Source organism: Ferrovibrio sp. (genome assembly GCF_036381655.1).
Lineage (GTDB): Bacteria > Pseudomonadota > Alphaproteobacteria > Ferrovibrionales > Ferrovibrionaceae > Ferrovibrio.
The window spans coordinates 1-43,414 of record NZ_DASVCJ010000058.1; the positions used below are offsets into that span (position 1 = coordinate 1).

Here is a 43,414-nt window from a genome sequence, read left to right on the forward strand (position 1 = left end):
CCCGCCCTCAGCGGTTCTTGAAGTCCGGTGGCCGCTTCTCGATGAAGGCGGTCATGCCTTCCTTCTGGTCTTCGGTCGCGAAGGCGGCGTGGAAGAGGCGCCGTTCGAACCGGATTCCCTCGGCCAGGGTCGTCTCGAAGGCGCGGTTCACCGCCTCCTTGGTCATCATCACGACCGGCAGGGAGAGGCCGGCGATGCGCTCGGCGACCTTGAGCGCCTCCTCCATTAGGCTGTCCGCCGGGACCACCCGACTCACCAGCCCGGCTCGCTCCGCCTCCGCGGCATCCATCAGGCGGCCGGTCAGGCACATCTCCATCGCCTTGGCCTTGCCGACGGCCCGGGTCAGCCGCTGCGTGCCGCCGGCGCCCGGCAGGATGCCGAGGGTAATCTCCGGCTGGCCGAACTTCGCGTTCTCCGCAGCCAGGATGATGTCGCACATCATCGCCACCTCGCAGCCGCCGCCGAGCGCATAGCCCGCCACCGCCGCGATCACCGGCTTGCGGCACTGGCCGACGCGCTCCCAGCCGCGGGTGATGAAGTCGGAGGTGTAGACATCGACGTAATCGCGGTCCTTCATCTCCTTGATGTCGGCGCCGGCGGCGAAGGCCTTTTCGCTGCCGGTGAGCAGGATGGCGCCGACCGCCTCGTCCGCCTCGAAATCGTCGAGCGCGCGGCCGAGCTCGGCGATCAGCGCATCCGAAAGCGCGTTGAGCGCGGCCGGGCGGTTGAGGGTGATCAGGCCGACACGGCCCTTCTTCTCGACGAGGATGTTCTGATACGGCATGGCTTCCCTCCGCGGTCGGACCGTTCTTTAGAGACTCTTAGCTCGGAGACAAGCTGAAGCGGACGGTCAGCTCGCCCTCGTCGCCGTCGAGGAACTCCAGGTGCAGCTCTTCGCCCTCGCGCCGGAACCGCGCCGGCCGGTCCGCGGTCCAGCCGAGCTGCGGCAGGGTCTCGGCATAGAAGGCGAGAACCTGCTCGCGCGTGACCGGGCCGGCGGCATAGGCCTCGACGATCCGGCCGCTCGGCGCGTCGAAGACGGTGCTCGCCGTCTCGATCTGGGACAGGCCGGGCATCAGCGGAAGGTCCTCGACGCCGGCGACGAACGCGGCGGCCCCGCCGTCGCGCGCCTGTTGTGCCGCCGCCGGCGCGGCGAACGCCAGCAGGAACGCCGCCGCGACAGCAAGAGCATGGTGGCGAAGCATGGGTCGTATGTATCTCAGCGTTGCCGCCGAGCACAATAGAAAGTCGCCCGGCCGGACTGGACGATGCGGCGGATGCCCTGAACGGCCGCCCCGTTCATGCAGTCGCAGGCCGGGCAGCGCTCGCCGGCGCGGTCATAGACGGCCCATCGATGCTGGAAATAGCCGAGCTCGCCCGTCGCCTGCACATAGTCGCGCAGGGACGAGCCGCCGGCGGCGATCGCCTCGGCGAGCACACGCTTGATGGCCGACGCCAGCCGTTCGGCCCGCGCGCCCTGGACGGTGCGGGCGAGCCGGCGCGGCGACAGGCCGGCCCAGAACAAGCTCTCCGAGGCATAGATGTTGCCGAGGCCGGCGACCACCCGCTGGTCGAGGAGCGCCGCCTTGATCGGCGTCGCCTTGCCCTTCAGCGCCGCGGCCAGGACCGGGCCGTTGAAGGCGTTGCCGAGCGGTTCCGGACCGAGCCCGGCGAGCATGGGATGGGCCGCGAGCGCCGCCTCCGGAACGAGGTCCATCAGGCCGAACCGCCTGGCGTCGTTGAAGCGGATGACGGCGCCGTCCTCGGTCTCGAAGATCACGTGGTCGTGCGGCTCCGGCGGGCCGGTCATGCCCTCGCTCACGACCATCCGGCCGGACATGCCGAGATGGCAGAGCAGCACCGTGCCGTCGTCGAGATGCGCCAGGATGAACTTCGCCCGCCGGGCGATGCGATCGACGCGCCGGCCGATCAGGCGCGCGGCGAAGTTCTCCGGCAGCGGAAAGCGCAGGTCCGGGCGGCGCTGCTCGACGCGCGTCAGCCGCCGGCCCTCCAAATGCGGGGCCAGGCCGCGGCAGACGGTCTCGACTTCGGGGAGCTCGGGCATGGTCTTCAGATCGGAATTGCGGGGGTCCGCCACAAGGTAGCGCGCGCGCCTCCGCCGCGCTATGGTCCGCCGCATGACGAGCGAAGATCCGAGGAACGCGCCGGGCAAGGATCCGGGAACCTGGTTCGGCTTCCGCGAGGTGGCCGAATCGGAGAAGGCGCCGCTGGTGCGCGGCGTCTTCGACAGCGTCGCCGGGCGCTACGACCTGATGAACGATTTGATGTCGGGCGGTATCCACCGGCTGTGGAAGGCGTCGATGATCGCGTGGCTGGCGCCGCGGCCGGGCCTGCATCTCGTCGATGTCGCCGGCGGCACCGGCGATATCGCCTTCCGAATCCTCGACCGGATTGGCGGCCCGGAGGCCGCGGCGGCGAGCGGCAGCCGCATCACGGTCTGCGACATGACGCCGGCGATGCTGGCGGTCGGCCGCGACCGGGCGATCGACCGCGGCCTGCTCGCTGGCAGTGGTTCAGGTGGAGGCTGGCGCATCGGCTGGGTCGCCGGCGATGCCGAGAGCCTGCCCCTCGCCGACCGAAGCTGCGATGCCTACACGATCGCCTTCGGGCTGCGAAACGTGACGCGGATCGACCGCGCGCTGGCGGAGGCGCGCCGGGTGCTGCGGCCCGGCGGCCGGTTCCTGTGCCTGGAGTTCAGCCGCGTCGCCCTGCCGGTCCTGGCCGGCCTCTACGACCTCTACTCCTTCCGCGTGCTGCCGCTTCTCGGCCAGATGGTGGCGGGCGACCGCGAATCCTATCAGTACCTCGTCGAGAGCATCCGCCGCTTTCCGCCGCAGGAGGACCTAGCGGCGCGGATCGCCGCCGCCGGCCTCGGGCAGGTCAAATTCCGCAATCTGAGCGGCGGCATCGCGGCGCTGCACTCGGCCTGGCGGATCTAGGGCCGGCCGGCGGGCGGACACCGATGCTCCGGGCGCTACGCAACCTCTTCCGGCTGCTGACGATCGTCCGCACCCTGGCGCGGCACGGCGCCCTGGCGTCGCTGCGCGCGGCGGTCGAGGGGACCGGCGTGGCGCCGAGCGTCCTCTTCGCCGGTCGCCTGTTCACGCCGCGACGCCGCGATCCCTGGCCTGACGAAAAGCGGCCGGGCGAGCGGCTCGCCGCCGCCTTTGGCGAGCTCGGCCCCGTCTTCATCAAGCTCGGCCAGATGCTGTCCACCCGCTCCGATCTGCTCGGCGAGCAGGTCGCGGCCGATCTGTCTCTGTTGCAGGACCGGCTGCCGCCGTTCGACGCGGCAGCCGCCCGCGCGACCATCGAGGCAGAGCTCGGGGCGCCGGTCGAGGCGCTGTTCACGCGCTTCGAGGACTGCCCGGTCTCCGCCGCCTCGATCGCCCAGGTGCATTACGCCACCATCGCGCCCGGGCCCGGAGAGGGCAGCGCGGCGGGTGAATTCGCGGGAGCCGGATTCGAGGGCGGGGCCGTCGCGGTCAAGGTGCTGCGGCCGGGAATCGAGCAGGCCTTCGCGCGCGACCTCGACCTCCTGATGTGGCTCGCCGAGCTGGTCGAGCGCACCCAGCCGAAGCTGCGCCGCCTGCGGCCGGTGGCGGTGGTGCGCACCTTCGCCGACACGGTGCGGATCGAGATGGATTTGCGGCTGGAGGCGGCCGCGGCCTCGGAGCTCGCGCAGAACTTCGCGGGCGACCCGACCTATCGGGTGCCGGCCGTCGATTGGCACCGGACCGGCCGGCGGGTGATGACGCAGCAGCGCCTGACTGGCATCCCGATGAACGACGGCGCCGCCCTGACCGCCGCCGGGCTCGACATCGACGCGGTGCTGGCGCGCGCCGCCGCAATCTTCTTCAAGCAGGTGTTCCGCGACGGCTATTTCCACGGCGACCAGCATCCCGGCAACATGTTCGTCGACCCGGACGGCCATATCGGCGCGGTCGATTTCGGCATCATGGGGCGCCTCGACCGCAAGACCCGCTACTATCTCGCGGACATGCTGCTGGGCTTTCTCGAACGCGACTACCGGCGCGTGGCGCAGGTGCATCTGGAGGCGGGCTATGTTCCGCCCACGCAGTCCCTCGACCAGTTCGCCCAGGCGCTCCGGGCGATCGGCGAACCGATCTTCGGCCGGCCGTTGCAGGAGATCTCCTTCGCCCGGCTGCTCGGCCAGCTCTTCCGCATCGCCGAGCAGTTCGAGATGGAGGTGCAGCCCCAGCTTCTGCTGCTGCAGAAGAACATGCTGATGGCCGAGGGGGTGAGCCGGCAGCTCAACCCCGACCTCAACATCTGGACGCTCGCCCAGCCGCTGATCGACCGCTGGATGCGCGAGAATCGGGGCCCGGAGGCGCGGCTACAGGATGCCGCGGCGGAGGCGCTGCGCAGCCTGGGCCGCTTGCCCGGCCTGATCGCCGCGGCCGAACGCGCCGCCACCGCCCTGGCCGACACCGGCATCAAGCCCCACCCGGAGGGGCTGCGCGCCCGCGACCACGAGATCCGCCGCCTCCTCCGGCCGCTCTGGGTCGCGGTGGCCTTGCTGGCGATTCTGGTGCTGCTGGCGCTTTGAGCGCGCCCGATGCGACAGGCGGGGACTTTCGGAATCCGGGCGTGGAGAGCCTGGCCCATAGCGCATCCTTCCAGCCCATGGAGAACAATGCACCAGACTCAAACTGATGTATCGGCTTTCTACGAAAGCTGATACTAGGCGATTGCGCTACAGTGCGCCGCGGCCACCCGCCAACCGGTCGCACACTTACGCCAGACGCGCGTATACCGATATTCGCCAGCGAATGGCACCTTATCGTAGGTACCAGCAACGGCAGCTCTCACGACCACGATCACCACATCATTGGCTTGCCGGGACAGAACATCCGAGAATTCGAGCTTGGAGATCCGCAACAGACCGGATCGGTGCGCGGCCAAGTCCATTTCCTTCGTCAGGACTCGACCCGTTTGATCCGTGAGGATGAGATCGTCCGCAATGAGATCATCGAGCGCGTCCACGTCACCGGCCAGCACGGCCGTCCGGAGCCGGCCTTCGAAAACGCTGATGCCGTCAAGCGCTTTGTCAGTCTGCGGCATGCTTCAATCCTGTTCATGGTCAAGGCGCGCGAGACGCTTACTACACCCGGAAATCATCCGGCAAAACCGCAAAAGGAAAAGCGCTGGCGCGCATGACCAACTCAAGAGCGAACAGACTCTAGTTCGAAGCCACCGCCGCAGGGGCAGGGAAATGCTCGACGTGGAATTCACCGTTCCGGCCGAGATAAATCGCGCGTTTGCCGGCTATGTAGACGAAATACCCCACGCAGCCCGCCGCGATGATCTGCCCGAGAAACTCGACATAATCGATCTGCCGCTCCTGGATTGCCCGGAGCGCTGCAACGACGCTGTCCGCAGAGAAGCTTTGCGCGATGGCTTGCGAACCGAGGGGCAACGGCTCGACGTGCGATTCGCCGCCTGGCATGTAGTAGGTCTTCTCCTGCCGCCGAAGGTCGGCGTGGTACTGCTCGCAGCCGATCTCCACCAGCCGCGCCACGACCTCGGGAAAAGGCATGGTGCCATCCAGAGAGCCCCTCATGCAGGCGCGCATCACCTGTTCTGCTTCTTCATTCACCATGTTCGTTCCTTTCACTCCGTTCGTTGCACTGGCCCTTTCCGATCCGCAGCCCTCAGCCCTTTGCGCGGCCCTCGATCAACTGCTTTTTGCGTTGAGTGCAGAAGATCGGGCGCAAGCCCTTAGTCGGTGGGAATTTCTTTGAAACCGTGTGTGCGCACTATCTTCTTCATCAGCCTCATCAGCGTCTCACGCTCGACGGCGCTAAGGCCGTTGAAGAATTCCTCATCGTTCCGGTCCGCGAGGGCAGCGAGTTCCGGTACGAGTTTCCGCCCCTCTTTCGTCAGCGCGACAGACTGATACCGGCGGTCCCTCTCTCCGGCGGTCTTGGCAACCAGCGCCTTACCGACCAACCGGTCGATCAGCTTTGAGATCGCGCCCCGCGTCATGCCGAGCCGCTGCGCAAGTTCACTCGGCGCCATGCCGTCGCACTCGAACAGCTCGCGCAGCAGCACCCATTCGGCAACGGTTACGCCGCACGCCTCCACCTTGCGGCTAAAGGCGTGGGACACGTGGTTGGATACGAACCGGAGCCAGTAGCCGACATGGGCCTCCAGGGGGCTGATGCTGGACTGTTTCAAAGCGCTCAATCCATCGAGTTTCCTAGGAAACTATATGATATTAGTTTCCTTGTCAACTTATTTGGCGCAGAGAGGTACAGATCACGTGAAAAGCGGCACGGGCCGGCCGAGTAGGGCTTTGAGATCGAGTTGGTCGGCGAGGTCGTGGACAGCAAAAACCGCCCTACGGATGACGTGGCCTGCTCGGTAAAGCTGGTTGCACGGACGCGCAACCGCCTTTATTTGCTTCTGTGCACATCCGGCGTCCGGTAGCGTATGGAACGCGGTGGTGATGTGTTGCAATGGCGGAGTTTGATCGATGGTCTCGAAACTCAAAACCGTGTGGACTCGCCTCGTTGGCGGTGCTGGCGGTCAGGACGACGACGGCGGGGACGATGCGCCGGCTGCGGAGGCCTTCGAGTACAAGGGCTATCGCGTTCGGCCCGCCCCATACAAGGCGAACGGCCAGTACCAGACGGCGGGCATCATCGAGAAGGACTCTGCCGAGGGCGTCAAGGAGCACCGGTTCGTCCGCGCTGAAACCCACCCGAGCAAGGACGATGCGGCCGCGTTCGCGATCGCCAAGGGCAAGCAGATCATCGACGAACGCGGCGACCGGATCTTCGACGAGAGGTGACGCCCGGCAGGACTATCTCGTAAGCCCGCAGGTCAGCCCGCGCGCATTACGCGCAGGCGGCTCTCGACATCCTCCTTGTTCAGATAGGCGCCGGCAAGGCGACGGAAGCCCTGATAGGCCGCGCGACCGTGAAGCGCGCGCCAATTGTCGAAGATGAGCATCTCGCCCGGCTCCAACCGCTTGCGGAGCTGATAGGCGGGATCGTTGAGCCGTTCGTTGAACGCGGCCAGCCCTCGGTAGAAGGCCGCCATCCGGTCGGCATCGAGGAGGAAGGGCGCCCGGTCGTGGTTGTTGTACCGGATCTGAACGAGCCGGCCGCTCCGGTCCAGGCGCAGGATCGGCAGCCGCGCGACCAGATGGATGCCCCGGGCCTGGTCGATGTACTGGCCGGGGACGTCGATCTCGGTCAGCACCCGATAGAGGTCCGGCGCGGCCGCCCGCAGGTCCTCGGCGACCCGGAAGCCGTCGACGAGGAGGCTCTCGCCGCCGGTCCCATCGAAGGCGAGGCAGTGGAACATCTGGTAGCCGGGCGCATCGAAGCTGTAGGTTCCGTCCGTGTGCAGCCCAAGGGCGAGGCTCGTATAGGCCGTGTCCTTGTGCTCCATGTTCGCGGTGAAATCCCAGAAGCCGCCGAAGATCGTCTCGCGAATATAGGCGATGCGGCGGGCCACGGCCTCGGTCGCTTCCGGCGTGGGCTCGACCCCCTTGACGAAGATAAACCCGTAGCGGTCGAGCTGCGTCAGCGCCTCGCGCAGGCCGGCCTCCTCCGCCATGAGGGCAGAGCACGTGACCTGGGGCAGGCCGCGCGCCAGCGTCGCGGCGTCCCAAAGAACGCGGCCCATATTCGGATCCGCCAAGGGGTCCGACTCGGCTTCCGGCATCATTTGCGCCAGGAAGTCCGACGCGAAGCGGCTGATATGTCCGTCCGGCTCCCAGACGATCTCCAGGGCCGTGCCGTCATCGACGATGGTGGCGGAGCGGGGCCTTATATCGGCGGGGATCGAAAAGCTGTCCATGAGGCGCTGCCGGGTCTCGGGATGCAGGCAGTCGGCGCACTGGCAATGGTCCCGCAGCCAAAGGAACGGAAGCGGCCCGATCTCCCGGCCGTCCGGCAGGGTGCCATCCAGCAAGGTAACGGTGCAACCCGCCTCGAGAATGGCCACCGATTTCAGTTTGTCCGTCATCTCCACGCGCTCCTCACTCACGACAGGTCATAGCGAGCCGCCACCTTGTTGTACGATTGTACAACAGCGTGGCGCACTGTAGAGTAGGACCACCGTGGCGTGCAAGAGTGGGTCTGTCGGAATGGCGCGAGGCGGAATGGCGCGAGGCGCAGCGGCGCGGCCGGTATCCCGCCCGAAATACACGCGGGACCTCCCCGAGGAGCGCCGCCGAAAACTGATCGAAGCGGCCATGCGCTGCCTTGCCGAGCGTGGCCTCGCCGGCACCTCGGTTCGCGAGATCGCGGTGCGGGCCGACGTGTCGCCCGGGCTGGTCGGGCATCATTTCGCGGGTAAGGAGGATCTGGTCGCCCAGACCTACGACTATGTGGGGACAAACTTTGGCAAGATCCTGGACGATGTTCTCGAAACTGCCGGGGACGATCCGGAGGACCGCCTCCGTGCCTTCGTCGACGCAAGCTTTCGGCCGCCCATTCTCGACAGCGACCTCCTGGCGGTCTGGATCACCTTCTGGAGCCTTGTGCGGACGGATGCGCGCATTCACACCATCCACCGCGGAATCTACGCGGATTATCGCCGGCGCCTCGAAAGCCTGATCGCGGCGATCGCCGAACGCCGCCGCATCGTGATCGAGGCGCGGTTGGCGGCCCTCAGCCTGACCGCGATGCTGGACGGCCTCTGGCTCGAATGGTGCCTGGACCCGTCCGCCTTCACCGCGGAGGAGGCCTGTCGGGCGGCCCAGGGCTGGGTGGACGGGCTGATCGGGGAGGGATTTCCCGGGAGATTGCCCGGTCGCCGCAAGACGGCGTGATGTTTCGGCGGGGCCTTTCTATGCGCCCCGATACCGGAGGTTGGCCCTGCTGCCGCTCCGGCTCCAGGGTCTGGCGCGCGTTCGGCCGGTTAGAATCCCGGGGTCAAAATCCTGGCGTCGGGCCGGGCGCTCAAATAACATCCGGAACGAGGTCGCTACCGAGGCTGGTCCGGGCAAGGCGGGTCCACGCGGAAAGGCGAACAAGGATGCCCGGCCGGAGGGGCGCCGAGTCATAGGGGGAGAAGCCGGTGGGAACGATACGAGGCGCGGGTCTTCGCCTCGCGGAAGCGGATGCGCGCCGAAGAGAGTAAAGCGCACGACGGCTCCGTGCGCGATCGCATGAATCGGGCCGCCATCTGGACCATTGCCGCAATCGGCATCGTCGTGGTGCCGGCCTGTGCCGCCGCACAGACCGTGGAAGAGTTGCGGCAACTGTCGATCGAGGAGCTGGCGAACATCGAGATCACCTCCGTCTCCAAGCGGCCGCAACCGCTGAGCGAGGCGCCGGCGTCGGTCTACGTCATCACCAGCGAGGATATCCGCCGCTCGGGCGCCGCCAGCCTCCCGGAAGTCCTGCGCCTGGCGCCCAACCTTCAGGTTGCGAGGATCGACGCCGCCACCTACGCCATATCGGCGCGCGGCTTCAACTCCTTTCAGGCCGCCAACAAGCTGCTGGTGCTGATCGACGGCCGCAGCGTCTATACCCCGCTCCATGGCGGCGTCTTCTGGGACCAGCAGCAGATTCTGCTGGAGGACATCGACCGCATCGAGGTGATCAGCGGGCCCGGCGGAACGCTGTGGGGGGCGAACGCCGTCAACGGCGTGATCAATATCATCACCAAGAATTCGCGGGAGACCCAGGGCGGGTTCGCGGGCTTCCAACTCGGCAATCTCGACAAGAGCGCCAGCGCGCGCTATGGCGGCAAGCTCGGCGCCAATGGGACCTATCGCGTCTATGCTCTAGGATTCCAGCGCGGCGACACCGTCCTGCCCGACGGCGACAGCGCAAAGGATGATTGGAACGGCAAACAGGCCGGCTTCCGCATGGACTGGCTCGCCGGGGACGACGCATTCACGCTGCAGGGCGACCTGTATGACAACGACCTTGCCGGCGGCACCGACAATTCCGGCGGAAACCTGCTCGGGCGGTGGACCCGCCAGCTCGGCGACGCCTCGGCGCTGGAGGTGCAGGCCTATTACGACAAGGCCGACCGCCTCGCGCTCGGCGTAACGGATTCGCTCGAAACCTTCGACATCGAGGCCCAGCACAGATTTCCGCTGGGCGACCGGCACGCGATCATCTGGGGCGGCGGCTACCGTCTCACCGAGGACAAGTTCATCAACGAGTTGAACCCGTTCGTTCTCGACCCGGAGAGCGACACCGTGCAGATCGGCAATCTCTTCGTTCAGGACAGCATCGCGCTCAGCGACGATCTCACCCTGACGCTTGGGACGAAGCTCGAATATAGCGGCTTCACCGGGTTCGAATATTTGCCGAGCGCGCGTGTCGCATGGCAGATTTCGGATACCGCCCTGCTTTGGGCCGCTGTCTCGCGGGCCGTGCGGACCCCGTCGCGCGTCGACCGGGACCTCACGGCGCCGGGAATTTTGGAGCGCGCATCCGAGAGCTTCGATTCGGAGGAGCTGATCGCCTACGAGGTCGGCTATCGCGGGCAGCCCTCGGCGCAGACCTCGCTGTCCGTCTCGCTGTTCTACAACGATTACGACAACCTGCGCGCGCTCATGCTGTCGCCGGACAGCGGCCTTCTGGTCTTCGGCAATGTACTGGAGGGCCAGACCTACGGCGTCGAGGCCTGGGGCGACTACCGCCCGCGCGACTGGTGGACCCTGAGCGCCGGGGCCAACCTGCTGCAGAAGGACCTTCACCTCAAGCCCGGCGGCATCGACGCCGCCCTCAGCCAGCATGTGGGCAACGACCCCGAATACCAGCTCTCGCTGCGGTCCCGCATGGACCTCTCGGATGCGATCGAGCTGGATATCGGCCTGCGCGCCATCGACGACCTGCCCGACCCCGACGTGCCCGGCTATGTCGCGCTCGACGCGCGGCTCGGCTGGCACGTCACGGACACGCTCGAACTCTCCGTCGGCGGGTTCAATCTTCTCGACGATCAGCATCCCGAAGCGGGCAATGTGGCCACACGGACGGAGGTACCCCGGAGCGTCTATCTCGGCGCGCGCTGGAGGTTCTGATCGTGGGGCGGCGCCCGACGATCCCGACGGCGTTGACGCGCGCGCGCGCCAGAGTGGCGGCCTTGGCCACCTATATGATGCTGGTCGGCCTGATGCTGGTGATGCCGGACCTGCCGGCCCGAGCCGAAGACAGCGCAATCGAACGCGCCGTGAAGGCAACCTACCTCTACAAATTCGGCCCCTTCATCGAGTGGCCGCGCACCGCCTTTGATTCGCCGTTCAGTCCGGTTTATTTGTGCATCGTGGGCAATGACCCGTTCGAAGACATCCTCGACCGCGCGGTGCGCGGACAGCGCATCGGCGATCGGCCTATCGTCGTTCGCCGTCTGCGGACCGTGGATCGGGACTCCGGCTGCCACATCATGTATGCCGCGGGGTCCGACGCGCAGTCGGTGGCCGAGATCCTCGACACGGTCCGCGGCACACCCGTTCTGACGATCACCGATGCGGCGCGCGATGCGAAAGCCAGGGGAATCATCCACTTCGTCGTTCACGACAATCGGGTCCGCTTCATCATCGATGATTACGCCGCCTCGAAGAACGGGATCACGATCAGCTCGAAGGTCCTGAGTCTCGCGCTTTCCGTCAGGCCCAGAGCGTAGGAGGCGCCCCGCATGACCGCCCGACCAACATGTCGAATTTCTGGAAGCTGACCCCGACAATCGCGCTGACGATCGCGGTTGCGCTGCTGCTCGCGGGCATGGCCATGGCCCTGTACAGCGAGCACGCCTACAAGGCGCAGAAGATCGACGAGGTCGGCGTGCAAGCGCAGATCCTCGCCTCGACCGTGACGGCCGCCCTCGCTTTCGACGACCGCAACGCGGCGCAGGAGTACGTCAACGCCCTGAAGGCCAACCCGGAGATCCGCGCCGCCGCCATCTATGACGAGAACGGCGCACTGTTCGCGAGCTATACCCGCGCGGAGGACCTGTCTCTGCCCGTAACGCCGCAGCCGCGGCCCCCCTACTTCGAGGACGACCGCCTTATCGTGGCCACGCCCGTGCGCCAGGGCGATTCGCTTCTCGGCACGGTCTATCTGCGAACCCTCATCGAGCCGATCGGACGCCGGCTCGTGCGCTATGGCGTGGTCGCGCTGCTCGTCACGATGGCGTCCCTGGTCGTTGCCGTGCTCGGCGTGGCGCATCGGGCGCTGACGCGGGCGAACGCCGAACTCGGGAGCCGGGCGTCCGACCTGGCCGAGGCGAACCGAAAGTTGCGTATTCAGATCGAGCAACGGCAGGAGGCGGAGGAAGCGCTGCGGCAAAGCCAGAAAATGGAAGCGATCGGGCAGCTCTCCGGCGGCATCGCGCACGATTTCAACAACCTTCTCACCATCATCGGGGGCAACCTCGAGCTACTGCGCAAGCGGATCAAGGAGGGCCGGACCGATGTCATGCGGTATGTCGACCTCGCCGCGGAAGGGGTAAACCGGGCCTCCAACCTGACGCAGCGGATCCTTGCCTTTTCCCGGCGCCAGCCCCTCTCGCCGAAGCCCGTCGATCTCAGCCGCCTCGTCGTTGGAATGGAGCAGCTCCTGCGCCATTCGGTCGGCGAGCTCGTCACGGTCGAGACCCGGCTCGAGGCCGATTGGTGGACGCTGTGCGACGTGAACCAGATGGAGAACGTGATTCTGAACCTGGCGATCAATGCCCGGGATGCCATGCCGGCCGGGGGGCGATTGATCATCGAAACGGCGAACCTTCCCGCGGAAGCGGGGGCGGACGCCTTCGCGGAAATCGCACCGGGAGATTATGTGAGGCTCTCCGTCATCGATACCGGTACGGGAATGCCCGAAGAGGTGCGCCTGAAAGCGATCGATCCGTTCTTCACGACGAAGCCGCAGGGCCAGGGAACGGGGCTGGGCCTGAGCATGATCTTCGGCTACACGAAGCAATCGAACGGATTCATGCAGATCGAGAGCGCGCTCGGCGAGGGCACGACCGTCACGATCCTCATGCCCCGCCACCAGGGCGCCCGCCATCAGGGCAACGGTGTCGCGGACGCGGCGGCGGCGCGGCGCGAGGCGGGCCCCGCGCCGCAGGCCGACGCGCCCCCCGCAACCGACGCCAAGAGGCCGACCGTCCTCCTTGTCGAGGACGAGGCCCTCGTCAGGATGCTCGCCGTCGAGACGATCCGCGACGAGGGCTACAACGTCCTCGAGGAAGGCGATGGCAGGGCCGCCCTGACCATTCTCAAATCGGACGCGGAGATCGACCTTCTCATCACCGACGTGAAATTGCCGGGCGTCAGCGGCTATCAGCTCGCCGAGGCCGGCACGGCGCACCGCCCCCGTTTGAAAGTAGTCCTGATGACCGGATTCACGCAGGACCCGGTCCCCGAAAAATTGGCCAGGGCCGGGGTCAAGGTCCTCTACAAGCCCTATGACCTGAAGGAGCTGGCGTCCTACGCAAATCGGCTCTTGCGAGAGGACGACCCGGCATGAAGCCCGGATAAGGACCCGCCCGGATAAAGGATCAGGGCCGGCATCGATCTTGCGCGCGAGGGCCGCACCCCTTACCTTAAGGACAAATCGCAACTGTAAAATCGCGGAATCCTCCCCATGCTTGCCCCCATTCTCGACGGCAAACGCATCCTGCTCGTCATCTCGGGCGGCATCGCGGCTTATAAGAGCCTCGATCTGATCCGCCGCCTGCGCGAGCGGGGCGCGGCCGTGCGCTGCATCCTGACCGAAGGCGGAGCCGCGTTCGTGACCCCGCTGTCGGTTGCGGCCTTGAGCGAGGAGAAGGTGTTCATGGACCTGTTCTCGCTCACCGACGAGAGCGAGATGGGGCATATCCGCCTGAGCCGCGAGGCCGACCTGGTCGTCGTCGCCCCGGCCAGCGCCGACATCCTGGCGAAGATGGCGCAGGGGCTGGCCGACGATCTCGCGACCACCGCGCTCCTCGCCACGGACAAGCCGGTCCTGGTCGCGCCGGCGATGAACCACATGATGTGGGCGCATCCGGCGACCCGGGCGAACATCGCCTCTCTCGAGGCGCAGGGGGTCCGGCGCGTCGGGCCGGAGAGCGGCGATCTCGCCTGCGGCGAGGTCGGCGCCGGCCGCATGGCCGAACCGATGCAGATCCTGGCCGCGATCGAGGCGCAGTTCGCCGAGCGGACCTCCCTGGCCGGACGCCGCGCCCTGGTGACGAGCGGCCCGACGCACGAGCCCATCGACCCGGTGCGCTTCATCGCCAACCGCTCCTCCGGCCGCCAGGGCCATGCCATCGCCGCCGCGCTGGCGCAACGCGGTGCCGCCACCATCCTGGTCTCCGGGCCGTCGGCCGAGCCCGACCCGGCCGGAGTCGAGGTCCGGCATGTCGAGACGGCGGCGGAAATGCTCGCCGCCTGCCGCGCGGCCCTGCCGGTGGATGTCGCGGTCTGCGCCGCCGCCGTCAGCGACTGGAAGGTGGCGAACCCGGCTACGCAGAAGCTGAAGAAGGACGTGACGGCGGATGGGGCGCCGCCGAAGCTGACATTGGCGGCCAATCCCGACATCCTGGCGAGCCTCGGCGGCGCCGGCAACCGGCGGCCGCGCCTCGTCATCGGCTTCGCCGCCGAGACGGAGAACGTCGTCGAGAACGCGACGGCCAAGCGCCGCGCCAAGAACTGCGACTGGATCCTCGCCAACGACGTCTCGCCGGGCACCGGCACCTTCGGCGGGCGGGAGAACACGGTGCATCTGGTATCGGCCGACGGGGTCGAGGATTGGCCGACCCTGTCCAAGCAGGCGGTGGCGGAGCGCCTGGCCGAGCGAGTCGCCCGCCATCTGGCGGCGGCATCATGAGCGGTATCGCGCTGCGGGTCGCGCTGCAACGGCTGCCCCATGCCGCCGACCTTCCGCTGCCCGGCTACGCAACGGTTGCGAGCGCCGGCATGGACCTGACCGCCGCGGTGGAGGCGCCGGTCGTGCTGGTCCCGGGGGACCGGGCGCTGGTCCCGGCCGGCATCGCCATCGCCCTGCCGGCGGGATACGAGGCGCAGATCCGGCCGCGCTCCGGCCTGGCGCTGAAGGCGGGCGTGACCGTGCTCAACAGCCCCGGCACGATCGACGCGGATTATCGCGGCGAGGTCAAGGTCCTGCTGATCAACCACGGCCGCGACGCGGTGACGATCGCGCGCGGCGACCGCATCGCCCAGATGGTGGTCGCCCCGGTCGCTCATGTCGCTTGGGCAGAGCGGGACAGTCTCGACGAAACGGCCCGCGGGCCCGGCGGCTTCGGCTCGACCGGGGGCTCGACCGGGCTGGCGGCGAAGCGGTAGCGAGGCGGCCCGATGCTGCGCCTGTCGCGAAAACTGCTGTTCGCCATCGAGGCCGTGGTCGACATCGCCTATCACAGCGGCAGCGATGCCGTGCAGAGCGGCGAGATCTCCGAGCGCCAGGGCATCCCGCGCCGCTATCTCGAGCAGGTGCTGCAGCACCTGGTCAAGGCGGGCATTCTCGCCGGACAGCGCGGCCCCCGCGGCGGCTATCGCTTGGCGCGCGAGCGGCGGCGCATCACGGTAGGCGAGATCGTGCGCACCGTGCAGCAGATCGAGGCCGTGCCCGATCCGGTCGAGGCGGAGAACGGCTCGGAGATCGGCATGCGGGTGGTGCGGCCGCTGTGGCGCGAGCTGCAGGAGCGGATGATGGCCGAGCTGGACGCCGTGACGATCGAGGAATTATGCGAGCGGGCCCGCGGCGCCGGGGTCCGGACCGAGCTTCCGGCGCGGCTCGACTTCAGCATCTGACGCCTACGCTCATCAATGCAAGAGAACGGAATGAAACTCGGCGCCCAGAAACCTGAAACGTCGAAACCCGAAAGTTCAAAACCCGAAACCTCGAAACCCGAGGCCTTCCGGGCGGAACCGGAGTTCCGCGGCCGGATCTATGACAGCATCCTCGGCACGATCGGCGCGACGCCGATGATCCGCCTTTCGAAGCTGGCGGCCGAGGCCGGCATCGCCGCCGAGATCGTCGGCAAGTGCGAGTTCTTCAATCCGCTGTCCTCGGTGAAGGACCGCATCGGGCTGGCGATGGTCGATGCGCTGGAAGCCGCCGGCCGGCTGAAGCCCAGCACGGTGATCATCGAGCCGACCAGCGGGAACACCGGCATCGCGCTCGCCTTCGTCTGCGCCGCCAAGGGCTATCGGCTGATCCTGACCATGCCGGACAGCATGTCGGCCGAGCGCGGCAAGATGCTGCGGCTGCTCGGCGCCGAGATCGAATTCACCCCGGCCGAGAAAGGCATGAACGGGGCAATCGCCCGCGCCCAGGAACTCGTTCGCGAGATCGGTGACGCGGTCATTCCCCAGCAATTCGAGAACCCGGCCAATCCGGAGATCCACCGCAGCACCACGGCGGAGGAGATCTGGCGCGACAGCCAGGGCCGGGTCGACGCGGTGGTGTCCGGCGTCGGCACCGGCGGCACGCTGACCGGCGTCGGCGAGGTCCTGAAGGCGCGTAAGCCGGGCTTCCAGGTGATCGCGGTCGAGCCGGAGGACAGCGCGATCCTGTCGGGCGGCGCGCCCGGCCCGCACAAGATTCAGGGCATCGGCGCCGGCTTCGTTCCGAAGACGCTGAACCCCGACGTGATCGACGAGGTCGTCCGCATCGGCAACGAGACGGCGTTCGCGACCGCCCGCCGGGCGGCGGCGCTCGAGGGTCTACCGGTCGGGATCTCGTCGGGTGCCGCGCTCGCCGCCGCGCTGGAGGTCGGCGCCCGGCCGGAGATGGCGGGCAAGCAGATCGTCGTCATCCTGCCCTCCTTCGCCGAGCGCTATCTGTCAACGCCGCTGTTCGACGGCCTCTAAGGTTCGGAGCCCCGCCTTTGTCCCTGACGGACGACCAGTTCCATCGCTACGCCCGGCACCTGATCCTCGACGAGGTCGGCGAGGAGGGGCAGGAGAAGCTGCTGGCGAGCCGGATCCTGATCGTCGGCGCCGGCGGGCTCGGCTCGCCGCTGCTGCTCTATCTCGCGGCGGCCGGAGTCGGCACGATCGGGGTCATCGACGATGATGTGGTCGAGCTCTCCAACCTCCAGCGCCAGGTGATCCACAAGACGGCGAGCCTCGACCGCGCCAAGGTCGACAGCGCGATGGACACCGTGGCCGAGATCAACCCGGAGGTGCGGATCGTCCCGCACCGCCTGCGGCTGACCGCCGCGAACGCGATGGAGGTCTTGTCCGGTTACGATCTGGTGGCCGACGGCAGCGACAATTTCGCGACGCGCTTCCTGGTGAACGACGCCTGCTATTTCGCGAAGACGCCGCTGGTCTCGGCCGCACTGCTGCGCTTCGACGGGCAGGTTTCGACCTTCAAGGCCCATCTCGGCGGCGATCACCCCTGCTATCGCTGCCTGTTCCCGGAGCCGCCGCCGGCCGACCTCATCCCGCGCTGCGAGGAAGCCGGCATCCTCGGCGCCATCGCCGGCGCGGTCGGCTCGCTCCAGGCGGTCGAGGTGCTGAAGGAGCTGCTGGGGCTGGGCGAGAGCCTGTCGGGCCACCTCCTGGTCTATGACGGCCTGTCGACCACCTTCCGCAAGATCCGCATCAAGCGCGACCCCACCTGCCCCCTCTGCGGCCCGCAAGCGACGATCAAAGATCTGAGCGGGCACGGGTGAGCGGCTTCGTGGCGAAGTGAAGAATCCCCCTCCCCTTGCGGCAAGGGGTTTGCCTTTTGTGTGGGATTTCAGCAGACCGTGCGCTGAACAGGTACGGATTGCCTCGGTTTCAGGTGTCTGCCTTGCCGAAGATATTTTCGGGAGACGGGACGGCATTGGTGTCGACCGCCTTCCGGCCGCCCGCGACCGTTCCAGTTGAACACCGCCCGGGTGCGCCCGAGCCGCTCGACAGCATCCAGTCGAACAGGCACTCGACCACTCCCGCAGTGGGCGGCCCAGAGTCGGGCCGCCGCGCGGATGCGGAACCCTGTCTAGCCTCAACGGCGCCTTCGGATCAGGCCGAGCGCCGCAAGGCCGGCACCGAACAGGGCAAGGCTGCCGGGTTCGGGGACTTGGCTCGGCGGCTGTTCGCCGCCCGCTAATTGGACAACGACGTTGTCGATCGCGATGGCGCTCAGGGTGTTCGATGCGATTCCCGTCTCTGCCGCGGCAAGATTTGCATACGCGCCAATACGCAGCTCATCGAAGCCGAGATCGTCAGAGATTCCGACGATCGTCCCAAGCGCCACGTCGAGGAAGCCACTCCCGATGGAACTCCCATCCCGCAGCACTTCGTACGCAAAGGCGGCTATCGTGTCGCTCAAGTCAGCAACAAAACCGCTGCCCAGAGCAAACTCGACGCCCGACATCCGTTCGCCATCGGTCGTGGTGATCGCCGTGTAGCGGGGGTGCCCGCCGAAGACAAAGTGGAAGCCGCCGGAGAAACTGGTGGCCGCACCATCCGGATCGAATGAAACGTAAGCGGTGTCGGGAACCGTGATGGACAGCGAATCTTCAGTGTAGGCCGAAAGATCCGTGCCGCCGGTCACGCTATCGAACGTCGCCGTGCGATCGGCCGACGTGACGGCGCCGCCGGCGCCGAATGAGAGAACCGGGGCGGCATTCGCCGTCCCGAGCGCGACGACGCCGACGGTGGCGCCGAAGAGGAACGCACCCAGCCTCCGCATAACCCCCTCCCGTTCTTGGATTTCCGCAGGCCGGAGGCAAGCAAATTTCAGGCCAAATCCGTAACAATCTGATAATGCTTAATTAACCTTCGTAAATACCGCAGGATGTCAAATATTCCGACAAGGAATTTGTTCTATTTTCGGGAGAGCAATGCCGTTGGGCCATCGAATTCGCCCGGTTGATGCAAACTAAGCAGGTGCCGCATTTTACATGGGGCCGAAGACCGCGACGTCTTGGGATACGCCTTCCGCCTAACCAGCGGCCCACGAGCACATCTACTGGGACCAAGCCTCGGTGCTGGTCCAGCTCGGGCTGCTCGACCCGAACGAGCTTCCGGTCGCCGGCGTCGAGAGCGCGCGCAAGGCGCTCGACAGGAGCCTGCCGGCGAACGCACTGATCGAGCTGCACGGCGTAAGCCGCATCGGCCGAACCGAACGGTCCGGGCCGCCGCGACGCTTCGATCCGGTCGCCGAGCCAGATCGACCTTCGGGGAATATCTTCGGCAAGCCGCCTCGTTGGGAATCGTGGAAATCAGTGAATGGTTGTGATCTGAGCCACGAGATTCCACACGAAAGGCAAACCCCTTGCCCCTTGCGGGAGGGGGTCATATTAGGGGGAGGGGTAACTTCGGCGGTGATCGATGAGTTCGTAAGGATCCTGCGCGAACGGACGACCAATGCCGAGCGCATACTCTGGGAGAAGCTTCGCCGCAAACAAATCGAAGGGTTGCGATTCCGGCGGCAGTACAAGCTTGGCCGGTGCATCGTCGACTTTGTCTGCCTGCCCGCACGGCTGATCATCGAAGTGGATGGCGGGCAGCACGCAATCGATAAGGCCCGTGACGACAAGCGAACGGCATGGCTCGAAAGCCAAGATTTCACTGTCATCCGATTCTGGAACAACGAGGTGCTCGGCAATATCGACGGCGTGATGGAGACGATCCATCGCCATCTACCCGGAACGAACCGATACCCCTCCCCCTGCCCCCTCCCGCAAGGGGAGGGGGAAGTGATCAGAACATCGTCTCCAGCACTCTGTCGGGTGGGCGGTGGCCGTCGACGAAGGTCTTGATGTTGATGATGACCTTCTCGCCCATGTCGATGCGGCCTTCCAGCGTGGCCGAGCCCATATGCGGCAGCAGCACCACATTCTGCAGCTCGAGCAGCTTCGGATTGACCGCCGGCTCATGCTCGAAGACGTCGAGGCCGGCGCCGGCGATGTCGCCCTTGCGCAGCTTGCGCACCAGGGCGTTCTCGTCGATCACCTCGCCGCGCGCGGTATTGACGATATAGGCGTGCGGCTGCAGCAGGTCGAGCCGGCGCGCCGACAGCAGGTGGAAGGTCGCCGGCGTATGCGGGCAGTTGACGGAGATGATGTCCATGCGGGCCAGCATCTGGTCGAGGCTTTCCCAATAGGTCGCCTCCAGTTCCTGCTCGACGCTTTCATGCACGCGCTTGCGGTTGTGGTAATGGATCGACAGGCCGAAGGCCTTGGCGCGGCGCGCCACCGCCTGGCCGATGCGGCCCATGCCGATGATGCCGAGCCGCTTGCCCCAGATGCGCTTGCCCAGCATCCAGGTCGGCGACCAGCCTTCGAACCTGCCCTGCTGCAGCACCATGGCGCCTTCGACCAGCCGGCGCGGCACGGCCAGGATCAGCGCCATGGTCATGTCGGCGGTATCTTCGGTCAGCACGCCCGGCGTGTTGGTGACCGTCACCCCGCGCTGCCGGGCAGCGGCGAGGTCGATATGATCGACGCCGGTGCCGAAATTGGCGATCAGGCGGAAATTCGGACCGGCATGGGCGAGCACGGCGCCGTCGATGCGGTCGGTGATGGTGGGCACCAGAACGTCGGCGGCCTTCACCGCCTCGATCAGTTCGGCCTGTTCCATCGGCTTGTCCGCCACGTTGAGCCGCGTGTCGAACAGCTCCATCATCCGGGTTTCGATCGGATCCGGCAGCTTGCGGGTCACGATCACCAGCGGGCGCTTCTTCGGCGTGGGCATGATAGGCGTTTCCGGCTCCGCGATGGGGGCGAGTCTTTATCCTCTCTAGCTAGCAGATCGACCCGACCGAGACAAACCTTGGCCGGGCCGAAATCGGCTGCCGCCACGGAAGCGCCACGGGCGGGCTTCAGCCCGCGCCCGGGGCGGTTGCGTGGCCATCAGTACGTATACGAACGGCATACGGATCGCGCTGTGCAGGCGCTACGGCCGGCCCCGGACCGCCTAATGGACATAGAGCGGCATATACTGGCGGACGTTGCGTTCCAGCTCGCGGTTGACGTCCATCATCGTCTCGCGGACCAGGTCATGGATGATCCTGTCGCGGTCGTTGAGGGTGGCATCTTCGCCGATCGAGTTCGAGCGCCGGGCCGAGGCCGAGGCCTCGGCGATGCGGAAGCCGCGGCCGTCGCGCAGTTCGACCGCCATCTCCACCTCGGTATCGATGCGGGCGACCTGATCGGTGGTGAAATTGCCGCGCAGGCCGGGTGTCTTCTTCAGATCGGCCTCGGTCACGGCGGCCTTGCGGATCACCACGCGCACGGTGTTGGGCTGGGTGTTGTCCAGCGCCACGCGGTCGCGCGCCCAGCGCTGCGCCACCACCAGCGGCGGCTGCGGGATCTCGAGTTCGATATGCGGCGGCTGCGCGGTCGGCTGGTATTCCACCACGGTTTCCACATTGCTGGCGGTGAAAGTCAGCTTGGGATATTGCTCGAAGGTGATTTCCTGCAGCACCGGCCGGGGTGGGGTCGATGAGCAGCCGACGAGAAGGATCGTCAGGCCGAGCGCGGCCAGGCCGCGGACGACGAACGAAGGCATGATCGTTTCTCCTTGTTTTCCGCCGTTAGCTAGGCCGCGAATTAGGGCAAATTCAAGACATGCCTAGGGCCATTCCGGGGTGGCGGCGGAAAAAAGCTCAGCCGCGGGCCGCCTGCACCGCCGCGAGCGGAAAATCGTAGCTCGCGCTGCAGAACTGGCAGGTGACCGTGATCGTGCCGTCCACCGCCATGCCCTCGATTTCCTCCGGCGCGAAGGTCGACAGGATGCCGCGCACCTTCTCGGCCGAGCAGGTGCAGCGGTCGATCAGCGCCGCGGGCTCGAAGACGCGCACGCCATCCTCGTGGAACAGCCGGTACAGCAGGTCGTTCTGGCTGATCTGCGCATCGGCCAGTTCGGCCGAGCGCACGGTGGAGAGCAGGGTGGTCGCCTTCTCCCAGGCGAAGCCGCGCTCTTCCTGCGTCAGCCCGCCGGGCTGCAGCGGCAATTGCTGCAGCAGGATGCCGCCGGCGCGCCAATGGCGCTTGCCATCGACGCCCTTGCGGTGGGCCGCTCCCAGGGCGACGCGGGCGTTGAGCTGTTCCGACTGGGCGAAATAGGCATGCGCCGCATCGGCCAAAGTGGCGCCCGACAGGTCGACGATGCCCTGATAGCGCTCCATGTCCTCGCCTTCGGGATCGATGGTGAAGGCCAGATACCCCTTGCCGAGCAGAAGCGGCACCAGGCCGGTGGCGCCGCCGGGGCCGAGTTCCAGCCCCTCCAGCCGCGCGGCGTCGAAGCTGGCATAGCCGCGCAGGCCGCCCGGCGTGCGGCAATCGGCCACCAGGGTCGAGACCGGGCCGTCGCCCTTGGCCTGCAGCGAGAAGACGCCGTCGAATTTCAGCGCCGTCGCCATCGTCGCGGCCAGGGTCAGCGCCTCGGCCAGCAGATGCGCCACCGGATCGGGGTAATTGTGCCGGCCGAGCATGCGTTCGAGCGCGGGCCCGAGCCGGACGATACGGCCGCGGACATCGCACTGCTCGATCTGGAACGGCAGGGACAGGTCGTCGTGCAGGATACTCACAATAATTCCAATATAGGGTGCCGGCTCAGCCGTTAAAGCACCAGGCGAGAATGGCCTTCTGCGCATGCAGGCGGTTTTCGGCCTCGTCGAAGACCACCGATTGCGGCCCGTCGATCACCTCCATGGTGACCTCTTCGCCGCGATGCGCCGGCAGGCAATGCATGAAGATCGCGTCTTTCGCCGCCTTGGCCATCAGCGCTGCGTTGACCTGATAGGGCTTGAGCAGCGCATGGCGCTCGTTCGCCTCGCCATCCTGGCCCATCGACACCCAGGTATCGGTAACGATGCAGTCGGCGCCGGCCGCCGCCGCCAGCGGATCGCTCAGCACGGTGACCTTGCCGCCTTCGCGGACGGCCCAGGCAAGCACGTCCTGGCGCGGCCGCAGGATGTCCGGGCAGGCGAGGTCGAGCGCGAAGCCGAATTTCACCGCCGCATGGATCCAGGAATTGGCCATGTTATTGCCGTCGCCGATCCAGGCGATCTTGCGGCCCCTGATCGGCCCGCGCTTCTCCTCGAAGGTCAGCACGTCGGCCATCACCTGGCAGGGATGGCTATCGTCGGTCAGGCCGTTGATCACCGGCACGCTGGCATTGGCCGCCAGTTCGGCCAGCTTGGCGGCATCGTTGGTGCGCAGCATGACGGCATCGACATTGGCCGACAGAATGCGCGCCGTATCGGCGACGCTCTCGCCGCGGCCGAGCTGCAGGTCCTCCGCGTTCAGCACGATGGTCTCGCCGCCGAGCTGGCGCATCGCGCTGTCGAACGACAGCCGCGTGCGCGTCGAAGGCTTCTCGAAGATCATCGCCAGGATGCGGTCTGCGGCGGGCCGGTCCGGCTCGACGGCGCCCTTCGGTTTGCCCTGGCGGCCGGCCTTCATGCGCGCCGCATCGTCGAGAATCCGCCGCAGCGTCTCGGCCGGAATGCGGTCGAGATCGAGAAAGTGACGCAGCTCCTGGCCGGACCGGGCAGTCATTTGGCCGCCCCGGCCTTCTTCGCCGCCTCGCGCAGGCGCAGGCAGGCCGCGTCGATGCGTTTCACGCCTTCGGCCAGATCCTCTTCCGACGTGGTCAGCGGCGGAATCAGGCGCACCGTATTCTCGCCGGCGGTCACGCCCAGCACATGCTCGTCGCGCAACGCCGCCTGGAAGTCGGTATTCGGCAGCCTGGTCTTCACCGCCAGCAGAAAACCCTGGCCGCGCACCTCCTCGATCACGTCGGGATAGCGGTCCTGCAGCATGGCGAGCTGCTGGCGGAAATACGAGCTGCGCTTCTGCACGCGGTCCAGGAAGCCCGGCTGCAGCAGGATGTCGAGCACGGCATTGCCGGCGGCCATCGCCATGACGTTGCCGCCGAAGGTGGTGCCATGCGTGCCGGGCGCGATGCCGGAGGCCGCTTCGGCGGTTGCCAGGATCGCCCCGACCGGAAAGCCGCCGCCGAGGCCCTTGGCCAGCGTCATGATGTCCGGCGTGATGCCGGCCCATTCATAGGCGAACAGCTTGCCGGTGCGGCCCATGCCGGTCTGCACCTCGTCGAGGATCAGCAGCAGTTCATGCTCGTCGCACAGCTTGCGGATCGCGCGCAGCGTCTCGGTCGGCACCGCGCGGATGCCGCCTTCGCCCTGGATCGGCTCGACCATGATCGCTGCCGTCTCCGGCGTGATCGCCGCCTTCAGCGCCGCCATGTCGTTCAGCGGCACATGGTCGAAACCCTCGACCTTCGGCCCGAAGCCGTCGAGGTATTTCTTGTTGTTGGTCGCCGCCAGCATGGCCAGGGTGCGGCCGTGGAAGGCGCCTTCGAAGGTGATGACGCGGTATTTCTCCGGCTTGCCCTTCGACGACCAGTATTTGCGCGCGATCTTGACCGCGCCCTCGTTCGCCTCGGCGCCCGAGTTGCAGAAGAAAGCCTTGTCGGCGAAGGACTGCGCCACCAGCCGCTCGGCCAGCTTCTCCTGCTCGGGGATGCGGTAGAGATTGGATGTATGCCACAGCTTGGCCGCCTGCTCCTGGATCACCTTGACCAGATGCGGGTGGCTGTGGCCAAGCGCGGAGACGGCGATGCCGGAGCCGAAGTCGAGATAACGTCGACCGTCGGCGGTGTAGAGGTAGGAACCCTCGCCCCGCTCGAACGCAAGGTCCGCCCTTGCGTAGGTCGACATCAATGCTTCACTCACGACACCTCTCCTTATTGCTCGGAGCCTGAAAAAGATGACGCCAGCCCCGGCATTTTTACGGCCGGACTGGCGGTAGGCAGCGACTCTAAGGGTGCCGGCACCCCCTGTCAATTGAAGCAATGTATGCAGACATTGGCACCCGCTTGGCTCCGGCCGGCCGCTGCGCTGAATGGGTGCGGCAAGGAAAGAAGCCGTCCCCAATCCTTTTTTCTCTCCCGCCGCCAATGCTAGCCTTGTCGGACAAGCGAATTCGCGGGAGGAAACAATGACGAGTCTGAGTTTCGAAACCACAAGGCGGGTATTTTGCGAACCCGGCGCCAGTGCCAAGCTGGGCCCGCTGATGGCGGAACTCGGCGTTTCCCGCGCCGTGCTGGTCACCGATCCCGGCGTGGTCAAGCTCGGCCTGCCGAAAGCGGCGCTTGCCAGCCTGCAGGAGGCCGGCATCGCGGTCGCCATTTTCGACAGGACCGAGGCCGATCCGCCCGAGCATCTGGTGCATGAGGCGGTGGCGCTGGCCAAGGAGCACAAGGCCGATGGCGTGATCGGCTTCGGCGGCGGCTCGTCGATGGATATCGCCAAGCTGGTGGCCTTCCTGCCGAACGCGAAGCAGGAGCTTCACGAGGTCTACGGCGTCGGCCTCGCCAGGGGCAGGCGCCTGCCCCTGGTCCAGGTGCCGACCACCGCCGGCACCGGCTCGGAGGTCACCGGCATCGCCATCATCACCACCGGCGCAAGCGAGAAGAAGGGCGTGGTCTCGCCAATCCTGCTGCCCGACATCGCGCTGTTGGACGCCGAACTGACGCTCGGGCTGCCGCGGCATGTGACGGCGGCGACCGGTATCGACGCCATGGTGCATGCGATCGAGGCCTATACCAGCAGGCACAAGAAGAACCCGATGTCGGATGCGCTGGCGCGCGAGGCGCTCAGGCTGCTCAGCCGCAACCTGCGCCTGGTCTGCAGCGAAGCCGGCGCGCGCAATGCCGAGGCGCGTTCGGAAATGCTGCTCGGTGCCATGCTGGCCGGCATGGCCTTCGCCAATGCGCCGGTGGCGGCGGTGCATGCGCTGGCCTATCCGGTCGGCGGCCATTTCCATGTGCCGCACGGTCTTTCCAACGCGCTGATGCTGCCGCATGTGCTGCGCTTCAATCTCGAGGCGGCGGCGCGCCAGTATGCCGAACTCGCGCCGATCCTGCTGCCGGGCGCGAGCTTCACCAGCGACGGCGTGGCCGCCGGCGCGCTGGTGGCCGAACTGGAAGCGATGATCGACGACGTGAAGCTGGAAAAGCAGCTACGCCAGGTCGGCATCAGCCACAATCACCTGCCGATGCTGGCGAAGGATGCGATGAACCAGCAGCGCCTGCTGGTCAACAATCCGCGCGAGGTCACCTACGACGACGCGCTGAAGATCTACGAACTGGCGCTTTGAGAGCCGTCGCCGTGACAGAGAGCGATCCCAAGCTGCAGACCCGCGCCGATTACCGGCACAGTCTGCCGATTCCGGTGCGGCTGGCCGATGTCGATATCTACCAGCATGTCAACAATGTCGTTTACTACTCGTATTTCGACACGCTGGTGAACGATTACATGATCCGCTTCGGCGGACTCGACATGGTCAACGATCCCGTGATCGGCCTGGTGGTCGAAACCGCTTGCCGTTTCCATCAATCGATCAATTTCCCGGAAACCGTCGAGGCCTGCCTGCGCATCGCCAAAATCGGCACATCCTCGGTGCGCCACGAGATCGGTCTGTTCCGCGACGGCCAGCGGCATCCTGCCGCCACCGGCCATTTCGTGCATGTCTTCGTCGAACGCGGCGTGCAGAAGCCGGTGCCGATCCCGCCGCGCATCAGGGCCGCGCTGGAGAAGCTGCTGGTGCCCTGACGCCGGCGGCGAGCTGGGCGCGCTGGCTCAGCCAGACGCTGCCGATGACGATTGCGATGCCGGCGATCTGCAGCCCGCTCAGGTTTTCACCGGCGATGCTCCAGCCGAGCAGCACCGCCGTCACCGGGCTGAGCAATGCCAGCGGCGAGACCGCCGTCGGCTCCAGCCGGGCGATGCCGCGGAACCAGAGCGCATAGGTCAGCGCCGCGCCGATCAGGCCGAGATAGAGGAAGCCGGCAATGTTGGCGATGCTCGGCGCCGGCAGCGGCGGTTCCAGCCAGAAGGCGACCGGCAGCAGCAGGATGCCGCCCGCCGTCAGTTGCCAGGCCGTGAAGGCGAGCGGCGATACCGGCGGCTGCCAGCGGCGCGCCAGCACGGTTCCGGCCGCCATCGAGATCGCGCCGGTGATGGCAGCGGCGACGCCGATGGCATCCAGGGCGGCGTTGGGGGTGAGCACCAGAAGCGCGACGCCGCCGACGCCCGCCATGCCGGCCAGGATAGCCAGCAGGCGGACCGGCGAGCCGAGCAGCAGGCGGGCCAGCAGAATGACGATCAGCGGCTGCACGGAAATCACCGTGGCGGCGACGCCGCCCGGCAGGCGATAGGCCGAAACGAACAGCATGGTCAGGAAGAGGGCGATGTTGAGGCCGCCCAGCAGGACGGAGCGGAGCCACCAGATGCCGTGCGGCAGGCGGCGCACGAACAGCAGCAGCAGCAAGCCCGCCGGCAGGGCGCGCAGCGCAGCCACGCTGAGCGGATAGCCCTGCGGCAGCAGCTCTGTCGTCACGATATAGGTACTGCCCCAGACGACCGGCGCGATCGCCGTCAGCAGCAGGTCGGAACCGCGTGTCATCGTAGGTCTCCCGCTATGCTCGAGCCAAAGGGCGTTCAGACGAACGCAAGCATGTCGGCAACCGGCCGCCGCGGCTTCTGCGGCCAGTTGCCGGCGGCGGCAAAGCCGATGGCGACGAGCACCACCGGTATTTCGTCCGCGGCGAGGCCGAAATCGTGCGCCACGCCGGCCGGATCGAAACCGCCCATGACGCAGGACGCCAGGCCGTGGGCCTCTGCCGCGAGGATCAGCATGGCCGCGCCGAAGCTGGCCGAGCGTATGGCTTCGTCCCGCTGCTTCTGCGGCTGGTTTTCGTAGGAGGCTTTCGTCGCCTCGACCCAGATCGCCGGCATCTCCGGCGGCATGAAGCCGGCCGCGACCGCCGGCTGCAGCCGCGCGGCGAGCGTCTCATGGCACGGCGGCTGGCCGCAGACGATGAACACCACGGCGGCATCCGTCACCTTCGCCTGGTCCTGCGCGACCTTGCGCAGGCGCTGCTTGGCTTCCGGCGTGCGGACGGCGATGAAGCGCCAGTTCTGCAGGTTGAAGGCGGTCGGCGCCCGGGTCGCCAGCCCGACCAGTTCGGCGATCCGCGCATCGGAAACCTGCCGCGTCGGGTCGAAGCGGTTGGCGGAAATCCGGCGCTGGATCGCCAAGACCAGCGGATTGCCGGCCAAGCCTGCGTCGATCCGATTCAATGGCATGGACATGCCAGTGCCTCCATCTCCAGTGCCCTCCATCTGAATGGCCCGCCCCGGTGGCGTCGCCTGTCCTGGCATGTATTATGTTAACCGGTGGATGATAATTCCGCTTTCTGTGGAATAACTCGTAACTGTAGGTCAATAATCTATGGATCGGCTGACCGCGCTGAAGGTTTTCCGGCTGACCGCCGAGCTTGGCAGCTTTGCCGCCGCCGCGCGCCGGCTGCGGCTGTCGCCGGCGGCGATTAGCAAGAACATCGCCGAACTGGAAGCGCATCTGGCGATACGGTTGTTCAACCGCACGACGCGGCGCATGAGCCTCACCGAGGCCGGCGGCCTGTACTACGAACGCATCGCGCGGGTGCTCGACGAGTTGGACGAGGCCGACCACGCCGTCGGTCCGCTGCAGCAGATGCCCAGCGGCATCCTGCGGGTCAGTGCGCCGATGACGCTGACCCTGCTGGGCCTGTCGGCGGCGATCCCGCAATTCCTGACGCGCTATCCCCGCCTGTCGCTGGATCTCAATCTGGAGGATCGCCGGGTCGATATCGTCCGGGAGGGCTACGATCTGGCGATCCGCGGCAGCGACGATCTGAAGGATACCAGCCTGGTGGCGCGCAAGCTGATGACGCTGGACCATGTCGTCTGCGCCGCGCCGTCCTATTTCGAGGCATCCGGATTGCCGGCAACGCCGGAGGACCTGCGCCGGCACAACTGCATCCAGTTCACCTTGTCCGGCCATGCCGATGAATGGGAATTCCGCCGCGCCGATCGTGTCGTGCGCATCGCGGTGAATGGCCGCTACAAGGTGAGTTCCAGCCTGGCGGTGCGCGATGCGCTGCGCGCCGGGTTCGGCCTCAGCCTGGTGCCGCGCTTCTATGTCAGGGACGATCTCGCCGCCGGCCGCCTGCGCGCCGTCCTCCAGGATTGGGCGCCGAACGAAACCTCGGTCTATGCCGTCTATCCCTCGCGGCGGCATCTGCCCGCCAAGGTGCGCGCCTTCCTCGATTTCGTCAGTGGCGCGCTGGGCGGCGCTCATCCGTGGAACCCGCCAGAGCGCGGAACAGCATGACGGCGCCCATTGGGGTGCGGCGATTTGCTCTATCGGCAAGGCGCATAGCCGGAAATTAAGTTTGTTCCGTTGCTGCGCTGCGGCATGTTACGGCAGGCGCCGCCGGGTCGGCGCAAGCGTGGTTTTGAGGGTAGAAAAGATGCGTGGGCGTTGGGAGCCGGTTTCGATTTTCGTTGTCATTCTGGGGCTGGTGGCCTCCATCGTGGCCGGCATTGCTATCGCCAACAGCGACCGCGAAACCGCGGTCTGGTCCGCCGGGGCGCTGATGGCCGCCGCGCTGTGGCTTGCCGCTCCCTGGGGGCGGGAGCCGCGCAAGGGTTAAGGCTTTTAGCAATTTAATCCTTGCCATTGTTCGCAATATGTTCTATACTGCGGCTACCCGCCGGCCTTTCGGCCGGCGCCTGCTGTTGAACATTGTGGATCAGGACAAGGATTTGGGACGCCCTTAGACGCCGCAACGCCGGCTGAACGGCTGAAACAGCGACACTATGGTTGCAGGCGATAGCCGCGACGCAGCAGCGCGTAGCACAGCGCCCAGAGCGCCAGCGCCACCGCGCCCAGCACCGCGGCGCCGAGCAGCGGATCGCCATCGGTATGGCCGGTCATGCCGAAACGGAAGCCATCGATCATGTAGAAGAACGGGTCGAAATGCGCGACGCCGTACCAGAAGGGCGGCAGACGCTCGACCGAATAGAAGGTGCCGGAGAGAAAGGCCAAAGGCGTGACGACAAAATTGGTCACCGCCGCCAGATGGTCGAATTTCACGCTCCACAGCCCGGCCAGGATGCCGATCAGGCCGAGGATCAGCGAGCCGCAGAAGACGAAATAGATCGCCGCCGCCCACGAATGCACGTGGATTTCGGCGAAGGGCAGCATGGCAAGGCCGACCGCCACCGCCACGATGAAGCCCCGGGTGACGCCCGCCATGGCATAGGCGAAGAGGAATTCGCCCGGGCTGATCGGCGGCATCAGCACGTCGATGATGTTGCCCTGGATCTTCGAGATCATGATCGAGGACGAGGTATTGGCGAAGGCGTTCTGCGTCGTCGCCATCATGATCAGGCCGGGACCGAGGAATTCGATGAAGGGCAGCCCGCCGACCTGCCGCACGGCGCCGCCCAACGCCAGCGCGAAGACGGCGAAGAACAGCAGCGTGGTCACCATCGGCGCGATCACTGTCTGGGTGATGACCTTGATGAAGCGCTGCACCTCCTTCAGGTACAGCGTCCACAGGCCGAGCCAGTTGACCGGCCCGTACCGGCGCAAGCTGCCCGCTCCGGCCGGACTTGGCGAAAGCCGGGCGGAAAGCTGGCTCTTATCGACGAGAGACGTATTCGACATGAACGGCCTTTGGGGCGGTGACGAGGAGGTTGGCGCGGCGGTTGCGGCTGCTTGTACGGCCGCCTTCTTAGCGCGTATGGTGCGGCGATGCAAAAGTCTCCCGCCGATACTGTGCCCGCCGACACATCCGGCGACATCATGCCGGATTGGCTGCCGGCCTTGCTGGGCGGCGAGCGCGCGGCGCTGGCCCGGGCGATCACCGCGGTCGAGAATGAAACCGACGAGGCCCGCGTCGTGTTGCATGGCATCCGCGGCCGGCTCGGCCGGGCCTTGGTGGTCGGCTTCACCGGCGCGCCGGGAGCGGGCAAGTCGACGCTGGTCTCCGCCTATGTGGCCGAGCTGCGCCAGCGCAGCCTGACCGTCGGCGTGGTTGCGGTCGATCCCTCGTCGCCGCTGACCGGCGGCGCGATCCTCGGCGATCGCATCCGTATGACGCGGCATTCCGGCGATCCCGGCGTATTCGTGCGTTCGCTGGCCAGCCGCGGCCATCTCGGCGGCCTGTCGCGCACGGCAGCGCGGGTGATCGATGTCTTCGATGCCGCCGGCCGCGACGTGGTGGTGGTGGAAACCGTCGGCACCGGCCAGTCGGAAGTCGAGATCGCCGAGATCGCCGATGTGCGCGTGGTGGTGAACGCGCCGGGGCTGGGCGACGATGTGCAGGCGATCAAGGCCGGCATTCTCGAGATCGCCGATATCCTGGTGGTCAACAAGGCGGACCTGCCCTTCGCCGAACGCGCGGCACGTCAGCTGGCGGCGATGGCCGCGCGCAAGAACGGCCAGGCAATTCCGGTGCTGCAGACCAGCGCCACGGCGGGCAAGGGCGTGGCGGATCTTGCCGATACCATCGCCGCGATTGGCCGGCGCAAGCGGCCCGATCCGCGCGCCCGCACCCGGCGGCTGCTGCAGAACCTCGCGCTCGACCGTCTGCGCAAGGGGCTGGCCGCGCTGCCCGATGCCGAACTCGACGGGCTTGCCGATGCCGTGCTGGCCGGCGATCTCGATATCGATACCGCCCTCCACCGTTTGATTGCATTGCTGAGACCATGACCAAACAAGCCCGCATCCGCCAGACCATCCTCGATATTCCCGCTTCGCGCATCCGCGCCGTCTACAATGCCGGCCACCGGATCGAAGGCATGATCCCGCTCTGGGCCGGCGAGGGCGACGAGCCGACGCCGGACTTCATCCGCGATGCCGCCGCCGCCGCGCTGGCAAGAGGCGAGACCTACTACACGCCCAACCGCGGCATCCTGCCTCTGCGGGAGGCGATCCGCGATTACCTGAAGCGGGCTTACAGGGTCGACACGCCGCTCGATCGGATCGTCGCCACGGCCTCGGGCATGAGCGCGCTGATGATCACGCTGCAATGCCTGCTGGAGAAGGGCGACAGCGCTGCGGTGATCGGCCCGATCTGGCCGAATGGCTGCGAGGCGATCCGCGCCCTGGGCGCCGAGGTCCGCGACGTCTATCTGCAGCAGAGCGAAGACGGCCGCTGGGTGCTCGATCTGCAGCGGCTGTTCGATGCCTGCGACGAGACGACCAGGCTGATCATGCTGAACAGCCCGGGCAATCCGACCGGCTGGGTGGCGAGCGAAGCCGAATTGCGGGCGATCCTCGATTTTGCCCGTGCCCGCGGCATCTGGCTCCTTTCCGACGAAGTCTATGGCCGCATCGTCTACGGCGAGGCGCGCGCGCCGGGCCGCAATCATGCGCCGAGCTACTACACGCTGGCCGAGCCGGACGACGCGGTGGTGATCGTCAACTCGTTTTCGAAAAGCTGGTCGATGACCGGCTGGCGGCTCGGCTGGGTGGTGACAAGGCCCGACCTTGCCGATGCCATCGAGAAGATGACCGAATTCAACGTCTCCTGCTCGAATGCCTTCGCCCAGTGGGGCGCGGTCACGGCGCTGAACGAGGGCGATGCCTATGTCGACGGCCTGGTCGAGCGCTACAGCCGCGCCGCCGATCTCGTCTATCAGGCTTTGGCGCCGCTGCCGCGCGTGCGGCTCGGCAAGCCGCAAGGCGCCTTCTATGCCTTCTTCGCGCTCGACGGCCTGCAGGATTCGCTGCAATTCTGCCTCGACCTGCTGCCGAAGGCGAAGGTCGGCCTGGCGCCGGGCGTTGCCTTCGGCCCGGCGGGCGAGGGGCGGATCCGGCTTTGCTACGCGGCCTCGCTGCCCAAGCTGTCGCAGGCGCTGGAGCGGCTGGTGCCGCACCTGAAATAGAATGGCGGGAGGCAGCATGCGGACGGTCCACGAGACGGAAGAACATGCGCAACTGCGCGAGCAGATCGCCCGTTTTATCGATCAGGAAGTCCGGCCGCATGGAACGGCTTGGGAGGAGGCCGGCATGGTGCCGCGCGCGGTGCTGCGCAAGATGGGCTGCCTCGGCTTCTTCGGCATCCGCTATCCCGAAGCCTATGGCGGCAGCGAGCAGGGCGCCATCGCCTCGGCCATCCTCGCCGAGGAATGCGGTCGCTCGGGTTTCGGCGGCTTCTCGGCCACCGTGCTGGTGCATACCGACATGGCTTCGCCGCATCTGGCCCATGCCGGCAGCAAGCGGCAGCTCGACCGCTGGTTCGCCAAGGTGATCGCCGGCGAGCTGATTACCGCAGTGGCCGTCACCGAGCCGGATGCCGGCTCCGATGTGGCGGCGATCCGAACCCGGGCGCGGCGCGAGGGCGACGATTACGTGCTGAACGGCGGCAAGATGTTCATCACCAATGGCGTGCATGCCGATCTTTATTTCGTCGCCGCCAAGACCGATCCGGAGGCGAAGGGCTCGCGTGCTATCTCGATCTTCGCCGTCGAGAAAGGCATGCCGGGCTTTTCCGTCGGGCGCAGCCTGAACAAACATGGCTGGCTCTGCTCGGACACGGCGGAGCTGGTCTTCGACGATTGCCGCGTGCCGGCGGAGAACCGGCTTGGCGAAGAGAATCACGGATTCTATGCCATCATGCGCAATTTCCAGAATGAGCGGCTGGTGCTTGGCGCCATGGCGGTCGGCGAATGCCGCCGCGCACTGGAGATCACCCGGCATTATGTCGCCACCCGCAAGGCCTTCGGCGGCGTCCTGATGGACAAGCAGGCGATTCGCCAGCGGCTGGCGATGGCGGAGGCGCGCACCGAGGCGGCGCGCCAGCTTGTCTATCATGCCGCCTGGCTGATGGAGCAGGGCCGTGATGCGGTGCGCGAGGTCTCGATGGTCAAGGCGCTCTGCGGCGAACTGGTCAATGACGTGACTTATGAGTGCCTGCAATTCCACGGCGGCGCCGGTTATCTGCGCGAAAGCGAGATCGAGCGCATGGCGCGCGATGCGCGGATCCATCCGATCGGCGGCGGCGCCACGGAAGTGATGCTGGAAGAGATCGCCAAGCGCTGGCCCGCCGCTTGAACATGGCCGGCTTGACGCGAACGTAAGCCTGCCGTGGCGTAAGGTTTGCGCCGCGAAAAGTTTGGCGCTAGCGTGCCGCCAGACCGCTATCAGGAGGAAACACAATGCGTGAAGCCGTCATCGTCTCCACCGCCCGCACGCCCATCGGCAAGGCCTATCGCGGCGCCTTCAACAACACCGATCCGGCGACGCTCGGCGCCCATGCCATCCGCGAAGCGGTCAAGCGTGCCGGCATCGAGCCGGGCGAGGTCGATGACGTGGTCATGGGCGCGGCTTTGCAGCAGGGCGGCACCGCCGGCAACATCGCCCGGCTTTGCGCGGTGCGCGCCGGTCTGCCAGTCAGCGTCGCCGGCATGAGCGTCGACCGCCAATGCGCCTCGGGCCTGATGGCGATCGCCACCGCGGCCAAGCAGGTGATCCACGACAACGTGCCGATTGCCGTCGGCGGCGGCCTGGAATCGATCTCGCTGGTGCAGAACGAGCATATGAACACCTTCCGCGCCCGCGACGAATGGCTGATGCAGAACAAGCCGGACATCTACATGGCGATGATCGACACCGCCGAAGTCGTCGCCAAGCGCTATGGCATCAGCCGCGAGGCGCAGGACGAATATGCGCTGCAGAGCCAGAAGCGCACGGCGGCGGCACAGCAGGCCGGCAAGTTCGACGACGAGATCGCGCCGATGCCGACCAAGATGGCCGTCGTCAACAAGGAGACCAAGGAAGTCTCCTACAAGGACGTCACGCTGACCAAGGACGAGGGTAATCGCCCGGATACCAACGCCGAGGGACTCGCCGCGCTGCAGCCGGTGCGCGGTCCGGGCAAGTTCATCACCGCCGGCAATGCCAGCCAGCTGTCCGACGGCGCTTCCGCCGCCGTGGTAATGGACGCCAAGCTGGCCGAGAAGAAGGGCCTGAAGCCGCTCGGCTATTACCGCGGCATGGCGGTCGCCGGCTGCGAGCCCGACGAGATGGGCATCGGCCCGGTCTATGCCATCCCCAAGCTGCTGCAGCGCTTCGGCCTGAAGATGGACGATATCGGCCTGTGGGAGCTGAACGAGGCGTTCGCGGTGCAGGTGATCTATTGCCGTGACAAGCTTGGCATTCCCAATGATCGCCTCAACGTCAATGGCGGCGCCATTTCGATCGGCCACCCCTATGGCATGTCGGGCGCGCGCATGGCCGGCCACGCCCTGATCGAGGGCAAGCGCCGTGGCGTCAAATATGTGGTGGTGACGATGTGCATCGGCGGCGGCCAGGGCGCCGCCGGCCTGTTCGAGGTCGCCTGAGGCAGCCCTGCTTCAGCGAAGCGCGCGGCGGGTCAGCAGCAATTCGGCCGTTCCGCCGCGCTCGTAGAAGACCAGTCCATATTGGCCGTAGGCCTCGGCGAGGCGTACGGCCTTTTCCTTTGCCAGGTCGAGTATCGCGAAGCCGGGCTCCGACCGCCAGCCGGGACGGTCCGGCACGCCGAGATGCGGCAGGATGCGGCAGCCGCGGCGCAGCAGGTCGCGCCGCAGGCGCTGGTGGAAGGCCATGTTTCGGGCGGCTGGCTGCGGCCGGCTGCCGGGATTCCAGGCATTGAGGCAGCACAGCGACCGGGCCCCCAGTCTCGTCAGCAGCCGGTCGGCCTCGGCATTCGGCTCGCCCAGGCGCAGCCCGATCGATTCGCCGGCCGGCGTGCCGATTGTGTAGCTGGTATCGCCGAAGCCGCGCAGCGTCGCTTCGGAAATCATGGCGAGATCACGAGGCCAGTTCGGCTGCGGCAAGCGCCTGGCGCAGGCTGTTCGTCCCCGGATTGGCAACGACGTTGTTATAGAGGATGTCGCGCGGATGGATCGAACGGCCGTAATAGGCCTGATCGCGGCTATGGCGCGCGGTGATCACCGCGCCTTCGACGGAAATGCCGGCCGCCAGCCCCTTGCTCTTGGCATAGGACAGGATGTCGGCGCCGAGATTGGTCGTCGTCGCCGCCTCGATGCCGGCGCCGACCGGGCCGGCGGCGACCGAGGCATCGGCGCCGAGCTTGAATTCGTTTTTCAGGATGGCTTCCACGGCCTTGTCGGACATCAGCAGCAGCATCACCTCGGAGGCCTCGCCGCCGATCTGAAGGCCGATCGAGCCGGCGCCCATTGTGTAAAAGGCCGGCTCGCTCCAGCCATTGGCCGTCTTGGCCAGCAGCACGCCCGAACCGCCCTCGCCGCCGATGATGAAGCTGGCCTTGAGCAGTTGCGGCACGATGAAGACGCCCTTGGCGCGGGCCAGCTTGCGGCGCATGTCGGTGAATTGCGGGTCCGCCGCAAAGCGGTCGACGGTGATGCGCGCCTGGTCGATCAGGTTCTGGTTCTCGTCGGCCCAGGCGGGAGAGGCAAGCGCCAGCGCGCTGGTGCCGGCCAGCATGGTCGCGAGCAGGAAACGACGGGTCAGCATGGATAGCTCCCTTTGCGGGTTGGCAAACCGACAGCCGCAATATATTGCTTCGGTTGTTCAAGCCGTAGCCAATCCTTAGACTATGGCAAAATGTGGACGGAGGCGACATGTCGAAGGCGAAGGAGTCGGCCGAGAGCAATGCCGAAGCCATTCCGGACGATATTGCCGGCATGAGCTTCGAGGCGGCGTTGAAGGCGCTGGACGAAATTGTCGCCAAGCTGGAAAGCGGCCGGGTCGATCTGGAGGAATCGATTGCACTCTATGGTCGTGGCGCGCTGTTGAAACGCCATTGCGAGGCCAAGCTGAAAGCGGCCGAGGAAAAGATCGAAAAGATCGTGATCGGCCCGGACGGCCAGGCTTCCACCCAACCCTTCAAGGCGGAATGAGATGAACAGTCTGGCGTCGCCGGATTTTGCGGCGACGATGCGGGAGGTCGCAGCCGCCGTCGAAACGGAGCTGGAGCGCCTTCTGCCGTCCTTGGATGATCCGGCGGCCAAGCTGAATGAGGCGATGCGCTATGCCTGCCTGGGTGGCGGCAAGCGCCTGCGCGCCCTGCTGGTAATCGCCGGGGCGGATCTCTTCCAGGTGCCGCGCGGCCGCAGTCTGCGGGCGGCGGCGGCAGCGGAAATGCTGCATGCCTATTCGCTGGTGCATGACGACCTGCCCTGCATGGACGACGACGACCTGCGCCGCGGACGGCCGACCGTGCACAAGGCCTTCGACGAAGCGACCGCGGTACTGGCCGGCGATGCCCTGCAGACCGAGGCCTTCGCCGTGTTGGCCGATCCGCAAACCCATCCCGATGCGGCAGTGCGGATCGCGCTGACGGCGGCCCTGGCCCGGGCCTCCGGGGCGCGGGGCATGGTGGGCGGCCAGGCGATCGATCTGGCGGCCGAACAGCGGGCGGCGGCGGGTCAGCCGCTGTCCTTCGACGAGATCCGGCTGCTGCAGAGCCGCAAGACGGGAGCGCTGATCGCTTTTTCGGCGGAAGCCGGTGCCATCCTGGGTGGCGCGGGGCAGGAAGCCCGGGCCGTCCTGCGGGACTATGCCGGAGATATCGGGCTTGCCTTTCAGATCGCGGACGACATCCTCGACGAGGAGGGTAATGCCGCCGAGCTGGGCAAGGCGGTCGGCAAGGATGCCGCGGCCGGAAAAGCCACCTTTGTCGGGCTTCTCGGGCTGGCCGAGGCCAAGGCGAAGGCCCGCGCGTTAACCAATTCCGCAAAGGCCAGGCTGGCCGGTTTCGGGCCGGCGGCAGGCGTTTTACAGGAGCTGGCGGAGTTTGTTATAACCCGCCGCTCGTGACACAATCGGGACCGATGATCAGCAACCGCACTCCCCTGCTGGATAACGTGCGGACGCCGGCCGACATCCGGCAGTTCGACCTGGACCAGCTCAAGCAGCTCGCCGATGAAGTCCGCCGCGAGATGATCGACGCCGTCTCGGTGACCGGCGGCCATCTCGGCGCGGGCCTGGGCGTCGTCGAGCTGACCGTGGCGCTGCATCATGTGTTCGAGACCCCGGTCGACAAGCTGATCTGGGATGTCGGCCATCAGGCCTATCCGCACAAAATCCTGACCGGCCGGCGCGACCGCATCCGCACGCTGCGCCAGGGCGGCGGCCTGTCCGGCTTCACTCGGCGCAGCGAAAGCGAGTACGACCCGTTCGGTGCGGCGCATTCCTCGACCTCGATCTCCGCCGGCCTCGGCATGGCGGTGGCGCGCGACTTCAAGCAGGAAGAGCACAACGTCATCTGCGTGATCGGCGACGGCGCGATGTCGGCCGGCATGGCCTACGAGGCGATGAACAATGCCGGCTCGATGGATACCCGGCTGATCGTCATCCTGAACGACAACGACATGTCGATCGCGCCGCCGGTCGGCGCGATGAGCGCCTATCTGTCGCGGCTGCTCTCGTCGCGCTCCTATATGGGCCTGCGCCAGCTGGCCAAGCAGCTCGGCCATAAGATCCTGCCGCGCGGCCTGGCGTCCGCGGCCGAGAAGGCCGAGGAATATGCCCGCGGCATGGTCACCGGCGGCACGCTGTTCGAAGAAATGGGCTTCTACTATGTCGGTCCGGTGGACGGGCATAATCTCGACCATCTCGTCCCGGTGCTGAAGAACGTCCGCGACAACGACCAGTCCGGCCCGGTGCTGATCCATGCCGTCACCCGTAAGGGCAAGGGCTACGCCCCGGCGGAGGCCGCCGAGGACAAATATCACGGCGTGGCCAAATTCGACGTCATCACCGGCACGCAGGCCAAGCCGAAAGCCGGCGCGCCGAGCTATACCAAGGTCTTTGCCGAAAGCCTGATCCGGGAGGCCGAGAAGGACGAGCGCATCGTCGCGATCACCGCCGCCATGCCCTCTGGCACCGGCCTGGACCTGTTCGCCAAGCGCTTCCCGGAACGCTGCTTCGATGTCGGCATTGCCGAACAGCATGCGGTCACCTTCGCCGCCGGCCTGGCTTGCGAGGGCTTCAAGCCTTTCGCCACGATCTATTCGACCTTCCTGCAGCGCGCCTATGACCAGGTCGTGCATGACGTCGCGATCCAGAGGCTGCCGGTGCGTTTCGCCATCGACCGCGCCGGCCTGGTGGGCGCCGATGGTGCCACGCATGCCGGCAGCTTCGACATCGCCTATCTGGGCTGCCTGCCGGACATGGTGCTGATGGCGGCTGCCGATGAAGCCGAGCTTGTGCACATGGTGGCGACCGCGGTGGCAATCGACGACCGGCCCAGCGCCTTCCGCTATCCGCGCGGCGAAGGCCGCGGCGTGCCGCTGCCGCAGGTTGGCCAGGTGCTGCCGCTTGGCAAGGGACGGATTCTGCGCGAGGGTGGCTCGATCGCCATTCTCTCCTTCGGCGCACGCCTGGGCGAAGCGCTCAAGGCCGCGGATGATCTGGCGGCGCGCGGTCTGCCGGCCACGGTGGCCGATGCCCGCTTCTGCAAGCCGCTCGATACCGAGCTGGTCCGGCAGTTGGCGCGCCACCATGAGGTGCTGATCACCATCGAGGAAGGCGCGATTGGCGGCTTCGGCAGCCATGTGCTGCAATTCCTCAGCCATGACGGCCTGCTCGATACCGGCCTCAAGATCCGTCCCATGGTATTGCCCGATCGCTTCATCGACCATGATGCGCCGGCGAAGCAGTACGACGAGGCAGGGCTGAACGCGCCGCAGATCGTCGCCATGGCGCTTTCGGCACTTGGCCGCGCCAGCGAACTTCCAGCCCGCGCTTAACCCATAGAGAGCTGCGATGATTCTCTCCGAGGCGCGGGCGACGCTCACGCTGGCGCTGCCGATCGTCGGCACGCAGCTGGCGCAGATCGCCGTTCATACCACCGATGTCGTGATGCTGGCGCATATTTCCGATCATGCGCTCGGTGCCGGCGCGCTCGCCTTTTCGCTGTTCTGGTTCTTCTGGATGTTCGGCATGGGCCTGGGCATCGCCGTCGCCGCGCTGGTGGCGCAGGCGGTGGGGCGGAATGCGGACGATCATGCCAGCGTGCGCGAGGCGGTGCATGACGGCCTGATCGTGACCGGGATCGGGTTTCTTGCCAGCCTGGCCATCCTCGTGGCTGCCCGGCCGTTCATGGTGTGGTTCCGGCAGCCGCCGGAACTGATCGACGATGCCGCACTGTTCCTGCACCTGCTGATGATCAGCTACCTGCCGGGAGTATGGTTCTCGGTGCTGCGCTCTTTCACCGCGGCGCTCAGCCGGCCGCGGCCGGCTCTGGTGCTGATGGTCGCCGGCGTCCTGCTGAATGCCGCTGCCGTCTACGGCTTCGCCTTTGCCGCGAAGCTCGGTATTGCCGGTGCCGGCATCGGTTCGGCCCTGGCCAACTGGCTCCTGTTCCTTGCATTCGCCGCTTATGTCGCCCGCGATGCGGATTTTTCGCGGTATCGCATCTGGTCGTCGCGCTGGCGCAGCTCCTGGCCCCGACTGCGCGAGTATCTGCGCATCGGCGGGCCGATCGCGCTGACACTTGCCTCCGAAATCGGCCTGTTCTCGCTGGCGGTCCAGTTGATGGGCCGGCTCGGCGCCGACGAGGTGGCGGCGCACCAGATCGCCCTGCAATGGGCCACCATCGCCTTCATGGTGCCGATGGGATTGTCGCAGGCCGCCACCGTGCGGGTCGGGCTGGCCGCCGGCGCGCGCGATCATGCCGGGGTGATCCGTGCCGGCTGGATCGCCATCGGCATGGCGGTCTGCTTCGGTGCCTGCTCGGGCAGCCTGTTCTGGATTTTCGCGCCGCAGCTGATCGGTCTGTTCGTGCCGGACGCCGCCTCGCCGGTTTTCGGGCTGGCTGTTTCCTATCTGCTGCTGGCCGCCCTGTTCCAGGTAGTCGACGGAACGCAGGCGGTCAGCAACGGCGTGCTGCGCGGTCTGAAGGATACCGCCGTGCCGATGGTCTGCGCCGCCATCGGCTACTGGGCCTGCGGCCTGTCGGCCGCCATATGGTTCGGCTTCAACAGCCCGCTGCGGGGACAGGGCATCTGGATCGGCCTCGTGGTCGGGCTGGCGGCCGCCGCCGTCATGCTGGTCTGGCGCTTCACCTGGTGGACTCGTAGACTGCGCCCCATCACCCAGCGGGAGCAGACGGCATGAAGGCGCCGAAGATCCGGCTTGACCAGGCTCTGGTCGAACGCGGCCTGGCGGAAAGCCGTACCAAGGCGCAGGCGGCGATCATGGCCGGGCTGGTCTTTTCGGGCGAAAAGCGGCTCGACAAGCCGGGCCTGGCCATCGCCGCCGATGCGCCGCTGGAATTGCGCGGCAAGCCGCATCCCTGGGTCAGCCGCGGCGGCGTGAAGTTGGCGCATGCGCTGCAGCATTTCGGCTTGTCGGCTACGGGGCGCATCGGCCTCGATGTGGGAGCTTCCACCGGCGGCTTCACCGATGTCCTGTTGCAGCATGGCGCCAGGAAGGTCTATGCCGTCGATGTCGGCGAGGGGCAGTTGGACTGGAAACTGCGCAACGACGCGCGGGTCGTGGTGCTGGAAAAGACCAATGCGCGCTTCCTGGACCGGGGGCTGATTCCCGATCCGGTGGATGCCGTGGTCTGCGATGCCAGTTTTATCGGCCTGGAAACGGTGCTGCCAGCGGCTTTGGCGCTGGCGGCGCCGAACGCCTGGGCGGTGGCCCTGATCAAGCCGCAATTCGAGGTCGGGCGCGAGCGTGTCGGCAAGGGCGGCGTGGTGCGCGATCCGGCCTTGCATGACGAGGTCTGCCGCCGCATCGAAGCCTGGTGGCAGGCCAGGCCGCGCTGGCGCGTGCTCGGCATCGAGCCGAGCCCGATCCTCGGCCCCGAGGGCAACAAGGAATTTCTGATCGCAGCGGTATTTGGCAATGCGTGATGTCGAAGGCGTAATCGAACGGATGGGCGGGCAGGGCCATGGCGTCCTGCTCAAGGATGACGTGCGCTATTACGTGCCGTTCACCGTGCCGGGCGATGTCGTCGCGGCCAAGGTGGGCGAGGCGCGCGGCGACGGCTTTGCCGCCGAGATCGCCGTGCTCGAGCAGGCCGGCCCCGACCGCGTCGAGCCGCCATGCCCGCATTTCCAGAGCTGCGGCGGCTGCGCCCTGCAGCATTGGGCCGATGCGCCCTATCGCGCCTGGAAGCGCGATAAGCTGATCGCCGCGCTACAGCGGCGCGGCTTCACGGCGCCGCCGGTGCAGGATCTTGTCGCCGTGCCGGACCGTTCGCGGCGCCGGGCCGAATTCGTCGCCCGCCGGGTGAAGGATCATGTGCTGCTCGGCTTCCATGAGGCGGCCAGCCGCAAAATCGTCGATATCGAGACCTGCATGGTGCTGCGGCCGGCCTTGCTGGCACCGCTGCCGGCCCTGCGCGAGGCTTTGCTGCCGGTTCTGGGCGATGGCTGGGCGGTGGACGTGAAGGTCACCGAGACGGCAACCGGCCTGGATGTGCTGATCACCGGCAAGCTGAAGATGCGCGTGCAGGAGCGCATCGCGCTGAGCAAGGCGGCCAAGGCGATGGGACTGGCGCGCCTGAGCTGGAAGCTGGATTTGCGCGGCGAGCCGGAATTGCTGTTTCTCGGCGAACGCGCGCCGCAGGTGAGGTTCGGCGATATCGCCGTGCCGCTGGCGCCGGGCGGGTTCCTGCAGGCCACTGCCGAGGCCGAGCAGATCATGGCGGATTTCGCCCTGGCCGAACTGCAGGGGGCGAAACGCGTCGCCGATCTCTTCTCCGGCTGCGGCGCCTTCGCCTTGCGGCTGGCGGCGGCCGGCATGAATGCCCTGGCGGCGGATGCGGACCGGCCGGCCATCGCGGCTCTGCAGGCGGCGGTCAATGCGGCCGGCCTTGCCGGGCGGCTGCGGCCCGAGGCGCGCGATCTCGAGCGCCAGCCCCTGATGTCGGCGGAACTGAAGGCGCTGGACGCCGTGCTACTCGATCCGCCGCGCGCCGGGGCGAAGGCGCAGGTGCAGCAACTGGTGGCGGCGGCATCGGCTGGCCGTCCGGTGCCGCGCATTGTCATGGCATCCTGCGATCCGAACAGCTTCGCCCGCGATGCGCGGACACTGGCCGATGCCGGCTACCAGCTTGTGCGGGCGGTGCCGATCGACCAGTTCCGCTGGTCGCCGCACCTGGAAATGGTCAGCCTTTTCAAACCCTAATCGCCGGGGCAGGGAAGGGTTGAAAAGCCCGGGCGGAACGGCTATATCCCGGCGCCTATAGCCGATCCGGTCCCTGCTGGGGGATCGTCTAACGGTAGGACCCCAGACTCTGACTCTGGTTGTCTAGGTTCGAATCCTAGTCCCCCAGCCACTGCTTCCTCAAATTCTTGAACTTGCAGCGGAATTTTCACCCCGGCTCACCGTCGGAGGAGAAACTTGCGCGCAAGGTGCCCACAATGTACCCACATCACCCGGAAACGCGGTGTCTTTCACTATAGGCGCCGGCTTCCTGCTCCGCACCGCGGCGAGGTGATGCTGAGCCTCTACACGAAGCAGTACCGCGAGGCTGAACACCGCGCCGCGTTGCTGGACATGGTCTTCGTGGAAACGTGGAGGCAAGCAGTAGCAATGAGTACCAATCGCGCAGACGTGAAGCGCATTGTCCGGGATTATCTGACGCAGGCCCTTGAGG

46 protein-coding genes and 1 tRNA gene are annotated in these 43,414 nt (G+C 66.8%); 29 read left to right on the forward strand and 18 right to left on the reverse strand.

All coding sequences use genetic code 11. The features are described from left to right. Window positions 1-7 precede the first annotated feature (7 nt). From VF194_RS11635 to mutM, 3 genes are read right to left on the reverse strand one after another with little or no spacing between them, the layout of a single operon-like run. Complete coding sequence (locus VF194_RS11635) at window positions 8-784, reverse strand: enoyl-CoA hydratase (RefSeq protein ID WP_330891138.1); 777 nt, start codon at window positions 782-784, stop codon at window positions 8-10. A gap of 37 nt (window positions 785-821) precedes the next feature. Continuing rightward, window positions 822-1,205, reverse strand: coding sequence for a hypothetical protein (locus VF194_RS11640; protein WP_330891139.1), 384 nt, complete (start codon window positions 1,203-1,205; stop codon window positions 822-824). Between the two features lie 14 nt (window positions 1,206-1,219). Beyond that, the gene (gene mutM, locus VF194_RS11645) at window positions 1,220-2,065 is read right to left on the reverse strand and encodes a bifunctional DNA-formamidopyrimidine glycosylase/DNA-(apurinic or apyrimidinic site) lyase (protein WP_330891141.1); all 846 of its coding nucleotides are present in this window, start codon (window positions 2,063-2,065) and stop codon (window positions 1,220-1,222) included. A gap of 73 nt (window positions 2,066-2,138) precedes the next feature. Here mutM and VF194_RS11650 point away from each other — a divergent pair, with 73 nt between their 5' ends. Beyond that, window positions 2,139-2,960, forward strand: coding sequence for a class I SAM-dependent methyltransferase (locus VF194_RS11650; RefSeq protein WP_330891143.1), 822 nt, complete (start codon window positions 2,139-2,141; stop codon window positions 2,958-2,960). Window positions 2,961-2,983: 23 nt separating this feature from the next. Beyond that, the gene (gene ubiB / locus VF194_RS11655; protein WP_330891145.1) at window positions 2,984-4,591 is read left to right on the forward strand and encodes a 2-polyprenylphenol 6-hydroxylase; all 1,608 of its coding nucleotides are present in this window, start codon (window positions 2,984-2,986) and stop codon (window positions 4,589-4,591) included. A 134-nt stretch (window positions 4,592-4,725) separates the two neighbouring features. On the opposite strand, the gene VF194_RS11660 is transcribed toward ubiB, so the two are convergent. From VF194_RS11660 to VF194_RS11670, 3 genes are all read right to left on the reverse strand, one after another. Continuing rightward, window positions 4,726-5,106: a nuclear transport factor 2 family protein gene (locus VF194_RS11660; protein ID WP_330891147.1), complete on the reverse strand. Its 381-nt coding sequence runs from the start codon at window positions 5,104-5,106 to the stop codon at window positions 4,726-4,728. Window positions 5,107-5,224: 118 nt separating this feature from the next. Beyond that, on the reverse strand, window positions 5,225-5,644 hold the full coding sequence (locus VF194_RS11665) for a DUF1398 domain-containing protein (protein ID WP_330891149.1): 420 nt from the start codon (window positions 5,642-5,644) through the stop codon (window positions 5,225-5,227). 119 nt (window positions 5,645-5,763) lie between these two features. After that, complete coding sequence (locus VF194_RS11670; protein WP_330891151.1) at window positions 5,764-6,231, reverse strand: MarR family transcriptional regulator; 468 nt, start codon at window positions 6,229-6,231, stop codon at window positions 5,764-5,766. A gap of 289 nt (window positions 6,232-6,520) precedes the next feature. Between VF194_RS11670 and VF194_RS11675 the strand changes: the two genes are divergently transcribed. Then, window positions 6,521-6,838 carry an HlyU family transcriptional regulator gene (locus VF194_RS11675; RefSeq protein WP_330891153.1) on the forward strand — a complete coding sequence of 106 codons (318 nt, stop codon included), beginning with the start codon at window positions 6,521-6,523 and terminating at the stop codon, window positions 6,836-6,838. Window positions 6,839-6,870: 32 nt separating this feature from the next. Here VF194_RS11675 and VF194_RS11680 read toward each other — a convergent pair whose 3' ends face one another. Further along, complete coding sequence (locus VF194_RS11680; RefSeq protein ID WP_330891155.1) at window positions 6,871-8,022, reverse strand: trimethyllysine dioxygenase; 1,152 nt, start codon at window positions 8,020-8,022, stop codon at window positions 6,871-6,873. 136 nt (window positions 8,023-8,158) lie between these two features. Here VF194_RS11680 and VF194_RS11685 point away from each other — a divergent pair, with 136 nt between their 5' ends. From VF194_RS11685 to VF194_RS11725, 9 genes are all read left to right on the forward strand, one after another. Beyond that, entirely contained in the window at window positions 8,159-8,830 is a 672-nt protein-coding gene (locus VF194_RS11685) for a TetR family transcriptional regulator C-terminal domain-containing protein (RefSeq protein ID WP_330891157.1), read from the forward strand. A gap of 291 nt (window positions 8,831-9,121) precedes the next feature. After that, window positions 9,122-11,041, forward strand: coding sequence for a TonB-dependent receptor (locus VF194_RS11690; protein ID WP_330891159.1), 1,920 nt, complete (start codon window positions 9,122-9,124; stop codon window positions 11,039-11,041). Between the two features lie 2 nt (window positions 11,042-11,043). Then, window positions 11,044-11,643, forward strand: coding sequence for a YfiR family protein (locus tag VF194_RS11695; protein ID WP_330891161.1), 600 nt, complete (start codon window positions 11,044-11,046; stop codon window positions 11,641-11,643). A 29-nt stretch (window positions 11,644-11,672) separates the two neighbouring features. Then, a complete protein-coding gene (locus VF194_RS11700; protein WP_330891163.1) occupies window positions 11,673-13,484 on the forward strand; it encodes a response regulator in 1,812 nt (603 codons plus the stop codon). Window positions 13,485-13,601: 117 nt separating this feature from the next. Further along, a complete protein-coding gene (gene coaBC / locus VF194_RS11705) occupies window positions 13,602-14,828 on the forward strand; it encodes a bifunctional phosphopantothenoylcysteine decarboxylase/phosphopantothenate--cysteine ligase CoaBC (protein ID WP_330891165.1) in 1,227 nt (408 codons plus the stop codon). Then, entirely contained in the window at window positions 14,825-15,304 is a 480-nt protein-coding gene (gene dut, locus VF194_RS11710) for a dUTP diphosphatase (RefSeq protein WP_330891168.1), read from the forward strand. Before coaBC ends, dut begins: the two co-directional genes overlap by 4 nt. A 12-nt stretch (window positions 15,305-15,316) precedes the next feature. Then, a complete protein-coding gene (locus tag VF194_RS11715; RefSeq protein WP_330891169.1) occupies window positions 15,317-15,772 on the forward strand; it encodes an Rrf2 family transcriptional regulator in 456 nt (151 codons plus the stop codon). Window positions 15,773-15,802: 30 nt separating this feature from the next. Further along, window positions 15,803-16,834, forward strand: a complete 1,032-nt coding sequence (gene cysK / locus VF194_RS11720; protein ID WP_330891171.1) for a cysteine synthase A — start codon at window positions 15,803-15,805, stop codon at window positions 16,832-16,834. A gap of 17 nt (window positions 16,835-16,851) precedes the next feature. Next, window positions 16,852-17,643: a molybdopterin-synthase adenylyltransferase MoeB gene (locus VF194_RS11725; RefSeq protein ID WP_330891173.1), complete on the forward strand. Its 792-nt coding sequence runs from the start codon at window positions 16,852-16,854 to the stop codon at window positions 17,641-17,643. 317 nt (window positions 17,644-17,960) lie between these two features. Here the strand turns inward: VF194_RS11725 and VF194_RS11730 are convergent, their stop codons facing one another. Continuing rightward, window positions 17,961-18,650, reverse strand: a complete 690-nt coding sequence (locus VF194_RS11730; RefSeq protein WP_330891175.1) for a PEP-CTERM sorting domain-containing protein — start codon at window positions 18,648-18,650, stop codon at window positions 17,961-17,963. A 295-nt stretch (window positions 18,651-18,945) separates the two neighbouring features. On the opposite strand from VF194_RS11730, the gene VF194_RS11735 reads away from it, so the two are divergent. Then, window positions 18,946-19,722: an endonuclease domain-containing protein gene (locus VF194_RS11735; protein WP_330891177.1), complete on the forward strand. Its 777-nt coding sequence runs from the start codon at window positions 18,946-18,948 to the stop codon at window positions 19,720-19,722. Here the strand turns inward: VF194_RS11735 and VF194_RS11740 are convergent. From VF194_RS11740 to VF194_RS11760, 5 genes are all read right to left on the reverse strand, one after another. Beyond that, window positions 19,664-20,656, reverse strand: coding sequence for a D-glycerate dehydrogenase (locus VF194_RS11740; RefSeq protein WP_330891179.1), 993 nt, complete (start codon window positions 20,654-20,656; stop codon window positions 19,664-19,666). The genes VF194_RS11735 and VF194_RS11740 overlap by 59 nt on opposite strands. 222 nt (window positions 20,657-20,878) lie before the next feature. Continuing rightward, a complete protein-coding gene (locus VF194_RS11745; RefSeq protein ID WP_330891181.1) occupies window positions 20,879-21,472 on the reverse strand; it encodes a hypothetical protein in 594 nt (197 codons plus the stop codon). Window positions 21,473-21,569: 97 nt separating this feature from the next. Beyond that, window positions 21,570-22,493 (reverse strand): Hsp33 family molecular chaperone, encoded by a 924-nt coding sequence (locus VF194_RS11750; protein WP_330891182.1) that lies wholly within the window; start codon window positions 22,491-22,493, stop codon window positions 21,570-21,572. Window positions 22,494-22,518: 25 nt separating this feature from the next. Next, entirely contained in the window at window positions 22,519-23,466 is a 948-nt protein-coding gene (argF, locus tag VF194_RS11755) for an ornithine carbamoyltransferase (RefSeq protein WP_330891184.1), read from the reverse strand. Continuing rightward, window positions 23,463-24,662 carry an aspartate aminotransferase family protein gene (locus VF194_RS11760; protein WP_330891186.1) on the reverse strand — a complete coding sequence of 400 codons (1,200 nt, stop codon included), beginning with the start codon at window positions 24,660-24,662 and terminating at the stop codon, window positions 23,463-23,465. Before VF194_RS11760 ends, argF begins: the two co-directional genes overlap by 4 nt. 265 nt (window positions 24,663-24,927) lie before the next feature. Between VF194_RS11760 and VF194_RS11765 the strand changes: the two genes are divergently transcribed. Then, a complete protein-coding gene (locus tag VF194_RS11765; protein WP_330891188.1) occupies window positions 24,928-26,088 on the forward strand; it encodes an iron-containing alcohol dehydrogenase in 1,161 nt (386 codons plus the stop codon). Window positions 26,089-26,099: 11 nt separating this feature from the next. Further along, window positions 26,100-26,543: a thioesterase family protein gene (locus VF194_RS11770; protein WP_330891190.1), complete on the forward strand. Its 444-nt coding sequence runs from the start codon at window positions 26,100-26,102 to the stop codon at window positions 26,541-26,543. Here VF194_RS11770 and VF194_RS11775 read toward each other — a convergent pair. Continuing rightward, window positions 26,509-27,396, reverse strand: coding sequence for an EamA family transporter (locus VF194_RS11775; RefSeq protein ID WP_330891192.1), 888 nt, complete (start codon window positions 27,394-27,396; stop codon window positions 26,509-26,511). The genes VF194_RS11770 and VF194_RS11775 overlap by 35 nt on opposite strands. Before the next feature lie 35 nt (window positions 27,397-27,431). Further along, window positions 27,432-28,085, reverse strand: a complete 654-nt coding sequence (locus tag VF194_RS11780) for a nitroreductase family protein (RefSeq protein ID WP_330891194.1) — start codon at window positions 28,083-28,085, stop codon at window positions 27,432-27,434. Between the two features lie 139 nt (window positions 28,086-28,224). Here VF194_RS11780 and VF194_RS11785 point away from each other — a divergent pair, with 139 nt between their 5' ends. Together VF194_RS11785 and VF194_RS11790 are read left to right on the forward strand one after the other, a co-directional pair. Then, a complete protein-coding gene (locus VF194_RS11785; RefSeq protein WP_330891196.1) occupies window positions 28,225-29,148 on the forward strand; it encodes a LysR family transcriptional regulator in 924 nt (307 codons plus the stop codon). 139 nt (window positions 29,149-29,287) lie between these two features. Beyond that, entirely contained in the window at window positions 29,288-29,470 is a 183-nt protein-coding gene (locus tag VF194_RS11790; RefSeq protein ID WP_330891198.1) for a hypothetical protein, read from the forward strand. A 164-nt stretch (window positions 29,471-29,634) separates the two neighbouring features. Here the strand turns inward: VF194_RS11790 and VF194_RS11795 are convergent, their stop codons facing one another. Continuing rightward, window positions 29,635-30,489 carry an ABC transporter permease gene (locus tag VF194_RS11795; protein ID WP_330891200.1) on the reverse strand — a complete coding sequence of 285 codons (855 nt, stop codon included), beginning with the start codon at window positions 30,487-30,489 and terminating at the stop codon, window positions 29,635-29,637. A gap of 87 nt (window positions 30,490-30,576) precedes the next feature. On the opposite strand from VF194_RS11795, the gene meaB reads away from it, so the two are divergent. The 4 genes from meaB (at window position 30,577) to VF194_RS11815 (ending at window position 35,171) form a co-directional block, all read left to right on the forward strand. Then, entirely contained in the window at window positions 30,577-31,536 is a 960-nt protein-coding gene (gene meaB, locus VF194_RS11800) for a methylmalonyl Co-A mutase-associated GTPase MeaB (RefSeq protein ID WP_330891202.1), read from the forward strand. Continuing rightward, window positions 31,533-32,714: a pyridoxal phosphate-dependent aminotransferase gene (locus tag VF194_RS11805; RefSeq protein WP_330891204.1), complete on the forward strand. Its 1,182-nt coding sequence runs from the start codon at window positions 31,533-31,535 to the stop codon at window positions 32,712-32,714. Before meaB ends, VF194_RS11805 begins: the two co-directional genes overlap by 4 nt. A gap of 16 nt (window positions 32,715-32,730) precedes the next feature. Beyond that, window positions 32,731-33,882: an acyl-CoA dehydrogenase family protein gene (locus tag VF194_RS11810; RefSeq protein ID WP_330891206.1), complete on the forward strand. Its 1,152-nt coding sequence runs from the start codon at window positions 32,731-32,733 to the stop codon at window positions 33,880-33,882. A gap of 104 nt (window positions 33,883-33,986) precedes the next feature. Then, window positions 33,987-35,171: an acetyl-CoA C-acyltransferase gene (locus tag VF194_RS11815; protein ID WP_330891208.1), complete on the forward strand. Its 1,185-nt coding sequence runs from the start codon at window positions 33,987-33,989 to the stop codon at window positions 35,169-35,171. Between the two features lie 12 nt (window positions 35,172-35,183). Here VF194_RS11815 and VF194_RS11820 read toward each other — a convergent pair whose 3' ends face one another. Both VF194_RS11820 and VF194_RS11825 read right to left on the reverse strand, forming a co-directional pair. Beyond that, on the reverse strand, window positions 35,184-35,615 hold the full coding sequence (locus VF194_RS11820; RefSeq protein ID WP_330891210.1) for a DUF3293 domain-containing protein: 432 nt from the start codon (window positions 35,613-35,615) through the stop codon (window positions 35,184-35,186). Window positions 35,616-35,622: 7 nt separating this feature from the next. Further along, window positions 35,623-36,309 carry a lipid-binding SYLF domain-containing protein gene (locus VF194_RS11825; protein WP_330891212.1) on the reverse strand — a complete coding sequence of 229 codons (687 nt, stop codon included), beginning with the start codon at window positions 36,307-36,309 and terminating at the stop codon, window positions 35,623-35,625. Between the two features lie 107 nt (window positions 36,310-36,416). On the opposite strand from VF194_RS11825, the gene VF194_RS11830 reads away from it, so the two are divergent. The 8 genes from VF194_RS11830 to VF194_RS19815 form a co-directional block, all read left to right on the forward strand. Further along, the gene (locus tag VF194_RS11830) at window positions 36,417-36,695 is read left to right on the forward strand and encodes an exodeoxyribonuclease VII small subunit (RefSeq protein ID WP_330891213.1); all 279 of its coding nucleotides are present in this window, start codon (window positions 36,417-36,419) and stop codon (window positions 36,693-36,695) included. Between the two features lies 1 nt (window position 36,696). Then, window positions 36,697-37,614: a farnesyl diphosphate synthase gene (locus VF194_RS11835; RefSeq protein ID WP_330891215.1), complete on the forward strand. Its 918-nt coding sequence runs from the start codon at window positions 36,697-36,699 to the stop codon at window positions 37,612-37,614. A 14-nt stretch (window positions 37,615-37,628) separates the two neighbouring features. Then, entirely contained in the window at window positions 37,629-39,548 is a 1,920-nt protein-coding gene (gene dxs / locus VF194_RS11840; RefSeq protein WP_330891216.1) for a 1-deoxy-D-xylulose-5-phosphate synthase, read from the forward strand. Between the two features lie 16 nt (window positions 39,549-39,564). Then, window positions 39,565-40,917 (forward strand): MATE family efflux transporter, encoded by a 1,353-nt coding sequence (locus VF194_RS11845; protein WP_330891218.1) that lies wholly within the window; start codon window positions 39,565-39,567, stop codon window positions 40,915-40,917. Next, window positions 40,914-41,663 (forward strand): TlyA family RNA methyltransferase, encoded by a 750-nt coding sequence (locus VF194_RS11850; RefSeq protein WP_330891220.1) that lies wholly within the window; start codon window positions 40,914-40,916, stop codon window positions 41,661-41,663. Before VF194_RS11845 ends, VF194_RS11850 begins: the two co-directional genes overlap by 4 nt. After that, complete coding sequence (locus VF194_RS11855; RefSeq protein ID WP_330891222.1) at window positions 41,656-42,942, forward strand: class I SAM-dependent RNA methyltransferase; 1,287 nt, start codon at window positions 41,656-41,658, stop codon at window positions 42,940-42,942. The genes VF194_RS11850 and VF194_RS11855 overlap by 8 nt, the downstream gene beginning before the upstream one ends. A 77-nt stretch (window positions 42,943-43,019) precedes the next feature. Beyond that, window positions 43,020-43,093, forward strand: a tRNA-Gln gene (locus VF194_RS11860). Between the two features lie 65 nt (window positions 43,094-43,158). Then, a partial coding sequence (locus VF194_RS19815) for a DUF6538 domain-containing protein (RefSeq protein WP_414656097.1) occupies window positions 43,159-43,414 on the forward strand: 256 nt, incomplete at its 3' end.

Bases quoted from the DNA above. Each gene is read 5' to 3' on its own strand.
- VF194_RS11765 (WP_330891188.1), top strand. From the start codon at position 24,928: ATGACGAGTCTGAGTTTCGAAACCACAAGGCGGGTATTTTGCGAACCC.
- VF194_RS11700 (WP_330891163.1), top strand. From the start codon at position 11,673: ATGTCGAATTTCTGGAAGCTGACCCCGACAATCGCGCTGACGATCGCG.
- VF194_RS11835 (WP_330891215.1), top strand. From the start codon at position 36,697: ATGAACAGTCTGGCGTCGCCGGATTTTGCGGCGACGATGCGGGAGGTC.
- VF194_RS11685 (WP_330891157.1), top strand. From the start codon at position 8,159: ATGGCGCGAGGCGCAGCGGCGCGGCCGGTATCCCGCCCGAAATACACG.
- VF194_RS11785 (WP_330891196.1), top strand. From the start codon at position 28,225: ATGGATCGGCTGACCGCGCTGAAGGTTTTCCGGCTGACCGCCGAGCTT.
- VF194_RS11745 (WP_330891181.1), bottom strand. From the start codon at position 21,472: ATGCCTTCGTTCGTCGTCCGCGGCCTGGCCGCGCTCGGCCTGACGATC.
- VF194_RS11850 (WP_330891220.1), top strand. From the start codon at position 40,914: ATGAAGGCGCCGAAGATCCGGCTTGACCAGGCTCTGGTCGAACGCGGC.
- VF194_RS11635 (WP_330891138.1), bottom strand. From the start codon at position 784: ATGCCGTATCAGAACATCCTCGTCGAGAAGAAGGGCCGTGTCGGCCTG.
- ubiB (WP_330891145.1), top strand. From the start codon at position 2,984: ATGCTCCGGGCGCTACGCAACCTCTTCCGGCTGCTGACGATCGTCCGC.
- meaB (WP_330891202.1), top strand. From the start codon at position 30,577: ATGCAAAAGTCTCCCGCCGATACTGTGCCCGCCGACACATCCGGCGAC.
- VF194_RS11855 (WP_330891222.1), top strand. From the start codon at position 41,656: ATGCGTGATGTCGAAGGCGTAATCGAACGGATGGGCGGGCAGGGCCAT.
- VF194_RS11820 (WP_330891210.1), bottom strand. From the start codon at position 35,615: ATGATTTCCGAAGCGACGCTGCGCGGCTTCGGCGATACCAGCTACACA.
- VF194_RS11830 (WP_330891213.1), top strand. From the start codon at position 36,417: ATGTCGAAGGCGAAGGAGTCGGCCGAGAGCAATGCCGAAGCCATTCCG.
- VF194_RS11845 (WP_330891218.1), top strand. From the start codon at position 39,565: ATGATTCTCTCCGAGGCGCGGGCGACGCTCACGCTGGCGCTGCCGATC.
- VF194_RS11780 (WP_330891194.1), bottom strand. From the start codon at position 28,085: ATGTCCATGCCATTGAATCGGATCGACGCAGGCTTGGCCGGCAATCCG.
- VF194_RS11690 (WP_330891159.1), top strand. From the start codon at position 9,122: ATGCGCGCCGAAGAGAGTAAAGCGCACGACGGCTCCGTGCGCGATCGC.
- VF194_RS11815 (WP_330891208.1), top strand. From the start codon at position 33,987: ATGCGTGAAGCCGTCATCGTCTCCACCGCCCGCACGCCCATCGGCAAG.
- VF194_RS11825 (WP_330891212.1), bottom strand. From the start codon at position 36,309: ATGCTGACCCGTCGTTTCCTGCTCGCGACCATGCTGGCCGGCACCAGC.
- argF (WP_330891184.1), bottom strand. From the start codon at position 23,466: ATGACTGCCCGGTCCGGCCAGGAGCTGCGTCACTTTCTCGATCTCGAC.
- VF194_RS11795 (WP_330891200.1), bottom strand. From the start codon at position 30,489: ATGTCGAATACGTCTCTCGTCGATAAGAGCCAGCTTTCCGCCCGGCTT.
- VF194_RS11730 (WP_330891175.1), bottom strand. From the start codon at position 18,650: ATGCGGAGGCTGGGTGCGTTCCTCTTCGGCGCCACCGTCGGCGTCGTC.
- VF194_RS11640 (WP_330891139.1), bottom strand. From the start codon at position 1,205: ATGCTTCGCCACCATGCTCTTGCTGTCGCGGCGGCGTTCCTGCTGGCG.
- cysK (WP_330891171.1), top strand. From the start codon at position 15,803: ATGAAACTCGGCGCCCAGAAACCTGAAACGTCGAAACCCGAAAGTTCA.
- VF194_RS11660 (WP_330891147.1), bottom strand. From the start codon at position 5,106: ATGCCGCAGACTGACAAAGCGCTTGACGGCATCAGCGTTTTCGAAGGC.
- mutM (WP_330891141.1), bottom strand. From the start codon at position 2,065: ATGCCCGAGCTCCCCGAAGTCGAGACCGTCTGCCGCGGCCTGGCCCCG.
- VF194_RS11790 (WP_330891198.1), top strand. From the start codon at position 29,288: ATGCGTGGGCGTTGGGAGCCGGTTTCGATTTTCGTTGTCATTCTGGGG.
- VF194_RS11675 (WP_330891153.1), top strand. From the start codon at position 6,521: ATGGTCTCGAAACTCAAAACCGTGTGGACTCGCCTCGTTGGCGGTGCT.
- VF194_RS11665 (WP_330891149.1), bottom strand. From the start codon at position 5,644: ATGGTGAATGAAGAAGCAGAACAGGTGATGCGCGCCTGCATGAGGGGC.
- dut (WP_330891168.1), top strand. From the start codon at position 14,825: ATGAGCGGTATCGCGCTGCGGGTCGCGCTGCAACGGCTGCCCCATGCC.
- dxs (WP_330891216.1), top strand. From the start codon at position 37,629: ATGATCAGCAACCGCACTCCCCTGCTGGATAACGTGCGGACGCCGGCC.
- coaBC (WP_330891165.1), top strand. From the start codon at position 13,602: ATGCTTGCCCCCATTCTCGACGGCAAACGCATCCTGCTCGTCATCTCG.
- VF194_RS11775 (WP_330891192.1), bottom strand. From the start codon at position 27,396: ATGACACGCGGTTCCGACCTGCTGCTGACGGCGATCGCGCCGGTCGTC.
- VF194_RS11715 (WP_330891169.1), top strand. From the start codon at position 15,317: ATGCTGCGCCTGTCGCGAAAACTGCTGTTCGCCATCGAGGCCGTGGTC.
- VF194_RS11810 (WP_330891206.1), top strand. From the start codon at position 32,731: ATGCGGACGGTCCACGAGACGGAAGAACATGCGCAACTGCGCGAGCAG.
- VF194_RS11650 (WP_330891143.1), top strand. From the start codon at position 2,139: ATGACGAGCGAAGATCCGAGGAACGCGCCGGGCAAGGATCCGGGAACC.
- VF194_RS11805 (WP_330891204.1), top strand. From the start codon at position 31,533: ATGACCAAACAAGCCCGCATCCGCCAGACCATCCTCGATATTCCCGCT.
- VF194_RS11680 (WP_330891155.1), bottom strand. From the start codon at position 8,022: ATGACGGACAAACTGAAATCGGTGGCCATTCTCGAGGCGGGTTGCACC.
- VF194_RS11740 (WP_330891179.1), bottom strand. From the start codon at position 20,656: ATGCCCACGCCGAAGAAGCGCCCGCTGGTGATCGTGACCCGCAAGCTG.